Source organism: Nocardia sp. NPDC003726, assembly GCF_053586955.1.
This window is the reverse complement of the sequence record NZ_JBSFNF010000009.1, coordinates 1-57,094: the sequence shown is the minus strand read 5'-3', so window position 1 is coordinate 57,094 and position 57,094 is coordinate 1. Positions and strand designations below refer to the sequence as shown.

Annotated in this window: 54 protein-coding genes (1 of these 54 cut by a window edge); 21 read left to right on the top strand and 33 right to left on the bottom strand. The window is 69.8% G+C overall.

Annotation, left to right across the window (positions count from 1 at the left end; all coding sequences use genetic code 11):
- The 7 genes from ACWDMM_RS14400 to ACWDMM_RS14370 all read right to left on the bottom strand — a co-directional run.
- A protein-coding gene (locus tag ACWDMM_RS14400) for a cysteine desulfurase (RefSeq protein WP_195080191.1) crosses the window boundary here: on the bottom strand, positions 1-484 show its 5' end (the start). 770 nt of this gene lie to the left of the window's left edge; 484 of the gene's 1,254 nt are visible here — the first part of the coding sequence; it begins with the start codon at positions 482-484; its stop codon lies beyond the left edge, outside the window.
- A 1-nt stretch (position 485) separates the two neighbouring features.
- The gene (gene sufC / locus ACWDMM_RS14395; protein ID WP_195080192.1) at positions 486-1,262 is read right to left on the bottom strand and encodes a Fe-S cluster assembly ATPase SufC; all 777 of its coding nucleotides are present in this window, start codon (positions 1,260-1,262) and stop codon (positions 486-488) included.
- A 37-nt stretch (positions 1,263-1,299) separates the two neighbouring features.
- A complete protein-coding gene (sufD, locus tag ACWDMM_RS14390; RefSeq protein ID WP_449937738.1) occupies positions 1,300-2,478 on the bottom strand; it encodes a Fe-S cluster assembly protein SufD in 1,179 nt (392 codons plus the stop codon).
- Positions 2,478-3,914, bottom strand: a complete 1,437-nt coding sequence (gene sufB / locus ACWDMM_RS14385; RefSeq protein ID WP_195080194.1) for a Fe-S cluster assembly protein SufB — start codon at positions 3,912-3,914, stop codon at positions 2,478-2,480. The genes sufD and sufB overlap by 1 nt, the downstream gene beginning before the upstream one ends.
- Positions 3,911-4,720: a helix-turn-helix transcriptional regulator gene (locus ACWDMM_RS14380; protein WP_195080195.1), complete on the bottom strand. Its 810-nt coding sequence runs from the start codon at positions 4,718-4,720 to the stop codon at positions 3,911-3,913. Before ACWDMM_RS14380 ends, sufB begins: the two co-directional genes overlap by 4 nt.
- A gap of 306 nt (positions 4,721-5,026) precedes the next feature.
- Positions 5,027-6,046: a zinc-dependent alcohol dehydrogenase gene (locus tag ACWDMM_RS14375; RefSeq protein WP_449937732.1), complete on the bottom strand. Its 1,020-nt coding sequence runs from the start codon at positions 6,044-6,046 to the stop codon at positions 5,027-5,029.
- Positions 6,047-6,073: 27 nt separating this feature from the next.
- A complete protein-coding gene (locus tag ACWDMM_RS14370) occupies positions 6,074-6,763 on the bottom strand; it encodes a TetR/AcrR family transcriptional regulator (RefSeq protein ID WP_195080197.1) in 690 nt (229 codons plus the stop codon).
- 143 nt (positions 6,764-6,906) lie between these two features.
- Here ACWDMM_RS14370 and mptB point away from each other — a divergent pair, with 143 nt between their 5' ends.
- The 6 genes from mptB to ACWDMM_RS14340 all read left to right on the top strand — a co-directional run bounded on the left by mptB (position 6,907) and on the right by ACWDMM_RS14340 (position 12,702).
- Positions 6,907-8,589, top strand: a complete 1,683-nt coding sequence (mptB, locus tag ACWDMM_RS14365) for a polyprenol phosphomannose-dependent alpha 1,6 mannosyltransferase MptB (protein WP_195080198.1) — start codon at positions 6,907-6,909, stop codon at positions 8,587-8,589.
- Positions 8,586-9,518 (top strand): ABC transporter ATP-binding protein, encoded by a 933-nt coding sequence (locus ACWDMM_RS14360; RefSeq protein ID WP_195080199.1) that lies wholly within the window; start codon positions 8,586-8,588, stop codon positions 9,516-9,518. Before mptB ends, ACWDMM_RS14360 begins: the two co-directional genes overlap by 4 nt.
- Positions 9,515-10,306: an ABC transporter permease gene (locus ACWDMM_RS14355; protein WP_195080200.1), complete on the top strand. Its 792-nt coding sequence runs from the start codon at positions 9,515-9,517 to the stop codon at positions 10,304-10,306. The genes ACWDMM_RS14360 and ACWDMM_RS14355 overlap by 4 nt, the downstream gene beginning before the upstream one ends.
- A gap of 66 nt (positions 10,307-10,372) precedes the next feature.
- A complete protein-coding gene (locus tag ACWDMM_RS14350) occupies positions 10,373-11,347 on the top strand; it encodes a COX15/CtaA family protein (RefSeq protein ID WP_357207164.1) in 975 nt (324 codons plus the stop codon).
- A gap of 202 nt (positions 11,348-11,549) precedes the next feature.
- Entirely contained in the window at positions 11,550-12,437 is an 888-nt protein-coding gene (locus ACWDMM_RS14345; protein ID WP_357207163.1) for a universal stress protein, read from the top strand.
- Positions 12,427-12,702: a hypothetical protein gene (locus ACWDMM_RS14340; protein WP_357207161.1), complete on the top strand. Its 276-nt coding sequence runs from the start codon at positions 12,427-12,429 to the stop codon at positions 12,700-12,702. The genes ACWDMM_RS14345 and ACWDMM_RS14340 overlap by 11 nt, the downstream gene beginning before the upstream one ends.
- A gap of 86 nt (positions 12,703-12,788) precedes the next feature.
- Here ACWDMM_RS14340 and ACWDMM_RS14335 read toward each other — a convergent pair whose 3' ends face one another.
- The 3 genes from ACWDMM_RS14335 to ACWDMM_RS14325 form a co-directional block, all read right to left on the bottom strand.
- Entirely contained in the window at positions 12,789-15,023 is a 2,235-nt protein-coding gene (locus ACWDMM_RS14335) for a serine/threonine-protein kinase (RefSeq protein WP_195080204.1), read from the bottom strand.
- Between the two features lie 920 nt (positions 15,024-15,943).
- Positions 15,944-16,168, bottom strand: a complete 225-nt coding sequence (locus ACWDMM_RS14330) for a hypothetical protein (protein WP_449937725.1) — start codon at positions 16,166-16,168, stop codon at positions 15,944-15,946.
- A complete protein-coding gene (locus ACWDMM_RS14325) occupies positions 16,165-16,623 on the bottom strand; it encodes a DNA-directed RNA polymerase subunit beta (protein ID WP_358213623.1) in 459 nt (152 codons plus the stop codon). Before ACWDMM_RS14325 ends, ACWDMM_RS14330 begins: the two co-directional genes overlap by 4 nt.
- 519 nt (positions 16,624-17,142) lie before the next feature.
- Between ACWDMM_RS14325 and ACWDMM_RS14320 the strand changes: the two genes are divergently transcribed.
- From ACWDMM_RS14320 to ACWDMM_RS14310, 3 genes are all read left to right on the top strand, one after another.
- Entirely contained in the window at positions 17,143-18,411 is a 1,269-nt protein-coding gene (locus ACWDMM_RS14320; RefSeq protein ID WP_449937722.1) for a helix-turn-helix domain-containing protein, read from the top strand.
- A gap of 139 nt (positions 18,412-18,550) precedes the next feature.
- The gene (locus tag ACWDMM_RS14315; RefSeq protein WP_449937720.1) at positions 18,551-18,805 is read left to right on the top strand and encodes a hypothetical protein; all 255 of its coding nucleotides are present in this window, start codon (positions 18,551-18,553) and stop codon (positions 18,803-18,805) included.
- The gene (locus ACWDMM_RS14310) at positions 18,744-19,373 is read left to right on the top strand and encodes a flavoprotein (RefSeq protein WP_323123977.1); all 630 of its coding nucleotides are present in this window, start codon (positions 18,744-18,746) and stop codon (positions 19,371-19,373) included. Before ACWDMM_RS14315 ends, ACWDMM_RS14310 begins: the two co-directional genes overlap by 62 nt.
- Before the next feature lie 307 nt (positions 19,374-19,680).
- Here the strand turns inward: ACWDMM_RS14310 and ACWDMM_RS14305 are convergent, their stop codons facing one another.
- Together ACWDMM_RS14305 and ACWDMM_RS14300 are read right to left on the bottom strand one after the other, a co-directional pair.
- Positions 19,681-20,472, bottom strand: a complete 792-nt coding sequence (locus ACWDMM_RS14305; RefSeq protein ID WP_449937717.1) for a transporter substrate-binding domain-containing protein — start codon at positions 20,470-20,472, stop codon at positions 19,681-19,683.
- Positions 20,473-20,475: 3 nt separating this feature from the next.
- Positions 20,476-20,826, bottom strand: coding sequence for a hypothetical protein (locus ACWDMM_RS14300; protein WP_449937714.1), 351 nt, complete (start codon positions 20,824-20,826; stop codon positions 20,476-20,478).
- A gap of 61 nt (positions 20,827-20,887) precedes the next feature.
- Between ACWDMM_RS14300 and ACWDMM_RS14295 the strand changes: the two genes are divergently transcribed.
- Positions 20,888-21,853: a quinone oxidoreductase family protein gene (locus tag ACWDMM_RS14295; protein WP_449937712.1), complete on the top strand. Its 966-nt coding sequence runs from the start codon at positions 20,888-20,890 to the stop codon at positions 21,851-21,853.
- A 42-nt stretch (positions 21,854-21,895) separates the two neighbouring features.
- Here the strand turns inward: ACWDMM_RS14295 and ACWDMM_RS14290 are convergent, their stop codons facing one another.
- A complete protein-coding gene (locus tag ACWDMM_RS14290) occupies positions 21,896-22,492 on the bottom strand; it encodes a TetR/AcrR family transcriptional regulator (RefSeq protein ID WP_355153031.1) in 597 nt (198 codons plus the stop codon).
- Positions 22,493-22,582: 90 nt separating this feature from the next.
- Between ACWDMM_RS14290 and ACWDMM_RS14285 the strand changes: the two genes are divergently transcribed.
- Positions 22,583-23,998 (top strand): FAD-dependent monooxygenase, encoded by a 1,416-nt coding sequence (locus ACWDMM_RS14285; RefSeq protein ID WP_449937709.1) that lies wholly within the window; start codon positions 22,583-22,585, stop codon positions 23,996-23,998.
- Here ACWDMM_RS14285 and ACWDMM_RS14280 read toward each other — a convergent pair.
- Positions 23,991-24,980, bottom strand: a complete 990-nt coding sequence (locus tag ACWDMM_RS14280) for a heme o synthase (protein ID WP_397068632.1) — start codon at positions 24,978-24,980, stop codon at positions 23,991-23,993. The genes ACWDMM_RS14285 and ACWDMM_RS14280 overlap by 8 nt on opposite strands.
- A gap of 497 nt (positions 24,981-25,477) precedes the next feature.
- Here ACWDMM_RS14280 and tkt point away from each other — a divergent pair, with 497 nt between their 5' ends.
- The 7 genes from tkt to ACWDMM_RS14245 all read left to right on the top strand — a co-directional run bounded on the left by tkt (position 25,478) and on the right by ACWDMM_RS14245 (position 34,937).
- On the top strand, positions 25,478-27,619 hold the full coding sequence (tkt, locus tag ACWDMM_RS14275) for a transketolase (RefSeq protein ID WP_357105541.1): 2,142 nt from the start codon (positions 25,478-25,480) through the stop codon (positions 27,617-27,619).
- Between the two features lie 6 nt (positions 27,620-27,625).
- Positions 27,626-28,762 (top strand): transaldolase, encoded by a 1,137-nt coding sequence (gene tal / locus ACWDMM_RS14270; protein ID WP_449937704.1) that lies wholly within the window; start codon positions 27,626-27,628, stop codon positions 28,760-28,762.
- A gap of 3 nt (positions 28,763-28,765) precedes the next feature.
- Positions 28,766-30,340, top strand: coding sequence for a glucose-6-phosphate dehydrogenase (gene zwf / locus ACWDMM_RS14265; RefSeq protein WP_195080215.1), 1,575 nt, complete (start codon positions 28,766-28,768; stop codon positions 30,338-30,340).
- Positions 30,337-31,245 (top strand): glucose-6-phosphate dehydrogenase assembly protein OpcA, encoded by a 909-nt coding sequence (opcA, locus tag ACWDMM_RS14260; protein WP_195080316.1) that lies wholly within the window; start codon positions 30,337-30,339, stop codon positions 31,243-31,245. Before zwf ends, opcA begins: the two co-directional genes overlap by 4 nt.
- Positions 31,238-31,993: a 6-phosphogluconolactonase gene (gene pgl / locus ACWDMM_RS14255; protein ID WP_449937701.1), complete on the top strand. Its 756-nt coding sequence runs from the start codon at positions 31,238-31,240 to the stop codon at positions 31,991-31,993. The genes opcA and pgl overlap by 8 nt, the downstream gene beginning before the upstream one ends.
- Before the next feature lie 106 nt (positions 31,994-32,099).
- Positions 32,100-34,406: a thiamine pyrophosphate-dependent enzyme gene (locus ACWDMM_RS14250; protein WP_449937698.1), complete on the top strand. Its 2,307-nt coding sequence runs from the start codon at positions 32,100-32,102 to the stop codon at positions 34,404-34,406.
- A gap of 51 nt (positions 34,407-34,457) precedes the next feature.
- The gene (locus ACWDMM_RS14245; RefSeq protein ID WP_195080218.1) at positions 34,458-34,937 is read left to right on the top strand and encodes an SRPBCC family protein; all 480 of its coding nucleotides are present in this window, start codon (positions 34,458-34,460) and stop codon (positions 34,935-34,937) included.
- Between the two features lie 8 nt (positions 34,938-34,945).
- Here the strand turns inward: ACWDMM_RS14245 and ACWDMM_RS14240 are convergent, their stop codons facing one another.
- Together ACWDMM_RS14240 and ACWDMM_RS14235 are read right to left on the bottom strand one after the other, a co-directional pair.
- Positions 34,946-35,548 (bottom strand): DUF7691 family protein, encoded by a 603-nt coding sequence (locus ACWDMM_RS14240; RefSeq protein ID WP_195080219.1) that lies wholly within the window; start codon positions 35,546-35,548, stop codon positions 34,946-34,948.
- 60 nt (positions 35,549-35,608) lie between these two features.
- Positions 35,609-36,592, bottom strand: coding sequence for an alpha/beta fold hydrolase (locus ACWDMM_RS14235; protein WP_449937695.1), 984 nt, complete (start codon positions 36,590-36,592; stop codon positions 35,609-35,611).
- Positions 36,593-36,652: 60 nt separating this feature from the next.
- Here ACWDMM_RS14235 and ACWDMM_RS14230 point away from each other — a divergent pair, with 60 nt between their 5' ends.
- Positions 36,653-37,513 (top strand): SDR family NAD(P)-dependent oxidoreductase, encoded by an 861-nt coding sequence (locus ACWDMM_RS14230; protein WP_195080220.1) that lies wholly within the window; start codon positions 36,653-36,655, stop codon positions 37,511-37,513.
- Between the two features lie 9 nt (positions 37,514-37,522).
- Here the strand turns inward: ACWDMM_RS14230 and secG are convergent, their stop codons facing one another.
- From secG to ACWDMM_RS14215, 3 genes are read right to left on the bottom strand one after another with little or no spacing between them, the layout of a single operon-like run.
- A complete protein-coding gene (gene secG / locus ACWDMM_RS14225; RefSeq protein ID WP_039798855.1) occupies positions 37,523-37,756 on the bottom strand; it encodes a preprotein translocase subunit SecG in 234 nt (77 codons plus the stop codon).
- Positions 37,757-37,811: 55 nt separating this feature from the next.
- The gene (locus ACWDMM_RS14220) at positions 37,812-39,410 is read right to left on the bottom strand and encodes an MFS transporter (protein ID WP_195080221.1); all 1,599 of its coding nucleotides are present in this window, start codon (positions 39,408-39,410) and stop codon (positions 37,812-37,814) included.
- A 10-nt stretch (positions 39,411-39,420) separates the two neighbouring features.
- On the bottom strand, positions 39,421-40,365 hold the full coding sequence (locus tag ACWDMM_RS14215) for a DMT family transporter (protein ID WP_449937691.1): 945 nt from the start codon (positions 40,363-40,365) through the stop codon (positions 39,421-39,423).
- A 291-nt stretch (positions 40,366-40,656) separates the two neighbouring features.
- On the opposite strand from ACWDMM_RS14215, the gene ACWDMM_RS14210 reads away from it, so the two are divergent.
- Positions 40,657-41,439, top strand: coding sequence for an META domain-containing protein (locus ACWDMM_RS14210; RefSeq protein WP_449937689.1), 783 nt, complete (start codon positions 40,657-40,659; stop codon positions 41,437-41,439).
- Between the two features lie 9 nt (positions 41,440-41,448).
- On the opposite strand, the gene ACWDMM_RS14205 is transcribed toward ACWDMM_RS14210, so the two are convergent.
- The 10 genes from ACWDMM_RS14205 to ACWDMM_RS14160 form a co-directional block, all read right to left on the bottom strand.
- Positions 41,449-42,093, bottom strand: a complete 645-nt coding sequence (locus tag ACWDMM_RS14205; protein ID WP_357207145.1) for a DUF1579 family protein — start codon at positions 42,091-42,093, stop codon at positions 41,449-41,451.
- A 142-nt stretch (positions 42,094-42,235) separates the two neighbouring features.
- Positions 42,236-43,021, bottom strand: a complete 786-nt coding sequence (tpiA, locus tag ACWDMM_RS14200) for a triose-phosphate isomerase (protein WP_195080225.1) — start codon at positions 43,019-43,021, stop codon at positions 42,236-42,238.
- A 2-nt stretch (positions 43,022-43,023) separates the two neighbouring features.
- Positions 43,024-44,238, bottom strand: a complete 1,215-nt coding sequence (locus ACWDMM_RS14195; RefSeq protein ID WP_195080226.1) for a phosphoglycerate kinase — start codon at positions 44,236-44,238, stop codon at positions 43,024-43,026.
- Between the two features lie 5 nt (positions 44,239-44,243).
- A complete protein-coding gene (gene gap, locus ACWDMM_RS14190; protein WP_063017743.1) occupies positions 44,244-45,263 on the bottom strand; it encodes a type I glyceraldehyde-3-phosphate dehydrogenase in 1,020 nt (339 codons plus the stop codon).
- 200 nt (positions 45,264-45,463) lie between these two features.
- Complete coding sequence (whiA, locus tag ACWDMM_RS14185; RefSeq protein WP_043693711.1) at positions 45,464-46,447, bottom strand: DNA-binding protein WhiA; 984 nt, start codon at positions 46,445-46,447, stop codon at positions 45,464-45,466.
- The gene (locus ACWDMM_RS14180) at positions 46,438-47,484 is read right to left on the bottom strand and encodes a gluconeogenesis factor YvcK family protein (protein ID WP_067801940.1); all 1,047 of its coding nucleotides are present in this window, start codon (positions 47,482-47,484) and stop codon (positions 46,438-46,440) included. Before ACWDMM_RS14180 ends, whiA begins: the two co-directional genes overlap by 10 nt.
- Positions 47,481-48,461, bottom strand: coding sequence for an RNase adapter RapZ (gene rapZ, locus ACWDMM_RS14175; RefSeq protein WP_195080227.1), 981 nt, complete (start codon positions 48,459-48,461; stop codon positions 47,481-47,483). The genes ACWDMM_RS14180 and rapZ overlap by 4 nt, the downstream gene beginning before the upstream one ends.
- A gap of 111 nt (positions 48,462-48,572) precedes the next feature.
- Complete coding sequence (uvrC, locus tag ACWDMM_RS14170; protein ID WP_195080228.1) at positions 48,573-50,582, bottom strand: excinuclease ABC subunit UvrC; 2,010 nt, start codon at positions 50,580-50,582, stop codon at positions 48,573-48,575.
- Between the two features lie 57 nt (positions 50,583-50,639).
- Positions 50,640-51,014 carry a hypothetical protein gene (locus tag ACWDMM_RS14165; RefSeq protein WP_195080229.1) on the bottom strand — a complete coding sequence of 125 codons (375 nt, stop codon included), beginning with the start codon at positions 51,012-51,014 and terminating at the stop codon, positions 50,640-50,642.
- Between the two features lie 186 nt (positions 51,015-51,200).
- The gene (locus ACWDMM_RS14160) at positions 51,201-51,890 is read right to left on the bottom strand and encodes an HAD family hydrolase (RefSeq protein WP_195080230.1); all 690 of its coding nucleotides are present in this window, start codon (positions 51,888-51,890) and stop codon (positions 51,201-51,203) included.
- A 211-nt stretch (positions 51,891-52,101) separates the two neighbouring features.
- Between ACWDMM_RS14160 and ACWDMM_RS14155 the strand changes: the two genes are divergently transcribed.
- The gene (locus ACWDMM_RS14155) at positions 52,102-53,994 is read left to right on the top strand and encodes a gamma-glutamyltransferase family protein (protein ID WP_449937893.1); all 1,893 of its coding nucleotides are present in this window, start codon (positions 52,102-52,104) and stop codon (positions 53,992-53,994) included.
- An 80-nt stretch (positions 53,995-54,074) separates the two neighbouring features.
- On the opposite strand, the gene ACWDMM_RS14150 is transcribed toward ACWDMM_RS14155, so the two are convergent.
- From ACWDMM_RS14150 to ACWDMM_RS14135, 4 genes are read right to left on the bottom strand one after another with little or no spacing between them, the layout of a single operon-like run.
- Positions 54,075-54,614, bottom strand: a complete 540-nt coding sequence (locus ACWDMM_RS14150; protein ID WP_195080232.1) for a GNAT family N-acetyltransferase — start codon at positions 54,612-54,614, stop codon at positions 54,075-54,077.
- 52 nt (positions 54,615-54,666) lie between these two features.
- Complete coding sequence (locus tag ACWDMM_RS14145) at positions 54,667-55,158, bottom strand: PH domain-containing protein (protein WP_195080233.1); 492 nt, start codon at positions 55,156-55,158, stop codon at positions 54,667-54,669.
- Between the two features lie 2 nt (positions 55,159-55,160).
- Complete coding sequence (ribH, locus tag ACWDMM_RS14140; RefSeq protein WP_039798873.1) at positions 55,161-55,640, bottom strand: 6,7-dimethyl-8-ribityllumazine synthase; 480 nt, start codon at positions 55,638-55,640, stop codon at positions 55,161-55,163.
- A 31-nt stretch (positions 55,641-55,671) separates the two neighbouring features.
- Positions 55,672-56,916, bottom strand: coding sequence for a bifunctional 3,4-dihydroxy-2-butanone-4-phosphate synthase/GTP cyclohydrolase II (locus tag ACWDMM_RS14135; RefSeq protein WP_039798874.1), 1,245 nt, complete (start codon positions 56,914-56,916; stop codon positions 55,672-55,674).
- Positions 56,917-57,094 lie beyond the last annotated feature (178 nt).

Here is a 57,094-nt window from a genome sequence, read left to right as displayed (position 1 = left end):
CGATCCGGCCGTCGTCGGTCACGCCGTACCACTTCAGCGTGGCGCCGGTGCGGCGCGCCAGCTCCTGCCATGGCACCAGATTCGCGTGGTGTTCCAGCTCGGTGATGACGATCTCGTCGCCGGGGCCCACGTGGTGCGGGAACCGGTCGTCGGCGAACGCGTAGGTCACCAGGTTCAGCGACTCGGTGGCGTTCTTGGTGAACACGATCTCGCCCGCGTCCACCCCGACGAACCGCGCGATGTCGGCCCGCGCGCCCTCGTAGGCGTCGGTCGCCTCTTCGGCAAGCTGGTGCGCGCCGCGGTGCACCGCGGAGTTGCTGGTGATCAGGAAGTCGCGTTCGGCTTCGAGCACCTCGATCGGCCGCTGCGCGGTCGCGCCGGAGTCCAGGTACACCAACGGTTTCCCGTCCCGGACCGTGCGGTTCAGGATCGGGAAGTCGGCCCGGATGCGGGCGACGTCGAGGGTGCGGACCGTAGCGGTCATATCAGGCTCCAGCGGTAGCGGACTGGGTGAAACGAACGTAGCCGTTGGCGTCGAGTTCCTCGGCCAGCTCGGGGCCGCCCTCGGCGACGATCCGTCCACCGACGAAGACGTGCACGAACTCCGGCTGGATGTAGCGCAGGATGCGGGTGTAGTGCGTGATCAGCAGGACGCCGCCGTTCTCACGCTCCTTGTAGCGGTTGACGCCCTCGGAGACGATGCGCAGCGCGTCCACGTCCAGACCGGAGTCGGTCTCGTCGAGGATGGCGATCTTCGGCTTGAGCAGGCCCAGCTGGAGGATCTCGTGGCGCTTCTTCTCACCGCCGGAGAAGCCCTCGTTCACGCTGCGCTCGGCGAAGGCGGCGTCGATCTCCAGCTCGCTCATCGACTCCTTCACCTCCTTGACCCAGTGCCGCAGCTTGGGGGCCTCGCCGCGCACGGCGGTGGCGGCGGTGCGCAGGAAGTTCGACATCGAGACGCCGGGAACCTCGACCGGGTACTGCATGGCGAGGAACAGACCCGCACGGGCGCGCTCGTCCACCGACATCGCCAGCACGTCCTCGCCGTCGAGCGTGATCGAGCCGGAGGTCACCGTGTACTTGGGGTGACCGGCGATCGCGTAGGACAGCGTCGACTTGCCGGAGCCGTTCGGGCCCATGATGGCGTGCGTCTCACCGGATCGCACCGTGAGGTTCACGCCCTTGAGGATCTTGATGGGCTCGGCGGTCTCATCGGGGTTGGCGACCTCGACGTGCAGGTCCTTGATTTCCAGGGTGGTCATCGAATTCGGATTCCTTTGCCAGGTATGGGGTCGTTGATCAGGCGCCGATGGCGGCGAGTTCGGCCTCGATGGCCGCCTCCAGCCGCTCCCGGACCTCGGGCACCGCGATCTTCTGGATGATCTCGTGGAAGAAACCGCGCACCACCAGGCGGCGGGCGGCGTCCTCGGGGATGCCGCGGGCGCGCAGGTAGAACAGTTGCTCGTCGTCGAAGCGGCCGGTCGCGGAGGCGTGTCCGGCGCCGACGATCTCGCCGGTCTCGATCTCCAGGTTCGGCACCGAGTCCGCCCGCGCGCCGTCGGTGAGCACCAGGTTGCGGTTGACCTCGAAGGTGTCGGTGCCCTCGGCGGCGGCGCGGATGAGCACGTCGCCGACCCACACGGTGCGGGCGTCGCCCTTGGGCGAGTGCGGGTCGCCTTGCAGCGCGCCCTTGTACAGCACGTTCGACTTGCAGTTCGGCACCGCGTGGTCGACCAGCAGGCGCTGCTCGAAATGCTGTCCCGCGTCGGCGAAGTAGAGGCCGAGCAGTTCGGCGTCGCCGCCGGGGCCGTCGTAGCGGACGTTGCCGGTGAGGCGCACCAGGTCGCCGCCCAGGGTGACCGAAGTGTGCCGCAGGGTGGCGTCGCGGCCCAGCTTGGCGTGGTGCGCGGTGGCGTGCACCGCGTCGTCGGCCCAGTCCTGCACCGCGACGACGGTGAGCTTGGCCGAATCGCCGAGCACGAATTCCACGTTCTCGGCGTAGGTTCCGCTGCCGCGCTGGTCGATGACCACGGTGGCCTTGGCGAAGGCTTCCAGGCGGATCTGCAGGTGGCCGTAGGCGGTCCTGCCCTCGCCGGGGCCGGTGATCGTGACGGTCACCGGCTCGGCGACCTCGACCTCCTTGCCCACCGAAACGACGGTGGCCTGCTCGAAGCCGGAGTACGCCTGCGCGGCGACGCGATCGGACGGCACGCCGCCCTGGCCGAGCCGCGCGTCGAAGCGGTCGACGGTCTCGACCGTGACGCCCTCGGACGCGTCGACCGCGACGGTCGCGCTGCCGTCGCGCACAGCGGTGCCGTCCTGCAGCCCGCGCAGGCGGCGCAGCGGGGTGAACCGCCACGCCTCGTCCTTGGCTGAGGGCACCTCGAAGGCGTTCACGTCGAACGACGTGAAGACCTCACCCTTGTTGATCGCGGGGGTACGAGCCTCGGCGGCTTCGGCGATGTTCTCCACGGCCATCAGCCGACGGCTCCTTCCATCTGCAGTTCGATCAGGCGGTTGAGTTCGAGCGCGTATTCCATCGGCAGTTCCTTGGCGATCGGCTCGACGAAGCCGCGCACCACCATGGCCATCGCCTCGTCCTCGGTGAGGCCGCGGCTCATCAGGTAGAACAGCTGGTCTTCGGAGACCTTCGACACGGTCGCCTCGTGCCCCATGGTCACGTCGTCCTCGCGGATGTCGACGTAGGGGTAGGTGTCGGAGCGGCTGATCGTGTCGACCAGCAGCGCGTCGCACTTCACCGTCGACTTCGAGCCGTGCGCGCCCTTGTTCACCTGCACCAGGCCGCGGTAGGAGGCCCGGCCGCCGCCGCGCGCCACCGACTTCGACACGATGGTCGAGGAGGTGTGCGGCGCGAGGTGCAGCATCTTGGCGCCGGTGTCCTGGTGCTGGCCCTCGCCGGCGAACGCCACCGACAGCACTTCGCCCTTGGCGTACTCGCCGGTCATCCAGACCGCCGGGTACTTCATGGTGACCTTGGAACCGATGTTGCCGTCGATCCACTCCATGGTCGCGCCCGCCTCGGCCTTGGCCCGCTTGGTGACCAGGTTGTAGACGTTGTTCGACCAGTTCTGGATGGTGGTGTAGCGGCAGCGGCCGCCCTTCTTCACGATGATCTCCACCACCGCGGAGTGCAGCGAGTCCGACTTGTAGATCGGCGCGGTGCAGCCCTCGACGTAGTGCACGTAGGCGCCCTCGTCGACGATGATCAGGGTCCGCTCGAACTGGCCCATGTTCTCGGTGTTGATCCGGAAGTAGGCCTGCAGCGGGATGTCGACGTGCACGCCCGGCGGCACGTAGATGAACGACCCGCCCGACCACACGGCGGTGTTCAGCGCGGAGAACTTGTTGTCGCCCGCGGGGATCACCGAGCCGAAGTACTGCTGGAAGATCTCCGGGTGCTCCTTGAGGCCGGTGTCGGTGTCGAGGAAGATCACGCCCTGGGCCTCCAGGTCCTCGCGGATCTGGTGGTAGACGACCTCGGACTCGTACTGCGCGGCGACACCGGCGACCAGCCGCTGCTTCTCCGCCTCGGGGATGCCCAGCTTGTCGTAGGTGTTCTTGATGTCCTCGGGCAGCTCGTCCCAGGACGCGGCCTGCTTCTCGGTCGAGCGCACGAAGTACTTGATGTTGTCGAAGTCGATGCCGTCGAGGTTGGAGCCCCAGATCGGCATGGGCTTGCGATCGAAGATGCGCAGGGCCTTCAGCCGCTGTTCGAGCATCCATTCCGGCTCGTGCTTCTTCGCCGAGATGTCGCGGACAACCGCCTCGGACAGACCTCGTTGCGCGCTGGCGCCGGCCACATCCGAATCGGCCCAGCCGTAACCGTATTTGCCCAGTGAGGCGATGGCCTCTTCCTGGGTGAGCGGTTGCACCTGGTCGGTGGTCGTCGTCATTCGGCACTCCTTCCGGAGTCGTTCGTTCGTACCGCTGCGGGCTGTGCAGCGGTTGGTGCTGAAGTTCCGGTCCGTTCGGCGGGCAGGACCAGCAGCGGCACGTGCGTGGTGCACGCGCAGTCGCCGTTGGCGATCGTGGCCAGCCGCTGCACGTGGGTGCCGAGCAGCTCCCGGAACGCCTCGAGCTCCGCCGCGCACAGCTGCGGGAACTCCTCGGCGACGTGCGCCACGGGGCAGTGGTGCTGGCAGATCTGCACGCCCGCGCCCACCTTGCGGGTGGTGGCGGCGAACCCGGCGTCGGTGAACGCCTCGGCGATCTCCTCGGCCTTGGCCGCGGTCTGTTCCGTGGTGTGCTCACCGACCGGTTCGATCCCGGCCACGATAGTGCGTGCTCGTTTGCGGGCGAACTCGGTGATGGCTTGTTCGCCGCCGATCTCCCCGAGCTGCCGTATGGCGGCTCCGGCCAGATCGTCGTAGGCGTGGCCGAGTTTGCCGCGTCCGGCCGCGGTGAGCTGGTATTGCTTGGCCGGGCGGCCCCGGCCCTTCTGCTGCCATGGCGCCGATCGGCTGGCGCGCGCCTGACCGGAGTCGATCAGGGCGTCCAAGTGCCTGCGCACGCCCGCCGGGGCCAGGCCGAGCCGGTTCCCGATGGCGGTGGCGGTGATCGGTCCTTCCTCCAGCAGCAGCTGGACGATGGCCGCTCGGGTGTGCCCTTCGCCGCCGACCGTCGCGGGCGCAGCAACCGACCCGGCGTCGGCCTTGCGACCGGCTCCTTCGTCGTTCCTCCGCAAACCCACGGTTTTCACAACATCAGTGTGGCGGAATTCGTTCCCGAAATCTAATAAGGGTGCCCTGAGTCAACGGCTCGGCCGACCTGCGCCGATACCGGCACAGCGCAACCACGCCCACCGGCGTTCCGGACAGCTGTCCACCCGGCAGGACCCGGGTCGCGGCCCGGGTTTCCCGGCTGACCTGCGCAGAGGAACGCCGATCGGAGCTGGTCGAGCCGAGTCCTGGGCAGCCGGAAGGGGTGGGCAAGGTGCACACGGTCCGCTCACCGCGACCGGTCTCGGGCGCCGCGAATACCCGCAGTGCGATTCGTCACAGGCGTTTCAGCGCACGGCGACCAGTTTCATCGGCGTCTCCAGCAGCGCGTCCACCGCCTCGTCCCACGCTGCCGTCACCGTCGTGACCAGGGACGGATCGAAACGACCCGCCGCGACCAGATCGAGCACCTCGGGAATGACCGGGCGCACGTGCGCGCGGCCGGTGTGGAAGGTGCAGCAGCGGGTGTACATGTCCAGGATCGGCAGGGCGACGTCCTGCGATTGCACGCTGACGCTCGTGCACCAGCCGTCGTACGCCGCCGCATCGATCGCCGCGCGCAGCGCCTTCGCCCCGCCCGCCGCCTCCACCACTATCGGGAACCGTCCGACCCGCGCGTCACGCGGGCCTTCGGTCGCCTCCGCGCCGAGCGAGCGGGCGATCTCCAGCCGCTGGACCGAGTCGTCGAGATAGACCACGCGGGCCGAGCCGAGGGCGGCCGCGAGCCCGGCGGCGTACAGGCCGATCGACGGCGCGGCGGGGCCGCCGATCACCAGCACTTCGGCGGCCGGATCGGCGGCCAGCTGCGGGCCCACCGAGCGGTAGGCGTCGGGGATGTTGTCGCTGGCGCTGGCCACCGCGACCGGGTCGACACCGGACGGCAGGCGCACCAGCATGGCGTCGGCATGCGGCACCAGCGCGAGGTCGGCCCACAACCCGCCCCAGTCCAGCCCGCCCATGGCGCCGAGACCGAAACTCGACAACCGCGGATGGCTCGTGCAGTTCCCGGTCCGCCCGCGCAGGCAGGCCCGGCACGCGCCGCACGAGATCTGGAACGGCACCACGACCAAGTCGCCCACCGCGACCTCGCGTACCTCCGGCCCCGCCTCGACCACTTCCGCGACGCCCTCGTGCCCGAACGGATACGGCCCCGGCAGCGGGAACGCGCCGCGCAGGACGGCCGGATCGATGTCGCAGGTGGCCAGCGCGACCGGCCGCACGAGCGCCTGGCCGGGCCCGCTCAGGACGGGGTCGGGGTGTTCTTCCCAGCGCATCGCACCGGGGCCGGTCAGCATCAGACGCTTCATCGTCCGAGTGTCGCTAGAACGTTCTTTCTAGTCAACGGTTTCCGCCGCATCGTGTTGCTGCGCTGGGATTTCCGGAAATTTTCCGGATGAGGGCGCCGCCCCGGCCTGGGTGTCGACGGCACCGTCCCGCGCCGCGACAGCGCCGATCCCCGCCGCCGCGAAGGTCGTCCGGATCAGCCGCTCCATGGACTTCGCCACCGTGCGCAAGGGTGCGTCCGATTGGCGGATCCGGGCCAGGATGGTGGCGCCCTCGTAGGCGGCGACCACCGTGGCGGCCAGTTCGGCCGCGTCTTCCCCGCCGAGGCCGAGTTCGGCGAGCAGACCGGCGAACGCCTGCTCCATCGTGTCGAAGGCGCGCACGCACGCCGAGCGCACCGCCGCCACATCGCTGCCGCCGTCCAGCGCAGGCGTGCCGACCGGACATCCGTCGGTCCACTGCGAGTCCGCGAGCTTGCCTGCCATGAATTCGAACAGCGTGGCCAAGGTGGCGAACACGTCGGTCGGCGCCTGCCGGATCATCCGGCCGGTCAGCACGCCGGTCCCGGTGATCGCCGCGACCGCGATCTCCTCCTTGCCGCCGGGAAAATGGTGGTAGATCGAGCCGTACGGCAGTTCGGCCGCCTCGCTCAAAGCCTTCAGACCGAACCCGTGATACCCGTGCCGCGCCAGCAGCCCGGAGGCGGCCACCTCGATCCGCCGCCTGGACTCCGAAACCATGCGTCGATTGTGCCGCCTGAGCCGGGCGGGTCCGGGCGAAACGACCGGGTCCGTTCGCAGTGCGGGATGCGCCGCGCGAGAGTCCCTGGCACCCAGACCCGCCGTCACCGTCGTCGGCGCGCAGTGCAACTAGGCTTCGTTGCGTGGCGGTACTGGACGGCGCGCGGCGCAGGACACTGGCGTTCGGGCGCCGGGCACTCGGACTCGACGTGCCCGCGGCCGATCACACGATCGCGGTGCTGCACCGCGACGAGTCGGAAGTCCCCGGTCTCGATCGCAAGGAGCTGGCGCAGCTCGACCGGATCCGCCTGATGGGCGCGACCGGCACGGTGCTGATGGCGATCAGCGCGCTGGGCATCGGCGCGCAGCCGGTGCACCAGAACCCCACGTCCGGCGTGCGCGTGCTCGGCATCTTCGCTCGTGCCCACACCGGCTCGCTGGCCATGTGCATGACCGGCACCGTCGTGGTCGTCCTGGCCTGGCTGCTGCTGGGCCGGTTCGCGGTGGGCGGCATCGGCGGCTCCCCCGTCCACCGGCTGACCCGCTCGCAGCTCGATCGCACGCTGCTGCTGTGGCTGATCCCGCTCAGCGTCGCTCCCCCGCTGTTCAGCAACGACGTCTATTCCTATCTGGCGCAGAGCGAGATCGCCGCGCGCGGCATCGACCCCTACGAGGAAGGCCCGGTCGCCGGGCTCGGGATCGACAACGTTCTCACCAACAACGTCCCGACCATCTGGCGCGACACTCCCGCGCCTTACGGTCCGCTGTTCCTCTGGATCGGCCGTGGCATCGCCGAGCTCACCGGCGACAACATCATCGCGGGCGTGTGGGTGCACCGCATCCTCGCGCTCGGCGGCGTGGCATTGATCGTCTGGGCGCTGCCCCGGCTGTCGGTGCGCTGCGGCGTCGCGCCGGTGAGCGCGCTGTGGCTCGGCGCGGCCAACCCGCTGGTGCTGTTCCACCTGGTCGGCGGCGTGCACAACGACGCGCTCATGCTCGGCCTGATGCTCGCGGGCCTGGAGTTCTGCCTGCGGGCCATCGAGGACACCCACCCGTTCGACGGCCGCGCCTACGCGTGGCTGATCGGCGGCGCGATCATCATCACGCTGTCGTCGTCGATCAAGTTCACCTCGATCATCGCGCTCGGTTTCGTCGGCATGGCGCTGGCCCGCAGGTGGGGGGCGTCGCTGCGCACGGTCGCCGTCGCCGCCGCCATGCTCGGCGCGATAGCCATCGGCACAACGCTTTTCATCAGCTCGGTGAGCGGCCTCGGCTTCGGCTGGATCTACACGCTCAACACCGCGAGCGTGGTGCGCAGCTGGATGTCGCTGCCGACGGTGCTGGGCATCATCACCGGATTCGGCGGCGTGCTGCTCGGGCTCGGCGATCACACCACCGCGCTGCTGAGCATCACCCGCCCGATCGCCGCGCTGGTCGCGGCCTTCTTCACGGTGCGCATGCTGGTCGCCACCGGCACCGGGCGGCTGCATCCGGTGGGCGCGCTCGGCGTGGCGCTGGGCGCGATCGTGCTGCTGTTCCCGGTGGTGCAGCCGTGGTATCTGCTGTGGGCGATCGTGCCGATGGCGGCGTGGGCGACGCGGCCGGTGTTCCGCGTTCCGGCGGTGGCGTTCTCGGCGATCGTGAGCGTGATCCTGATGCCGCGCGGCGCCGATCTGGAAGTGTTCCAGATCGTGGGCGCCGCGATCGCCACCGTGATCGTCGGAGTGCTGTTCATCGTGATCACGCGCAATTCTCTGCCGTGGCGCGGACAGACGGGGGTGTCGGCTCCGTCACAGGTGCCCACCTCCTACGGTGTGAGATCGTGAACGCACCCTCCGGACCCGCCGTCAGCGTGGACGGCGTCGTCAAGCGTTACGGCGACACCACGGCCGTGGACGGCCTGACCTTCGAGGTGGAACCGGCGCGGGTGCTCGCGCTGCTCGGCCCCAACGGCGCGGGCAAGACCACGACGGTGGAGATGTGCGAGGGATTCGCCGCGCCGGACGCGGGCACGGTGCGCGTGCTCGGCCTCGATCCCATCGCCGATTCCGAACGGCTGCGGCCCCGCATCGGCGTCATGCTGCAAGGCGGGGGCGCGTATCCCGGTGCGCGTGCGGGCGAGATGCTCGACCTGGTGGCCGCGTACTCGGCGGAACCGCTCGACCCCGACTGGCTGCTGCGCACCCTCGGCCTCCAGGACAACCGCCGCACCCCCTACCGCCGCCTCTCCGGCGGCCAGCAGCAGCGACTCGCCCTGGCCTGCGCGCTGGTGGGCAAGCCGGAGATCGTGTTCCTCGACGAGCCCACCGCGGGGCTGGACGCCCAGGCCCGGTTGATCGTGTGGGAGCTGATCGACGCGCTGCGCCGCGACGGGGTGACCGTGGTGCTGACCACGCACATGATGGACGAGGCCGAACAACTCGCCGACCAGCTGGTGATCATCGACCACGGCCGTATCGTCGCCTCCGGCACCCCGGCGGAGGTCACCGCGCACGGCGCGGCCGGGCAGCTGCGCTTCTGCGCGCCGCCGAAACTGAACCTGGAACTGCTGGCCAACGCCCTGCCCGAAGGGTTCGCGCCCCGGGAGACCACCCCGGGCACCTATCTGGTGGAAGGCGAGATCAATCCGCAAGTGCTCGCGACCGTCACCGCGTGGTGCGCGCGCATGAACGTGCTGGCCACCGACATCCGGATCGACCAGCGCCGCCTCGAGGACGTCTTCCTCGACCTGACCGGACGGGACCTGCGCGGATGAGCGAGCACGACCGGACCGCCAACCGCTTCGCGCCGGGCACCTTCGCCCCCGCCCCGCGCCCGAGCGGCCGCGCCGCGATGCTGCTCGCGCAGACCAGGCTCGAGCTGATCCTGTTGCTGCGCAACGGCGAACAACTCCTGCTGACCATGTTCATCCCGATCACCCTGCTGGTCGGCCTGAGCCTGCTGCCGTTCGGCGACCTCGGCACGCACCGGGTGGACAAGATCGTGCCCGCGGTGATGATGGTGGCGGTCATGTCCACCGCGTTCACCGGTCAGGCCATCGCGGTCGGCTTCGACCGGCGCTACGGCGCGCTCAAGCGCCTCGGCGCGACGGCGCTGCCGCGCTGGGGCGTCATCGCGGGCAAGAGCGCGGCCGTGCTCATCGTGGTCGTGCTGCAAGCGGTGCTGCTCGGTCTCATCGGCTTCGCGCTGGGCTGGCGGCCCGAACCCCTCGGCCTGCTGCTGGGCGCGGCGGTGATCGCGCTCGGCACCGCGACGTTCGCGGCCATGGGCCTGCTGCTGGGCGGCACACTCAAAGCCGAAGTGGTGCTCGCGCTGGCGAACATCCTGTGGTTCGTCATGCTCGGCGTCGCCAGCATCGTGTTCGCCTCCGAGGACCTGCCCACGGCGGTGAGCGTGCCGGCCCGCCTGGTGCCGTCGGGGGCGCTGGCGGAAGCGCTGGAAAGCGCGATGCACACCAGCGTCGACTGGTTCGGGATCATCGTGCTCGCGGTCTGGGGCGCGGTGGCGGGCGTCGCGGCCACTCGCCTCTTCCGCTTCCACTGAGCCGCAACGACGAAATGTAGTAGACCGGGTGCGGCGGCCGGATCGGGCCCGGCTACCATTTTCGACGTGCTGTATCGCGCGTTCTTGCGACTCGTCGACAAGCTGCCGCTGCCCTCGTCGCGAGTGCAGCGCCTGATCGCGCTCGCGGTCATCCTCTCCCAGGCGGGCATCTCGGTGACCGGCGCCGTCGTGCGGGTCACCGCGTCCGGTCTCGGCTGCCCCACCTGGCCGCAGTGCTTCCCCGGCAGCTTCACGCCGGTCGCGGTGTCGGAGGTCCCGGCGATCCATCAGGCGGTGGAGTTCTCCAACCGGCTGCTCACGTTCGTGGTCACGCTGTGTGCGGCCGCGATCGTGCTGGCCGTGACTCGCGCGCGCCGCCGCCGCGAGGTGCTGGTGTACGCGTGGCTGATGCCGGGCGGCACCGTCGTGCAGGCGATCATCGGCGGCATCACGGTGCGCACCGGGCTGCTGTGGTGGACCGTCTCGACGCACCTGCTGGCGTCCATGGTGATGGTGTGGCTCGCGGTGGTGCTGTACGCGAAGATCGGCGAACCCGACGACGGTATCGACACCGTGCAGGCTCCCGCGCCGCTGCGCTGGCTCACCGCGCTGGCCGGTGTCGCGCTCGCCGCCGTCCTGATCGCGGGCACGTTGGTGACCGCCGCAGGACCGCACGCGGGCGACAAGAGCATCGAACGCCCCGTGGAGCGGTTGCAGGTCGAGATCGTCACCTTGGTGCATCTGCACTCCCAGCTGCTGGTCGGCTACCTCGCACTGCTGATCGGCCTGGCCTTCGGCCTGTTCGCGGTCGGCATCGCACCCGCCGTGCGCACCCGCTTGTTCGTGCTGCTCGGCCTGGTGTGCGCGCAAGGGCTGGTCGGCGTCGTGCAGTACTTCACCGACGTGCCCGCGACGCTGGTCGTCGTGCATGTCGGCGGTGCCGCGGCGTGCACCGCCGCCACCGCCGCGCTGTGGGCATCGCTGCGCACCCGGGAACGAGTGGCCGCGCCGAAGCCCGACCCGGCGACCCGAGCCGCCTGACCCGCACCGGCCCGGCACAGGCGGCCGGGCCATCGGCGCGACGGTCCTGCGGGCGATCGCCCGGTTCGCTCGGTGGCTCCGGCTTCCACCGCCCGGTGAAGGTCTTAGGTCCCCATCATCGGGGGCCACCGACCCCGGTGCCGCCGCTGGTGTCGCTGCGAAGGTGAGAGCCGACCCTGTCGCAGCGGCCATCGGAGATGAAATGAGCACACCAGCCGACCGTCGGTCGATCATCGTCGGAATCGACGGCAGCCCGACCGCTGTGGGCGCAGCGCGCTGGGCCGGAGCCATCGCGAGCCGGCAGCACGCCGCAGTGGTGTTGCTGAGTGTCGTTCCGGCGCCGGATTACCAGCTGACGTCCTACTCCCGGGCCGAGGCCGATCTGCTGCTACCCGAACTCCGAGCGGTGGCGAAGCAGAAGGTCGAGCAGGCGAGCGCGGCCGTGCGCGCCGAGCAGCCGGAGCTGGAGATCCGCCAGGTCGTGGAGGACGGCAAGCCCGCACGCGAGCTGATCGCGCACAGCGGGGACGCGCGCATGGTCGTCGTCGCGGCCAAATCCCGAGACCGGCTCTCCACGCTGCTGCTCGGCTCCACCGCGCTCACGGTCGCGAAGAAGGCGGCCTGCCCGGTGACCGTGTGGCGCGGGAGGCTCGACCAGCCGCGGCCGGACACGCGACCGGTGCTCGTCGGCGTGGACGGCAGCCCGGGTGGGTCCGCCGCCGTCGGCGAGGCGTTCGAACTGGCGTCCGCGCTGGGCGTCGAAGTGACCGCCTTGCACGCGTGGAACGACCCGGACCTGCTGCAATGGACCCCGGTGCCCGACACGTGGAGCGCGCTGGCCCAGCAAGAGGAGCAGCTGCTGTCCGAGCGGCTGGCCGGATGGTGCGAGAAGTACCCGGACGTCACCGTCACCAAAGTGGTCGAAAAAGCCACGCCCGCCCAGGCACTGCTCGAGCATGCCGAAAAGGCGCAGCTGGTGGTCACCGGCAGTCGTGGGCAGAACCGCCTGACCGGACTCCTGCTCGGCTCGACGAGCCAGAACCTGCTGCATCATGCGGCGAGCCCGGTGGTGATCTGCCGTGGACAGTAGGACAGCGGACGCCGGCGACGGGCCATTGCTCCGCACGCCGCTGGTCGAAGGCCACGACGTGCGCCTCGCGCCCCTCGGACCGGTCGCGGAGGTCCTGGGCTTGACGATGGTGGTAGCCGTGCTCGCCGCCTTGTCGAGGATTCCCGCGTGGACGTCGGATTACGGCGTCATGGTGATCGCCGCCGTCATCCTCTATCTCGCGGTCGCGACCGGGCTGGTGCGCTGGGGCGGCGAGCACCGGCGCGATCGGCGCCGCGACACCTGAATCTCGCCACTGAGCCCGCTCGCGGGATCGGTCGCTCGTCGGGCGCGCCGGCGCATGCCTCTCTTGGTCGCGGGCCGGGGCGCAGATCAGCGCACGCTCTCCGGAGCCCTCCCGACCACCCGCTGAAGCGCCCGCAAGTCCGCGTCGAGCGTCCGGAACAGCCAGTACACGGCGACGAACGCGAGTCCGCCGACCGCGCACAAGCCCAGCACCGAATCGCGCACCAGCGGAAGTTCCTCGGGTTCCAGCAGGCTGAAACCGGCCAGCACGCCGACCAGCGGCACCGACGCCGTGACCGCGAGATAAACCGTGGTTCTGCGGCGCAACGTGCGGATGACGCCGGAGTCGTGCGCCGTCGTGCGGCTGTAGCGCAGATAGACCGGATAGACACACCGGACGATGTAGAACGTCGACAGGAAGAACGTGTAGGCGACGGAGATCACCGCCGCCATCAGAACGGTCGTCGCCGCGTGGACCACCAGCCGCGCCGGGAGGTCGGTGAGCCACAGGCACAGGAACACTCCGGTCACCGTGGCCGTGATCCCGGTCTGGAAGGTGTTCAACGCACACATGTCTCCCCAGAACAGGGTTCGCGACCGCACCCGCGCGAGCAGTGCGTCGTCGTAGCGTCTGCCCGCGCGTAAGCCGCGCGGAACCGCCAGTAGATCACGCGACATCAACGCGTAGATGACGATGGACAGCGGCCCCGCGACCAGCACGAAGACGAACACGCCCATGTTGAGCTGCCAGTTCGTGTGATCGGGCAGGCGCTCTCTGATCAGTTCCTGCACGTGCACCGCCATATAGATCGTCGCCAGGCCGACGCCGACCAGCGAGGACAACCACAGGACGGGAGTGGGCCTGCGCGCGAGCCGGGCGCGCCAGCTGCCGGGGGCCGGATAGACGAGATCGCGGGCGCGCTGCTCCAGGCACAGGTCCAGTTGCTGCGCCAGTTCGGAGCCGGACGAGTAGCGGTCCGCGCGGTCGGGCGACAGGCACTTCAGCAGCACGCGGCGCAACGCCATCGGGCAATCCGGCGGCAGCTGCGACAGGAACGCCGGATCGACGGGTTTGCGCCGCAGTTCGATCATGCGCGCCAGCGACGTCTGCGAATCGCCCGCCGAGGTCTCGTCCGCGAAGGGACGTCGTCCGGTGAGCAACTCCCACAGCATGACGGCCAGCGCGAAGATGTCGCTTCGCGTGTCCAGGTCCGCGGCGGTCACGGGCAGGTCGGGATGGCAGGCTTCGAGCTGCTCGGGCGACATGTACGCCAGCGATCCGCCGAAGTACGCCAGGGGGCTGGTGCCCCGGACGCGTTTGCTGAAGCTGACGTTGAAGTCGGCCAGCTTCGGAATCCCCTCCGCGCTCAGCAGCACGTTCGCGGGTTTGATGTCGCGATGCAGCACCCCTCGCTCGGACGCGTGCTGCAGCGCGTCCGCGAGCCTGCGCCCCAGCCACACCACCGTCTCCGGCCAGGTCAGGCCCGCGATCCGGAGCCGGACCGCCGATTCCGTCGGCCGCACCTCGCCTTTGTCGGCGAGCACCTGGTCGATGGCGTCGAGCAGCAGTTGCCCGCCGCGCCGCTCCTGCGGCGCTGTGCGCGACAAACGCAGCACGTCGAGCAGTGTTCCGCCGGGCAGGTACTGCATGTAGAGCAGCTTCAGCTCGCCGTCGGCGATGAGTCGCTGGTCGAAGATGCGCACGATGTATTCGTGGTCGAGCTGGGCGAGCGTCTGCGGCTCGTTGCCGTGGTTGTGCGAGATCTTGACCGCCACCAGCCGCTGCATCGACTGCTGCCGCGCGAGGTACACCTGAGCGAAGGCGCCGACCCCGATGCGCATCAGAAGGTCGAAATCGTCGACTCGATCGCCGACGTCGATGGCCTCCAGCGCGACCTGGGCGCTGGGACGAGCGATCATCGTGCTGCGGTAGTCGCTGGTGATCCGGTCGAGATCCGGATCGGCCGCCGTCGCGGTGGCGGTACCGTCCGAATCGGCGGCGTCGCCGTGGCCGCCACGGCGCATGGCGTGGAATTCCTCGTAGACCAGATCGGCCGGGAACGGAGCGCTGCGCAGCTCGGGGAATTCCGCGCGGTAGTCGATCAGCCGTTTGGGGAAGTGGTAGCGAAGCCAGCGGAACTCGAGGTCCACCTTGATCAATTCGATCAGCATCGTGTGCCGATCGGCCGGTTCGCGGGGCAGATAGGAGGACAGATCGGGCGGGAATCCCGACGCCCAAGCCTCGGAGAATCGCGCCACGGCGGCGGCGAGCGCCGCACGGGTCCGTTCCGCCGAATCGGCGAGATCGATCGGTTCGCGCATCGGTAGCTCGGAGTCAGCCGTTGCGGGTCAGCCGGCGGCTACACACGATGCGTCCTTGCCTCGCAGGTGTTCCACATCAGCTCCTTGACGTCGAATTACCCTGCTCAAGGGTATCGCTCCGCGCGCGGGTGTCGCGGCATCAGCGCAAACGCCTCCCGATGGATTGCTCAGCGGACGCTCGCGCCCGGCGTCCCGCGCTCGACTCGGGTTCGGTCGCCGTCCGCTCGTCCGAACTGCCGGGAATGGCAGCGCCGAGGCCGTGCTCGACCACTGGTATCCCGCTCATCCGGCTGGAACGGGCAGCGAAAACTCCCATGAGTAGAACGCGCGCCGCACCACCTAGTACACCGCTCGCACGTCGCACGGCACCGGGTATGCCCGGCAAACCTCGACTTCGGAGGGGCGGCGGGGCCAGCGCTCGACCTGGAGACCACGATCCGTCTGCGAGTACACCCGGGCGGTCGACGGAAGACCGGCCGACAGTGCGGACGCGGGGCAGCGCCGAGAACACCGGAAGCACCGCGCCCGTCGGCCCAGTGAGCGTATCGCTGAGAAACAGCGCGACAGGGATGGCGAGACCACCCAGAAGCTCGGACAGGGCGACAGATCGGACGCCAGGCAGCGCCCCGAGAACGCCGGAAGCACCGCGAGCACGCCCGCCGCCCCCGTTGGCCCAGTGAACGTAGCGCTGAGAAACAGCCCAACCGGGACCGCCCATAAGCAGGGTGACGCGACGAGTTGGGCCAGGACGGGAACCGGACGCGGACCGCCGGACCTGCGTCAGCGCCTTCCCATCCTGGCCCAGCCGAGCGGCACGACGATGCGGCCGGGTTCCGGTTGCACGGGCAGCGCGACTTCCCGTCAAGCCCGTCTCGGCGCTCGGAGACGCGGCCGCGTCCACTCCCCGGCTGACCCACTGCTCACGGGTCGAGGAACAACCGCTCGTTCGGCAGGCGGGGCAGGCCCGTCGGATCGTCCGGGAGCACCGTGGCCGCGTCCGCATAGTGGCGGGAGCGCCACTCCTGGACGAAAAGTGCGGCAGCGCTCGCACAGGCCGCGAAGCTCAGGCGCACGTCGTGGAATTGGACCGAGACATGGACATCGGGCTCTTCCGGGCGCGGCGACCGCTGCTGCGGCCCGGTCACCACCGGCGTCCCGCGCGTACCCGGATCGCCGCGACGACGACCGAACCCGACGGCCGGAACGTATCGCGCGGCGGTTCCACCCACACGCGGAAGCACGGCGACCGGTCGGCGGGCGACGGCAGGGCGATCTGCGCACCGCGGCGCGCGACCGACACGTCCAGCCGGAACAGCTCGGCGAACAAGGCGACTTCGTCGGGCAGGTCCGGCCGTACCAGATAGGTCCAGCGCTTCGAGCGAGGATGCGAGATGATCGGCCCGAGCGCGGACCGCCGGAGCTGCAACAGCGCCTTCACCTCCTGGCCGAGCCGAGCGGGCATGGTGATCGCGCCGACTCGGCCCGCGGGCACGATGATGCGGCCGAGTTCCGGTTGCACGGCCGCCGGAAGCCCGCACTGTCGGTAGAAACGGCACCGGCTGGCCGGGGTGTCGGCCGACGGGTGGCACGGGTCGCTCACCGCGTGCCCTCCCGTACCGTGCCGGGACGATCGAGCCGGTGCGCGGCCACCGTGCGCCGCTCACGTCCGCGCAGCGGTCGCGACGCCACCATGTCGAGGCGCGGTTGGCTGCGATCGGCGACTCGCGGACGGCGACGGCGAAGTCGATGTGCGTGGCACTGGACGACTCGCGCCCGGAAACCGTTGCGAGACAGGTGATCCGGTAGGGATAGCGTGGAGCCGGGCGCGGACGCCGACACCGCGCGAATGGCACCGAGCTCATTTCGATCACCGATCGCCACCGTCGCGATCGCGTCACCGTGCCGCTTCACGAACGTGTCGTTCCACGCGAAATCGACTGCCACTCCCCGCATCACGTTTTGCCTTCCCCTGCTCATCGCGTTGTGAGCACCCGCGCCTGTCGCGCGACCGTTGTCGCGCGCACCGACGTGCCCGTCCCGAGGGCGAGTGCTCGCGACAGCTTGGCGGGCTGCCGAACCCGCGTTGTCCCGGTGCGGGACACCTGGCGGCGCGTCTAGCATGGGGTTTCGATCAGCATCCGGCGAGGGAGAGCCGATGAGCGAGGATCAGGGGAACGACGAGGGCCGGTACATCGGCCGACAGGTGCGTGCCATTCGCGCGCGCCGCGGGATCTCGCAGCAAGTGCTGGCCGATCGGGTCGGCGTAAGCCGGGGCGCGATCGCCAAATACGAGAACGGTGAGCGCCCCATCGATTCGCGGCGGACCCTGCACGCCCTCGCCCAAGCGCTCGGCGTCGCGGTCGGTGATCTGACCGGCGATCAGGACGACCGGTTCGACCCGTCGTCGGCCGGGTTCCACGCCGCGGTGCCCGCCATCGAAACCGCGCTCTGGACCCGGGGGGATACCACTCCGACTGCACCACCCCGCAGCCTCACCGAACTCGCGGCGACAGCACGTCATGCTGCGCATCTGCGACGCGCGTGCGACTACGCGGCACTCGGTCCGCTGTTGCCTGCTCTACTCACCGACTGCTATCGACACGCTCGTGATGCGACGGGAGCCGATCGCGATACTGCGTGGGACGTGCTCGCCGCGGCGTCGTACACGACAGCCGCGTCCTTGAAGGCCAGAGGGTACTCGGCGTTGGCTTGGACAGCAGCACAAGAGATCGAGCACGCAACCGCGAACATCGGTGGCACTTCGGGTTCGGCTACGGCAGCCTTCACTCGAAGCCAGATCCTGCTGTCCCGCCCCGGCTCATTGACTGCCGCGCTCGACGGCGCGACGAACGCTGCCGAGCGCCTCGGCCCGGAGGTGCGAAGCCGTGGCGAGATCGAAACCTATGGCATGCTGCACTTGCAGGCCGCGCTCGTTACCGCAGCGCTCGGCGGCGACCCTGACGACCACCTGAACGAAGCGAGCCAGCAAGTCACCCGGCTCGACGAGGTTCCCCCGGAAACCGCGACTCTCCGAAATCCGACGTTCGATGCCGCGAACGTGATCCTCTGGCGCATGTCAGCGGCAATGGAGAAACGCGAACCAGGCCAAGTCCTCGAACTCGCCCCCACCCTCGACCCGCAGACCATCCCCGCCGAAGGCCGCCGAGCCCAGTACTTCGTCGAGATCGGCCGCGCCCACGCCCTGCGCCGCGACTACCGCAACTCCCTGCACGCCCTCCTGCGCGCCGAACACATCGCCCCACAGCAAGTGCGCGGCATGACCCACGTCCGCGAACTCGTCGGCCACATGATGCGCACGGCCCACCGCAACCTCACCACCGGCGACCTCGGCCGCCTCGCCAAACGCATCGGCGCGGTCCCCTCCTGACACACCTGCGACTCCGGGCAACATATCCGTTGCGCCACAGTAGATTGCAAGACTTGCGCATCCGGCTTCGGCGGACCGGCGGCGGGCGACGAGGGACAGCGGTACTGCGTGACGCTGGAAACCGAAGAACGGCACCGGCGTGATCGAACCGGACGACGACGCCAACACCCTCGTCCGGTTCCACTTGTCGAATGCTCGCGGCGATCTGAACATCACCAAGATTGCCGAGGGCCTGCCGGTCGATGTCGAGATCGAATCGGCTCCTCCAGGGAAATTCGCCTGCCGCGCCGTATCGGTCCATCGAAGAGATCGGCCGAGTACCGAGAACGCCGGTGGCGGTGCTCGACGGGACTCGACCGGGCTCGAGCCGCCCTCCGGCGGCGTGGCACCATGAAAACGTGGACGCCAACGGAAATCCCGTGCTGTACGCCCTCGTCACCGGTTCGCCCCCCGCACGCGATGTCGGCAAGTTGATCGCCCTGGCACAGGCCGACGGCTGGGAGGTGTGTGTGATCGCCTCGCCGTCGGGAACCGGGTTCATCGACGTCGACGCGCTCCGAGCGCAGACCGGTTATCCCGTGCGCAGCCAGTACAAGGAACCCGGCACGCCGGATGTGCTGCCGCCCGCCGACGGCATCATCGCCGCACCGCTCACCGGCAATTCGATCGCGAAATGGGCTGCGGGGATCTCGGATACGCTTCTGCTCGGTCTGCTGGTCGAAGGGCTCGGCAAGGGCCTGCCGATCGTCGGTGTGCCGTACTCGAACCGCGCGCAGATCAGCTTTCCGGCGATCCAGGAGGGGATACGCAAACTGTCCGAGTGGGGCGTCACCATCGTGATCGGCGAGGGCGAGCCGCACGAGCGGGGCACCGGGGAGGCGCGCCTGCCCCTCTTCCCGTGGCAGGCGGCCTGGAAAGCGCTTCTCGAGCATCCACGCCGGGACGGGACCGCTCCGAGCTGACCACCGGTTTCGGCGACTCTCGCCACCGTCCGCCCGTTTCGCCGCCCAGCATCGCACATGGCCTGGATGGCCGGCCCGAGCTACTTGCCATCGCAGCCACCCTCCCCGCATGCCGCCCCTCGCCCATTGCCGAAATCGACAACCACGCCTGACCGTCGGCATTGTCCACCCCGCCCGGACGCGCACCAGCCCGCTCCGTTGCCTGCACTCGGGCGCGCTTCCCCGACGGCGTGGCGGCTCGCTCGGAACACCTCGGCCGGCTCCAGCTCGGAGGGCAGCGTCGCCTCGGGATAGTCAGCGCACGAACTCAGCCCACGGGGGCGTTCGGCCCGATCCACTGGTCGAACAGCCGATCCACGGCCCCCGTCGCGAGCTGAGTGGTCAAGTACGCGTCCAGCAAGGCCGCCAGGACAGGATCGTCCTTGCGCACCAACAGCACTTTCCCGAACGAGTCGAACGGCGCTTCGGGATGCAGCACTTGCAGATCCGGATGCTGACGGACGCGGTAGCGGCCCTCGACCGAATCGGTGACGAACACGTCGGCGCGGCCCTGCTCGATCTCGCCGAAAATCGTCAGATTGTCCGGCCACAAGGTGAGTTGCGCGTCGGGGAAGTGCTTGCGCGCGAAATCCTCGTTCGTCCCACCGCGATTGGCGATCACGCGAACGCCGGGACGGTTGATCTCCGCGACGGTCGAGTACGCCGCGCCGTTCGCGCGATGGGTGATCGGGGCCTTGCCGTCGGTGCCGTAGGTGATCGAGAAGTCCGCGAACGCGCGCCGCGACGGCAGGTCGGAGATGCCCCCGACCGCGAGGTCGCAGTCCCGTTCGGCGAAGTCGGTTTTCAGCGTCGCCCAGGTGACGGGCACGAACTCGATCGGACGGTCGAGCAGCGCGGCGAAACCGCGCGCGAGATCGACGTCCACCCCGCGGTGCTCCCCCGCGTCGTCCCTGAGCGAGTACGGCGGGTAATCGCCGGGCGTGCAGGCGCGCAACGCGTTCGGGGCCTGCGCGGCCGCCGGAATCGCCACGGCGGCGAGCACCGTCCACCCGGCGATCAGCACCGCGCCGATCCGGCCGGGCAGCGTCAGGCTACGCAACGATCACTTCTCGTTGCGCGCCTTGGGGAAACGGGCCTGCTTGGCGACCCAGCCCGCCATCTTGGCCCAGTGGCCCTTGCGCGGGGTGACGATCGAGGTGAGCTCACGATCCCAGTCGTCGGCCTCGGTGAGACCGTCGATCGTGGCGACCAGGTCCTTGGCCGTCTCCAGGTCCGGGACCACTCGGTCACCGAGCACACCGTCGGCGCCGACCAGGGTGACTCGCACACCCGCGCGACCGATCGGCTGGAGCACGGCCGTGGCGGAACGTCCGTGATCGGCGACGAACCCCTTGACCGACTCGACGAGGGCACCCGACAGCTTCTGCGGCGCCGTGGCGGTTTCAGCACTCATGGCACGCAGTTTACCGACCGGTAGGCACCGCGCCCGCCGCTCGGGTGTAGAACTGGATCTCATGCACGCCATTCAGGTTTCCGAACACGGTGGTCCCGAGGTCCTGAAGTACGTGGAGGTGCCCGATCCGCGGATCGCGCCGGATCAGCTCCTGGTGGACACCCAGGCGATCGGCATCAACTTCATCGACACCTACATCCGCACCGGGCGCTATCCGCAGGCGGTCCCCTACATCCCCGGCTCGGAGGGCACCGGCGTCGTCACCGACGTCGGCTCGGAGGTCACCGAGTTCGCGGTCGGCGACCGGGTGGCCTGGGCCGCCGCGCCGGGCAGCTACGCCCCGAAGGTGGCGGTCCCCGCCGCCGTCGCCATCCGGGTGCCGGACGGCGTCGAGCCTCCCGTCGCCGCGTCGGCCCTCTTGCAGGGCATGACCGCGCACTATCTGATCGAGTCCATCTACCGCCCGGAGCCAGGGGAGGCGGTGCTCGTGCACGCGGGCGCGGGCGGCGTGGGGCTGATCCTGACCCAGCTGCTCACCGCCCGCGGCGTCCGGGTGATCACGACGGTGTCCTCCGACGAGAAGGAGACGCTGTCGCGCGCGGCGGGAGCCGACGAGGTGCTGCGCTACGGCGACGGACTCGCCGACCGGGTGCGCGAACTCACCGACGGCGTCGGCGTGGCTGCGGTCTACGACGGCGTCGGCGCGGCGACCTTCGAGGCCAGCCTCGCCGCGCTGCGCGTGCGCGGCATGCTCGCCCTCTTCGGGGGCGCGAGCGGTCCGGTGCCGCCGTTCGACCTGCAACGCCTCAGCGCGGGCGGGTCGTTGTTCGTCACCCGCCCGACGCTGGCGCACTACACCAGGGACCGCGCCGAACTCACCTGGCGTGCGGGCGACGTGCTCGACGCCATCGCCAAGGGCACGCTGAACATCAGGATCGGCGCCACCTATCCACTCGCCGACGCCGAGCGAGCCCACCGCGACCTGGAAGGCCGCAAGACCACGGGTTCCATCGTCCTGCTGCCGTGAGCCGACGGCGGTGGGCGATCCGGCGGATCGTCCACCGCCGGATCAGTAGTCGCGGCCGGTGAGACCGCGATAGACGAAACGGGTCAGGCCATCCACGGCCTGCTCGTCGGTCAGTTCGACGTTCCCTTCCTCCACCGCAGCGAGCAGGCTCTGCGTGAGCAGGAACATCATCGCGAGGCTGGCGTCCGGCGTGCTCGGCAGCCGCAGTCCCCGGTCGGCGAATCCCTCCACGTGATCGGCGATGTCCGCGCGCTGCTGGACGCCGAACCGCGCGACCATCCGCGCGAATTCCTCGTTGACCAGCGCCGCCTGATTCACCGCTCGCAGCACGGGCGCGTGCTCTCGCGCGAAGGTCCAGTACCCGGCGATGTGATAGCGCACCGCGTCGGGGTCGCTGAAATCCGGGTTGTGGTCGGGACCTTCCGCGCGCTCGTCTCCCGCGGCCGCCAGATCGTTCAGCAGCGCCTGCAGCAGTTCTTCCTTGCTCGCGAAGTGGTTGTAGAACGACCCGGCCGCCCGTCCGGCGGCGCTCGTGATGTCGGTGATCTTGGTGTTCAGGTAGCCGCGCTCGGCGAACAACCGCAACGCCGCGGCCTTCAACGCCTGCTCGGTTTCGGCCGACTTCTCCTTGCGACTCATCGACACCCGCCTCACCTCCTTGACAACGCAACGTACCAAGCATAAAACTGAACTTGCATTCACTGAATTTCAATTCATCAGGAGTACGTCATGACACAGCTCGTCCTCGTCGCGGGCGCGGGACCCACCGGCCTCACCCTCGCCCTCGATCTCGCGCGCCGGGACATCCCGGTCCGGATCGTGGACAAGGCGGCCACGTTCTTCGCGGGCTCGCGCGGCGACGGCATCCAGCCGCGCACCCTCGAAGTGTTCGACGACCTGGGAGTACTGGACGCGGTCCTGGCGGAAGGAATGCCGACGCCGGTGATGCGCGTGCATCTGGGCGGCGAGTTCGTCACCGAACGGCGGATGAGCGAGCCCGTCGAGCCGACGCCCGCGGTCCCCTACCCGAACCTGTGGGTGCTCGGCCAGTCCCGCACCGAGGCCGTCCTGCGCGAGCGGCTGGCCGAGTTCGGCGTGCGGGTGGAACTCGGCACCGCGCTCACCGGCTTCACCCAGGACCACGACGGCGTCACCGCGACACTGGAACGCGACGGCACGCGGGAGACCGTGCGCGCCGCCTACCTGGTCGGCGCGGACGGCGGCAAGAGCACCGTCCGCAGGACACTCGGCATCCCGTTCGAGGGCAGCACCGACGAATCGCTGCGCATGCTGCTCGGCGACGTGCGCGCCGACGCGCTCGACCACGAGTTCGGCTACTGGTTCGCCGACGCCGACGAGCCGGTGCGGGGCATCGCGTTGTCCCCGCTGCCCGGTGGACGTCAGTTCCAGTTCGCCGCGCCGCTGACCGGCGACGCCGAGCCGAGCCTCGAGCTGCTACAGGAGTACGTGGACCGCTACTGCGGGCGCGACGACGTCACCCTCACCGACCTGACCTGGGTCACCGTGTGGCGCCCGAACATCCGCCTCGCGCGGCGTTTCCGCGACGGCCGGGTGTTCCTGGCCGGCGACGCCGCGCACGCGCATCCGCCCACCGGCGGCCAGGGCATGAACACCGGCATCCAGGACGCCTACAACCTCGGCTGGAAGCTGGCCGCAGCGCTCGCCGGTGACGACACGCTGCTGGACAGCTACGAAGCCGAGCGCAGGACCGTGGCCGCCCATGTGCTCGGGCTCAGCTCCGAACTGCTGGACAAACTGGTCGAGGGCGAGGAGGACGCGATGGAGCGCGGACCGGAGACCCAGCAGTTGAACATCAGCTACCGCGACCCGGCCGAGCGCGCCCCGCTGGCAGTAGGCGATCGCGCCCCGGACGCACCGGTGAAGGACGAGACCGGGCGGCCCGTCCGGTTGTTCGACCTGTTCCGGGGGCCGCACGCGACGGTGCTGTCATTCGGCGCGCAAGCGGAGGCGGGGCCGCACGCGTACGCGGTGGTGCGCCCTGGTCAGCAGGTGGCGGGACCGCACGTGGTGGACGTCGACGGGCACGCCCACGCGGCCTACGCCGCGACAGAGGGCACCCGGGTGCTCGTGCGGCCGGACGGCTACCTCGGCGCGCTCAGCTGAAGAAGCTGCCGACGGTGTCCCAGCCGAGCACCGAGTCCACGGCGAGGCCGCAGAACACCACGGCCAGGTAGTTGTTCGACTGGAGGAACAGCCGTAGCGGCTTCACCGACTCGCCGCGCCGCACGCCCGCGTACAGCTGGTGGGCCATGAGCAGGAACCACGCTCCGGCCACCAGCGCAACAGCCGCGTAGATCACGCCGGTGGCGGGGACCAAGGCGAGCGTGGTGAGCACGGTCAGCCAGGTGTAGACGACGATCTGCTTGGTGACGGTCCGCTCGGTGGCGACCACCGGCAGCATCGGCACGCCCGCCGCGCGGTAGTCCTCCTTGTAGCGCATCGCCAGCGCCCAGGTGTGCGGCGGGGTCCAGAAGAAGATGACGCCGAACAGCGCGATCGCGGGCCAGCCGATGCCGCCGGTCACCGCCGACCAGCCCACCAGCGCCGGCATGCAGCCCGCCGCGCCGCCCCACACCACGTTCTGCGAGGTGCGGCGCTTGAGGCCGAGCGTGTAGACGAAGACGTAGAACAGGATCGTTGCGACGACGAGCACGCCGCTGAGCAGGTTCGCCTGCCACCACAGCCAGGCGAACGAGCCGACGCCGAGCGCGACGCCGAACACGAAGGCGTTGCGGGTGGGCACCGCCTCCCTGGCCAGCGGCCGCTTGGCGGTGCGCTTCATGACCTTGTCGATATCGGCGTCGGCGACGCAGTTGAGCGTGTTCGCGCTCGCCGCGCCCATCCAGCCGCCGAACAGGGTCGCCAGGATCAGCCGGATGTCGATGGTGCCGCGGTCGGCCAGCAGCATGGTCGGGATCGTGGCGACGAGCAGCAGCTCGATGACCCTGGGCTTGGTGAGCGCGATATAGGCCAGCACCCGCCGCATCAGCCGGGACGGTAGGCCGGGACCAGTGAACCGGTCGGCCAGCGCCGTCGCGGAGGAGCCGTGCGCACCATCGCCACCCGGCTGTTGCCCAATCCGCACTGTCTCTCCTCGCACGCTGTGCATCGCATCCGGCATCGACCAGCAGTGCACTCCTCCCGATGGTTACGGGTGTGCCCGCGCCGGACTTCCGTCCGCCCCGGCGCCCCTCCGACCGGTGCGGCGCGACTACTACTACAAAGGATGGTAGACCCCCGCCGCGCTCCCCCCTCCCGTCGCCCCCGCACTACACCGCCGCAACACGACGCCCCCACGCACCACTCCGACCTTCCCCACCTCCCCGGTCCAGGGCGCTCCGGAACTCACGAGTGGCACATGCTGGAGGCAATCACGAGTACGCCTCTCCGTCATGTGCCGCGCACGCGCGAACATGCAGCGAAACCCGGCCCGGGAAACCAACACAGGGTTAATGGTGTGCCGGTCAGTGGGCACATCTAGGGTAGGTGGGTATACCCGGTCAGCACGCCGTAGCTGCCGCGCGAACTTCGCCGCTAGAAACCCACCGCCGTCGACGAACCAATGTCAGGAGAACCTCGGTCGTGTCGATCACAGACGACATCCGCGCCCTCACTCAGCCGAACCACCCGGACGACTGGACGGATCTGGACACCAAGGCTGTCGACACCATCCGGGTTCTGGCCGCCGAGGCGGTGCAGAACGCCGGAAACGGCCATCCCGGCACCGCGATGAGCCTGGCGCCGCTGGCGTACACGCTCTACCAGCGCACCATGCGCATCGATCCGAGCGATCCGAGCTGGGTCGGCCGCGACCGGTTCGTGCTGTCGGCCGGTCACTCCAGCCTGACGCAGTACATCCAGCTGTACCTGGCGGGTTACGGCCTGGAACTGGACGACCTGAAGAACCTGCGCAAGTGGGGCTCGCTCACCCCTGGCCACCCCGAGTTCCGGCACACCGACGGCGTCGAGATCACCACCGGCCCGCTCGGCCAGGGCCTGGCCTCGTCGGTCGGCATGGCGATGGCGGCGCGTCGCGAGCGCGGCTTGTTCGATCCCGCCGCCGCGCCGGGCACCAGCCCGTTCGACCACTTCATCTACGTCATCGCCTCCGACGGCGACCTCGAGGAGGGCGTCACCTCCGAGGCGTCGTCCCTCGCCGGCACTCAGCAGCTGGGCAATCTCGTCGTGATCTACGACGACAACAAGATCTCCATCGAGGACGACACCACCATCGCGTTCACCGAGGACGTCGCCAAGCGCTACGAGGCATACGGCTGGCACGTGCAGGTGGTCGAGGGCGGTGAAGACGTCGTCGCCATCGAGGCCGCGCTGGAAGCGGCCAAGGCCGAGACCGGCAAGCCCTCGATCATCGTGCTGCGCACCATCATCGGCTACCCCGCCCCCAGCAAGATGAACACCGGCACCGCCCACGGCGCCGCCCTGGGCGCGGACGAGGTCGCCGCCACCAAGAAGATCCTCGGCTTCGACCCGGACAAGAGCTTCGACGTGGACCCGGCCGTCATCGAGCACACCCGCAAAGCCATCGAGCGCGGCCGCGCGGCGCACGAGCAGTGGCAGCAGTCCTTCGACGCGTGGGCCGCGGCCAACCCGGAGAACAAGGCGCTGTTCGACCGCCTGTTCGCGCGGCGGCTGCCGGAGAACTGGACCGCGAATCTGCCCAGCTACGAACCGGACCCGAAGGGCATGGCCACGCGCAAGGCGTCCGGCAAGGTGCTCGCCGCGCTGGCGCCGGTGCTGCCGGAGCTGTGGGGCGGTTCGGCCGACCTGGCCGAGTCCAACAACACCACCATGCCCGACCAGCGCAGCTTCGGGCCGGAGTCGATCTCCACCGGCATGTGGAAGGCCGATCCGTACGGCCGCACCCTGCACTTCGGCGTCCGCGAGCACGCCATGGGCGCGATCCTCAACGGCATCGCGCTGCACGGCCCGACCCGTCCGTACGGCGGCACCTTCCTGGTGTTCAGCGACTACATGCGCCCCTCGGTGCGCTTGGCCGCGCTGATGCGGGTGCCCGCGATCTACGTCTGGACCCACGACTCCATCGGTCTGGGCGAGGACGGCCCCACCCACCAGCCGATCGAGCAGCTGGCCGCGCTGCGCGCCATCCCGGGCCTGAACGTGGTCCGCCCCGGCGACGCCAACGAGACCACCTACGCCTGGCGCACCATCCTCGAGCGCGACAGCAGCGAGCACAGCTCGCACTTCTCGGTGTCCGAGCCGCCGCACCAGGACGGCCCGTCCGCCTTGGCGCTGACCCGCCAGGATCTGCCGATTCTCGAGGGCACCAGCTACGAGGGCGTGTCCAAGGGCGGTTACATCCTGGCCGAGGCGTCCACGGGCACACCGCAAGTGATCCTGATCGCCACCGGATCGGAGCTGCAGCTCGCGGTCGCCGCCCGCACTACGCTGGAGGAGCAGGGCATCGCCACCCGCGTGGTGTCGATGCCGTGCGTGGAGTGGTTCGACGCGCAGGACAAGGCTTACCGGGACGAAGTGCTTCCGCCCGCGATCGCCGCGCGCGTCGTCGTCGAAGCCGGTATCGCGATGCCGTGGCACCGGTTCGCCGGTGACGCGGGCGAGATCGTGTCGATCGAGCACTTCGGCGCCTCCGCCGACTACAAGACCCTGTTCCGCGAATTCGGCTTCACTCCGGAAGCCGTCGTTGCCGCCGCGCAGCGCACGCTCGAGAACGTGAAGGGATAAGCGCTCATGGCTCAGAACGAGAATCTCGCCGCCCTCTCGGCGGCGGGAGTGTCCGTATGGCTCGACGATCTGTCCAGGGACCGGATCAGATCCGGCAACCTGCTCGAACTGATCGAGACCAGGTCCGTCGTGGGGGTGACCACCAACCCCACGATCTTCCAGGGTGCGCTCAGCCAGGGGCACGCCTACGACGGCCAGCTGAAAGACCTTGCCGCGCAGGGCGCCGACGCCGACGCCGCGATCCGCACCATCACCACCGATGACGTCCGCGCGGCCTGCGACGTGTTCGCTCCGGTCTTCGAGGCGACCGGCGGCGTGGACGGCCGGGTGTCCATCGAGGTCGACCCGCGCCTGGCGTTCGACGCCGACAAGACCGTCGCGCAGGCGGTCGAACTGTGGAAAATCGTCGACCGGCCCAACCTGTTCATCAAGATCCCGGCCACCGAGGAGGGCCTGCCCGCGATCACGGCCGTGATCGCCGAGGGCATCAGCGTGAACGTCACGCTGATCTTCTCGGTGCAGCGCTACCGCGCGGTGATGGGCGCCTACCTGGAAGGCGTGAAGAAGGCCAAGGTCGCCGGGCACGACCCGGCCAAGATCCATTCCGTCGCCTCGTTCTTCGTCTCCCGCGTCGACACCGAGATCGACAAGCGGCTCGAGGCGATCGGCACCGAGGAGGCGCTCGCGCTGCGCGGCAAGGCGGGCATCGCCAACGCCCGTCTGGCCTACGCCGAGTACCAGGACGTGTTCGACGGCGGCAAGCACACCTCCACGTACCAGACCCTGGCCGCGTCGGGCGCGAATCGGCAGCGGCCGTTGTGGGCGTCGACCGGCGTGAAGAACCCGGAGTACCCGGACACGATGTACGTCACCGAGCTGGTCGCCGGGAACACGGTGAACACGCTGCCGGAGAAGACGCTGCAGGCCGTCGCCGATCACGGCGTGATCAGTGGCGACACGGTCAGCGGCAAGGCCGAGGAGGCCAAGGAGGTCTTCGATCGGCTCGCCGCGGTGGGTGTCGACCTCGACGACGTGTTCGCGGTGCTCGAGCGCGAGGGCGTGGACAAGTTCGAGAAGTCCTGGGAGGAGCTGCTTTCGGCCACCGCCGACGAGCTGAAGTCGGCGTCGACCGGGAACGGCTGATCGATGGCCGGGACAGCGGCCGAGGATCGGCCCGACGCGGCCGAATGGCACAACCCGCTGCGGGACAAACGGGACAAACGGCTTCCGCGCATCGCAGGACCGTGCAGCATGGTCATCTTCGGCGTCACGGGTGACCTGTCTCGGAAGAAGCTGATGCCGGCCATCTACGACCTGGCGAACCGGGGGCTGCTGCCCCCGGCCTTCGGCTTGGTCGGCTTCGCGCGCCGCGACTACGCGGACGAGGACTTCGCCCAAGTGGTGCTGGAGGCGGTCAAGGCGCACGCGCGGACCCCCTTTCGCCAGGAGGTCTGGGATCAGCTTCTGGAGGGCATCCGGTTCGTCCAGGGCACCTTCGACGACGACGCGGCCTTCGACCGGCTCACCGACACCCTGACCACGCTGGACAAGGAACGCGGCACCGGCGGCAATCACGCGTTCTATCTGTCGATTCCGCCGAACATGTTCCCGCTCGTGCTCGACAAGCTCTGCGCTCACGGTCTGGCCCAGACCACCGGGCCCGACGCCGCGCGCAAGCCCTGGCGGCGGGTGGTGATCGAGAAGCCGTTCGGGCACGACCTGAAGAGCGCGCAGGAACTCAACGCGCTGGTCAACGGGGTGTTTCCGGAAGAGCGGGTGTTCCGCATCGACCACTACCTCGGCAAGGAGACGGTGCAGAACATCCTCGCGCTGCGCTTCGCCAACCAGCAGTACGAGCCGATCTGGAACGCCAACTTCGTCGACCACGTGCAGATCACCATGGCCGAGGACATCGGCCTCGGCGGACGCGCTGGCTACTACGACGGCATCGGGGCCGCGCGGGACGTGATCCAGAACCACCTGCTGCAACTGCTTGCCCTCACCGCCATGGAGGAGCCGATCAGCTTCGAGCCCAAGCAATTGCAGACCGAGAAGATCAAGGTGCTCTCCGCGACCAGGCTCATCGAACCGCTGGACGAGACCACCGCGCGCGGCCAGTACACCGAGGGCTGGCAGGGCAGCGAGCACGTGGTCGGCCTGTTGGAGGAAGAAGGCTTCGACCCGAACTCCAAGACCGAGACCTATGCCGCGATCCGGCTGGAGATCGACACCCGCCGCTGGGCCGGTGTGCCGTTCTTCCTGCGCACCGGCAAACGGCTCGGCCGCAGGGTCACCGAGATCGCGGTGATCTTCAAGCGGGCCCCGCACCTGCCGTTCGACCAGACCATGACCGAGGAACTCGGCCAGAACGCGCTGGTCATCCGGGTGCAGCCGGACGAGGGCATCACGACGCGGTTCGGCTCCAAGGTGCCGGGCTCCAGCATGGAGGTACGCGACGTCAATATGGACTTCAGCTACGGCGAGGCGTTCACCGAGTCCTCGCCGGAGGCCTACGAACGCCTGATCCTCGACGTGCTGCTCGGGGTGCCGTCGCTGTTCCCGGTGAACGCGGAGGTCGAATTGTCCTGGCGCATCCTGGATCCGGTGCTCGACCACTGGGCCGCGGCGGGAAGGCCGGAGCCGTACGAGGCGGGCACCTGGGGCCCGTCGTCCGCGGACGAGATGATCGCCCGTACCGGGCGGGAATGGCGGCGCCCGTGATCGTCGACATGCCCGACACCAAGACCGGCGAGGTCACCAAGCGCATCGTGAAGTTGCGCGAGAGCAACGGCGTGATCACCATGGGCCGCGTGCTCACGCTGGTGGTGTGCACGCTCGACAGCTCCGAGGCCGAGCACGCGATCGAGGCGGCGAACGAGGCCAGCCGCGAGCACCCCTGCCGCGTGGTGGTGCTCGCGCGCGGCGACCGGGAGGCGCCCACCAGGCTGGACGCGCAGATCCGCGTGGGCGGCGACGCGGGCGCGGCCGAGGTCATCGTGCTGCGGCTGCAAGGCGAACTGGTCAGCCACGAAAGCAGCGTCGTCACGCCGTTCCTGCTGCCGGACACTCCGGTGGTCGCCTGGTGGCCGCGCGGAGCGCCGGAGTTCCCGTCCAAGGATTCGGTGGGGCGCCTGGCGGGCCGCCGCATCACCGACGCCACCTTCGCGGCCGATCCTCAGGCGACGATCAAGAGACGACTGCAGTCCTATGCCAGCGGCGACACCGATCTGGCGTGGAGCCGGATCACCTACTGGCGTGCCCTGCTGGCGGCGGCCATGGACGAGCCGCCGTTCGAACCGGTGGACTCGGTGACGGTGTCCGGGCTGCGCGACGAGCCTGCCCTGGACATGCTGGCCGGCTGGCTGGCCGCGCGGCTGGACTGCCCCGTGCGCAGGCGAACCGGCCCGCTGCGGGTGGAGCTGCATCGGCCCACCGTCTCCATCGCGATCGAACGACCGCAGACCGGCCGCACCGCCACGCTGACCCGCACCGGCGAACCGGTGCAGCGCATCGCGCTGGCGCGCAGGGAGACTCGCGACTGCCTCGCCGAGGATCTGCGCAGGCTGGACGCGGACGAGATCTACGCCGAGGCGCTGGCCGGAATCGAAAGGGTGATCTATGAGTGAGCACACCGATTCGCCGTTCCCCAGCGACACCGTCGAGGTGCATCTCGACACCGAGTCGCTGGTGGCCGCCGCAGCGGCCCGGTTCGTCTCGGTGGTCGTCGCCGCACAGGCCGAGCGCGGTTCGGCGTCGGTGGTGCTGACCGGCGGCGGCACCGGCATCGCCCTGCTCGAGCAGGTGCGCAAGGCGCCGGGCGACATCGACTGGTCCCGGGTCGAGGTGTTCTGGGGCGACGAGCGTTTCGTGCCCGCGAACGATCCCGAGCGCAACGACCTGCAAGCCAGGCAGGCGCTGCTCGACCACGTGCCGGTGGATCCGGCGCGCGTGCACCCGGTGGCCGTGTCCGACGGCGAGTACCCCGATCCGGTGGAAGCCGCCGCCGAGTACTCCGCGACGGTGCACGCCCACCTCGCCGAACACGGCGCGTTCGACCTGCACCTGCTCGGCATGGGCGGCGAGGGGCACGTGAATTCGCTGTTCCCGGATACCGACGCGGTGCGGGAAGCGCACGAACTCGTCGTCGCCGTCACGAATTCGCCGAAGCCGCCGCCGGTGCGGGTGACGTTGACCCTGCCCGCGGTGCGCCGCAGCAGGCACGTCGTGCTGGTGGTCGGCGGCGCGGCGAAGGCCGAGGCAGTGGCCGCGGCCATCGGCGGCGCGGACCCGGTGGAGGTGCCTGCGGCGGGTGCGACGGGCATCGACTCCACCACGTGGCTGCTCGATCAGGAGGCAGCGTCCGCCCTGCGCTGAGTTACTGTCTGTCATCTCGTAAATCCGCCTGTCGTCACCCTCGGTTTTCGTAAGAACACCGTCAGATATCCCGGACGAACGGCGGAGTTTACGAGATGATCGGTCGGTGACCGATCAGGCAGTCGAGCTGGACGAGCGGTTCCGTGCCTCCGTCGCCGCACTCGCGCCGCGCCCCGGCCGCGCGGCGCATCAGCCGATCGCACCCGGCGCGATCACCGGCGCGGCATGCCTCGAGTTGTTCGAAGCGCAGGCGACGAGCAGGCATCTCGATTTCGCGGCACGCCGCCTCGGCGGCGCCCGGCAGGGCTACTACAGCATCGGATCGTCCGGCCACGAGGGCAACGCCGCTATCGCGGCCGCACTGCGGGTCACCGATCCCGCCCTGCTGCACTACCGATCGGGGGCGTTCTTCGTGCACCGGGCCCGGCGCGTGCCAGGGCTCGATCCCATCCGGGACGTCCTGCTCGGGGTGGTGGCCGCGGCGGCGGACCCGATTTCCGGTGGGCGGCACAAGGTGTTCGGCAGCGCCGACGCCAACGTCATCCCGCAGACCTCGACCATCGCCTCCCACCTCCCGCGCGCCGTCGGGCTGGCGTTCGCGATCGATCGCGCGGCCCGGCTCGATGTCCCGTGTCCCTGGCCCGCCGACGCGGTGGTGGTGTGCAGTTTCGGCGACGCGTCGGCCAATCACTCCACCGCGGCCGGCGCGATCAACGCCGCGATCCACACGGCCCGCCAAGGGATCGCCATGCCGATCCTGTTCGTCTGCGAGGACAACGGCATCGGGATCAGCGTTCCCACCCCACCGGAGTGGATTCGGCAGGCCTACGGCAGCCGCCCCGGCCTGGCCTGGTTCGCCGCGGACGGTTGCGCCGCCGTCGACGCGCTGACCACCGCCGACACCGCGGCGCGGTGGGTGCGGGACCGGCGCGCGCCCGCGTTCCTGCACCTGCGGACCGTGCGCCTGCTCGGCCACGCGGGATCCGACGTCGAAACCGCCTACCGCCGTCCCGCCGAGATCGCCGCCGACCTCGCCCGCGATCCGGTCCTGGCCACCGCGCGACTGCTGATCGAGTCCGGCGTGGCCACACCGGCCGACGTGCTGGACCGGTATGCCGCCATCGGCCGCCGCGTCGCCACGGCCGCCGAACGCGTCTCGGCCGAACCGAAACTCGCCTCGGCGGCGGCCGTGATCGCCCCGATCGCGCGCGCCCGCCCTGCGCTGGTGCGCGCCGACGCGCTCCGAACCGGCCCGCTGCCGCACAACGATCGCGAACACCCCCCGGACGCGAACGCCGGCCCCGGTGCGCCACGCCGGAACGGCGCTGAGCGCACCGAGCAGATGACCATCGCGCAGGCGGTCAACGACACCCTCGCGAGCATGCTGGCACGCGATCGCGACGTGCTCGTCTTCGGGGAGGATGTCGGCCGCAAGGGCGGTGTGTACGGCGTGACCAAAGGTCTGCAGAAGACGTTCGGCGCGCGCCGGGTGTTCGACACCCTGCTGGACGAGCAGAGCGTCCTCGGCACCGCGTTGGGCTCGGCGCTGGCCGGGTTCGTGCCGATTCCGGAGATCCAGTACCTCGCCTACCTGCACAACGCCGCCGACCAGATCCGCGGCGAGGCGGCCACGCTGTCGTTCTTCTCCGACGGCCGCTACCGCAATCCCATGGTGGTGCGGATCGCCGGATACGCCTACCAGAAAGGCTTCGGCGGCCATTTCCACAACGACAACTCGGTGGCCGCGCTGCGTGACATCCCCGGCGTCGTGCTGGCCTCCCCCGCCCGCGCCGACGACGCCGCGGCGATGCTGCGCACGTGCGTGTCGGCGGCCCGCGTGGACGGCAGAGTGTGCCTGTATCTCGAGCCGATCGCGCTGTATCACACGCGTGACCTGCACCGTCCCGGCGACGACGAGTGGCTGGCGCGCCCGTCCGCCGCCGGGTACGCCGAGATCGGCCGGGCCCGCGTCTACGGTGACGGCGCCGATCTGACCCTGGTCGGCTTCGCCAACGGTGTGCCGATGAGCCTGCGCGCAGCGCGGCGTCTGGCTCGGCACGGTATTCACGCACGGGTACTCGACCTGCGCTGGCTCGCTCCGCTGCCGGTGCACGATCTGCTGCGCCACGCGCGCGCGACCGGGCGGGTCCTCGTCGCGGACGAGACCCGCCGCAGCGGAGGCGTGGCCGAGGCCGTGTGCGCCGCGCTGATCGATGCCGGTTTCACCGGCCGTTCGGCGCGCGTGACCAGCGAGGACAGTTTCGTGCCTCTGGGTCCGGCCGCCGCGACGGTGCTCCTCGACGAGGACCGGATCGAAGCCGCGGCCCTGCGTCTGCTGGGCGAGGCGACCACCGCGCGAACGCGGCGCGCCGAAGCCCGGCATTCCGCGAAACTCGATTCGGCCGGGGAATAGTGGAAATAAATACAGTGAGAACACGGTGACCAGCAGCGGAAAGGACTCGCGATGACCACGATGTCCATGCTCGGCGAGGTACGACCGGAGCACGAGCACACGGCCGACGGCGACCTGGTGCTTCTGCACTATCTGCGGTCGTTCCACAAGCCCGTGCTGGAGGTGTGGTCGGCGGCCACCGAGCGCGGCCAGCTCGCCCGCTGGCTCGGCGCGGTCTCCGGCGGCAACGGCAACCTGACCATCGACCTGTTCGACGGTCCCGTGTCGGGCCCGGTCGCGGTGCGCGTCGACCACTGCCAGGCGCCGCACGAATTGGTCGTGCACATCGACGGCTGCCTACTCGAAGTCCGGATGACCCAGGTCGGCGTGGTCACCACCGTGGAACTGACCCGCCGCCACGTCTGCCCCGCCGACGCGGGCGCCATCGGCCCGCGCTGGCAGTACCTGCTCGACCGTCTCACCGCCTACCTCGACTACCAACCGCTGCCGCGCTGGTCGGACTATCCGAAGCTGGCCGAGGAATACCGCTAGGCCCGCGGTCAGTAGAAGAACCCGGCGACACCCCAGCCGGGACGCGCCTGCGCCTCCCGGATCCACGCGACGCAGGACTCGATGGCGGCGAGCACCTCGTGGTCGACCTCCTCGCGTTGCGGTGGCGTGGTCGACTCCCATTGCACCAGCGCTTCCGCGCACTGCTCGGGCGTCCACTCGCCGTAGCCGGGCAATTCGTCGGGCTGCGGCAGCGAAGGCGGCAGCGAGTGGTACATGAACGATCGGACGCCGACCGCTTTGATGCCGAGCGTGGCCAGACCGTCGTCGACGTGGTCGAGCCAGCGGCCGCGGAACGCCGAGAAGTAGCGATTGTCCACGAAGCGGCCGTAGAACTGGCAGATCGTCTGGAAGGCGTAGCCGTACTGGAAACCGTAGGCGGGGTCGAACGGGCCGCCGTCGATGACGGCGCGCACCGCCTCGTAGCGGGTGGGCGCGCCGGCCGCGATCTCCTCGGCGAACCAGTCGTCGTCATGGGTGAGCTGGGCTTTGAACCGGCCGCCGATCATCCGCCGGAGCTTGTCGTCCCGGGACCCGATGGCGCCCTTGATCCGGTCCAGCTCGACGACGTAGATGCTCAGGCCATAACTCATTCACCGAACAATAGCGGTGCCCACCGACACCGAACGCGGCTGAGCCCGTGGAGGATTCGCTCAGGCCGAAAGCACGGCCGGATGCTCGGCCAGATGGGCCAGATGAGCGGTGAGCAACGCGTTCACCTGCTCGGTCCGCTCCAACTGGACGAGATGGCCGGCGTCGGCGATCTGGGTCACCGCGCGCAGGTCTGCGACGTGCGCGCGCATGGTGGCCAGCGGATCGCGGCCGCTGAAACCTTCCATGTCGGGATCCCGGTCGCCGTACAGGAAGTAGGCGGGCACAGTGACTCTCGCGTCCGCGTAGTCGGCGGTGAGTTCCCAGTTGCGGTCGAGGTTGCGGTACCAGTTCAATCCGCCGGTGAACCCGGTGCGCTCGAAATCCGCTGTCAGCGTGTCCAGTTCGTCCGCGCCGAGCCATCGCCACGGCAGCGCGGGGGCCTGCGGCAGCACGTCGAGGTAGCCGGTGCCCTCGGCGGGGAAACGCCAGGTGTCGAGGTAGTGGTAGTCGGCGCTGAGCGCGTGGTACACGCGGGCGAGGAACTCTCCCGGCCGCGCGCCCAGTTCCGCGTCCGCCACGCCGGGGGTCTGGAAGTAATGCAGGTGCAGGAAATGCCGAGCCGCCGCCTTGGCCCACAGCTGCGACGGCATGCGCGGCGGACGCGGCGCGAACGGATTGTTCAGGACGACGACCCCGCGCACCCGCTCCGGCGCGCGCAAAGCCAGTTCCCACACCAGGGCCGCGCCGAAGTCCAAGCCGACGAACACCGCTCGCTCCGCGCCGATGTCGTCGAGCAGGGCGAGCAGATCACCGCAGACCGCGCGATTGGTGTACGCCTCCGGGTCGGCCGGGACATCGGTGCGTCCGTAACCGCGCAGGTCCGGCGCGATGGCGCGGTACCCGGCCGCCGCCACCGCGGGCAGCTGACGGTGCCAGATGTACCAGGTGTGCGGGAAGCCGTGGCAGAAGACCACCGGTTGCCCGGTTCCCTGCTCGGCGACGTGCATCCGGACCCCGCCGGTCGTCACGAACCGATGCGTCATCTCCACACGGACCTCCAAAAGCTAGAACACGTTATCGTTTCACGGTAGTGTTCCGGTTTCGTGAGCGGAATACCCGAAAGGCTCGAAGGCAAGGTCGCGGTGGTCACCGGCGCCAGCCGCGGCATCGGCAAGGGCATCGCGCTGGAGCTGGGCGCGGCGGGTGCCACGGTGCTCGTCACCGGCCGCTCGGCGGCACAGGGACGACTCCCAGGCACCGTACACGCCACGGCCGCGGAAATCGATGCCGCGGGCGGAACCGGCATCCCGTTCGTGTGCGATCACCGCGACGACGACGCGGTGGAGCGGCTGTTCGAGCTGATCCGCACCGAACACGGCAGACTCGACGTGCTGGTCAACAACGTCTACAACTCCCCCGCCGCGGCCCGCTGGCTGGGCAAGCCGTTCTGGGAGGTCCCGCCGGCAGCCTGGGACGAGTCGTTCGACGTGGGCGTGCGATCCCATTACGTGGCAAGCTACTTCGCCGCGCCGCTGCTGATCGAGTCCGGCGGGCTGATCGTCAACATCTCGTCGCCGGGCGCGCGCCGGTACATGCACAACGCGGTGTACGGCGTCGCGAAATCCGCCGTGGACCGGCTCACCGCCGACATGGCGCAGAATCTCGCCGGCACCGAGGTCACCGTGGTCTCGCTCTGGCCTGGCATCGTGAATACCGAACTGCTGCAACTGGTTCCGGCCGACGCCGAGGGCAGGCGGCTGGTCACGCTGCCCGGCGAGGGCACCTTCGACCTCGGCGACGCGCAGACGCCGCGATTCACCGGCCGCGCCGTCGTCGCGCTCGCCACCGACGCGGGCCGACGCTCCCGCACCGGACTTCCCTGGCCGGTGGCCGACCTCGCCGAGTACTACGGGTTCACCGACATCGACGGGCGCGTCCATCGCCTCGACCAGCGAGCGCGGTGACCGCGGGAATCAGGCGAACTTGATCTCCAGGCCGATGCCGAGGATGGCGATCAGCCAGATGACGCCGGTGAAGATGGTGACGCGGTCGAGGTTCTTCTCCACGACGGTGGACCCGGACAGGCTGGACTGCACGCCGCCGCCGAACAGGCTGGACAGACCTCCACCCTTGGCGCGGTGCAGCAGCACCAGCAGCACCAGCAGCACACTGGTGATGATCAGGAGGATATCCAGGAACATCCGCATGCCGGACAGTGTATGCGGTCGGTGCGACGGCACCGAATCAGGCACTCGGCCGACCCTAGCGCCGGTCGACGGCGACCAGATGGGTCACCTGCTCCCCTTCGGCGGCGCTGAACTTCGCGACGGCCTCTTCGCGCAGCTGGTCCTGGGCGGTGAGCCGAACCTGGTGCTGGTGCATGTGCTCGGCCCAGGAGCGCACGACGAACGCCTCGACATAGCGATCGATCACCCCGACGTCGCGATACAGGCGCCATTCCATCGCCCCGGTGCGCTGCCTGGATCGCCCGACGAAGGCCATGGCGGCGAGGAATTCCTCGACGCACCCCTCCGGGACGTCGTAGTTGCGCAGGATCAGCACCGGACCGTCGTCGGGATCGGGTTCGACCACCAGCTGGGGTTCCGGCCAGAACGCCGACGGGGTGAGATCGAGCAGTTCGGGATCGTTGCGGATGGGCAGCCACACCGTGCTCACCGCGCAGAACGCCAGCAGCGCCGCGGCCCACAGCAGCGCGGGCACCGTACCGATCGCGTCGGCGACCAGACCCCAGACCAGTGAGCCGATCGCCTGCCCGCCCATGAAGACCAGCAGGTACACCGACAGTCCCCGGGCACGCACCCAGGACGGCAGCAGCAACTGCATGGTCGAGTTCATGGTGGACATCGCCAGCAGCCAGGCCAGCCCCGCGAACACCAGCAGCACGAGCACCACCGGCACGACGCGCAGCAGCGCGCTGCCCGCCGTCGCCAGTCCGAACAGGATCGCGGCGACGGTCAACCGCTGCGTGGGGGTCAGCCACGCGCGCAACCGCGACAACCCCGCCGCGCCGAGCACCGCGCCGATGCCGAGCGCGCCCAGCATCAGACCGTACCCGGACGAGGACAACGCGAGCTGATCCCGCGCGACCACCGGCAGCAGCGCCCACACCGCGCTGGCGGGCGCGATGAACAGGATCGAGCGCAACAGCACCCGGCGAATGGCGGGCGCAGCCCGGATGAACCGCGTGCCCGCCTGCAAAGCCGCCAGCGGGCGCTCGGTGGGCAGCCGCCGATCGGTCGCGGGGCGGCGCCACACCGTCAGCACCGCGACGATGCCGACGAACGACACCGCGTTCAGCGCGAACACCAGCGTCGGCCCCGACAGCGACACCAGCACCCCGGCCAGCGCGGGACCCACCGCCCTTCCGATGTTGATGTTCATGCTGCCCAGCGCCGACGCCGCCGGGATCTGCTCGCGCGGGACCAGTTCCGGCTGGATGGCCTGCCAGGCGGGCGCGGTCAGCGCTTGGCCGCAGCCGAGCAGGAACAACAAGGTGAGCAGCACCGCGGGCGTGGTGTGCCCGGTGGCGGTCGAGACCGCAAGGATCATGGCCAGCACCGCCATCGTGGACTGCGCGCCGAGCAGCAGCCTGCGCCGATCCAGCAGGTCGGCGAGCACGCCGGACGGGATGGACAGCAGCATCACCGGCAGCGTGATCGCGGTCTGCACGAACGACACCAGCGCCGCCGCGTTGGGCTGATCGACCATGATCCACTGCGCGCCGACGGTTTGCATCCACGTGCCGAGGTTCGACACCAATTGCGCCACCCACAGCGCCCGGTAGACCGGAGAACGCAGCGGCGCCCAGGTGGAAATCGGCGTCGTCGCGGCAGTGGTCACCCGCCGGAGTTTAGTCGCGGGACGAACACCGGCTCGACGCCGTGTCCTGCGCGGGCGCCGCCGGTCGCGACTGCCTCGCCGCGAGCAGCACCGCCAGGATGAGCAAGGCGGCGCCGGCCAGCCCAGGCGCGGTGAGGCGCTCGCCCAGGACCACCGCCGCCAGCACCGCTCCCGTGAGCGGCTCGAGCAGGGCGAGCACCGCGGCGAGCCCGGGACCGGCCGCGGCGAGCCCACGGAAGTACAGGGTGTAGGCCACGGCGGTCGGCGCCAGCCCCAGCAGCAGCGCCAACGCGACGCCGTGCGGCGTCGGGTCGAACGCGACACCGCTCGCCGCCGCGAGCGGAGCCAGCAGCACAGCGCCTCCGGTGAACCCCAGGCCCGTGATGGTCATCGCGTCGAGGCCGGGGACGGGCGTGGCGTTGATCACGGTGACCGTCGCGAACGCCGCCGCGGCCGTCGAGGCGAGCACCGCGCCCGCCAGCAACCCGCCTGCCCCCGGGTGGCCGGCCGGGACGCCGACCAGCAGAGCCAGGCCGCAGAGGGCGATGCCGATGGTTACCGCCCGTAGCCTGTCCACCGCACGTCTTCCGGTGCAATGCTCCAGCGCGGCGACGATCACCGGCGACATGCCGATCGTGATCAACGTGGCGAGGCTCACCGACGAGGTCGTCACGGCGGCGAAATAGGCCGCCTGGAACACCGCCGCGAGCACGGCCACCGCGCCGATCCGCCGCCACGCCAGCGGGTCGCGCGGCCACGACCGCCGCGTACTCATCAGCAGCGCCACCAGCAGCAGCCCGCCGACGGCGAGCCGGCAGGTCGCCACCGCGACCGGTGACAACCCGGTGGCCCGGTGCAACAGCGTGCCGAGCAGACCTCCGGTACCCCAGAGGATTCCGGCGCCGACGAGGTGGACCAGCCCCGAACGGCCGGTCGAGGACACAGATGAGGACATCGAGATTCGCGCTCCTGCGACGAGAGGGGTAGGGGGTCGCGGAAGCGAGGTGCACAGTGATGCCGAAAAGGGCGCGCTCACCGCTGGGTGGCGCGCTGGATACCTACACCTCGCTCAGGAGGCGGGCGGCGGGGTGATGGGGAAGCACCGGTGCACGGCACAGATATTAGTACGAGGCGCGGCGAGTCATCCCATGCATTCCGGTTTCCGCCCAGGTGCGGTTGCCTCCCGCGAAGCCGCCGCGATCGCCGAAATCCTGGTGGGACGGCACGACATCGGTAGCATCGCCGCATGGTGGCACACTCGGCGCGACTGGGACCCGTCGTCCTGCTCGCCCTCTGCGCGATCACCGGGTGCTCGGGCGGCGAACCGAAGCGGGGCGCCGACGAATCGACTCCGGCGGACCGCACCTTCATCTCGACCGATGTCCAGGGCACGCCGATTCCCGGCGGCGGACCGCTGACGCTGGGCTTCACCGACAGCCGCGTCGCCGCGGACGCGGGCTGCAACAAATTCACCGGCGCGGTTTCCTTCGATGAGCACGTCCTGCACGTCTCCGGTCTGGCCACCACCCTCATGGCCTGCGAGGACGAGCGGCGCGGCGCCGACGAATGGCTCAGCGGGCTGTTGAATTCCGAGCCGAGCTGGCGGCTCGACGACGCGCGGCTGATGCTGCACAGCCCCGACCGCACCGTGACCTTGCTCGACAAGAAGGTCGCCCGGCCGGACAAACCGGTCAAGGGCACGCCGTGGCTGATCGGCGCGCTCATCACCGACAACAGCCAGATCCGCTCACGGGCCCTCGACGAGGCGCAGCCCACGCTCGCCATCGCCGAGGACGGCGGTGTCTCCGGCAACGCCGGATGCAACCGCATGACCGGCAGCGCCGAGGTGTCCGGTACCGGGATCACTTTCCGGATCGCCACCACGAAGATGATGTGCTCGCCGGAGGTGATGGAAGTCGAACAGGCCGTGCTGAAAGCCCTCGACGGCAAGACCACCGCCGCCGTGGACGCCGACACGCTGACCTTGCGCAACGACAACGGCGCAGGCCTGGTCCTGCACGCGCAGTGAGCGCGCCCGCTACTTCCTCCGTGTGAGCACCACGCGATCGGCGACCCGCTCCGCCTCACCGGGCGGCGCGAAGTAGATCTCCATGACCACCCGATCGGCCGCTTCCGGGCGGATCACCGTGCGCATCGGAATGGTCTTGCCCACGAACTGCGGGCCGAGCACACCGGGATCGGTGAATTCACCGGCCATGACGATATCGGGATCGCCGCCGCTGTTCTTGGCACCCTTGTAACTCATCGTCATCGGCGTGACGCTGTCCACGGTCGTCCACTCGTAGCGGTTGTCCGTCGGTGCGAATCCGAGCAGACCGAGCCGGTAGTACGGTCTGTCCGCGAAGGTGCCCTCCGCTTGCTCCCGCAGGAAGTTGCCGCCGGTCTCGGCGATCCATTCCCACCGCGAGACGATCTCGCTCCTGATCGGATTCTCCGCCGTGCCACCCGCGATGTAGGTCGATTTCTCGCCCTTCCACTCCCCCACGAGCTGGTTCAGCCTGCGGTGCCCGGCGTCCTGCTGCTGCGGCGGCTGCGCCGCCGCGGTGGCGGACGCCGTGTCGTGGTGAGCGTGCTCGTCATGCGTGGTGTCTCCGGAACAACCGGCGAGGGTGGCCAGCGCGACGAACGCGACCGGAAGTGCGGCGTACAGCTTGCGTGGCATCACGGAAATCCTTGTCCGACCGGCGATTCGAGCCGCGTCATCATCGCACGACCGGACCGCTCCGGCGGTTCACCGCTGGGAAACGCGCGACAGCCCGGCATCGCGGGAGCAGCGATACCGGGCTGTCGAGTAGTGCCCGGGGTCAGGGCAGCGGGCCGCCCGCGGCGATGGCGGACAGAGTGGCGAACTCGTCACCCTTGAGCGAAGCGCCGCCGACCAGTGCGCCATCGATATCGGTCTGCGCGACCAGTTCTCCGACGTTCTTGGCGTTCACCGACCCGCCGTAGAGCACGCGGACACCCGCCGCGACCTCCGGCGAGGCGAGCTTCTCCAGTTCCCCGCGAATCGCGCCGCAGACCTCCTGCGCGTCGGCGGGGGTGGCGACCTTGCCGGTGCCGATCGCCCACACCGGCTCGTAGGCGATGACGATCTTCGAGATCTCCTCCGCCGTCAGGCCCTTCAGCGAACCGCGCAGTTGCTCGAGGTTGTACTCGACGTGCGTGCCCGCCTCGCGGATGTTCAAGCCTTCGCCGATGCACACGATCGGGGTGATCCCGTGCTTGAGCGCCTGCTTGGCCTTGGCCAGCACGGTCGCGTCGTCCTCGTTGTGGTACTGCCGCCGCTCGGAGTGCCCGACCACGGCGAAGGTGCAGCCCAGCTTGGCGAGCATGCTCGCGCTGATCTCGCCGGTGTACGCGCCCGACTCGTGCACCGAGACGTCCTGGCCGCCGTAGGTGAGCAGCAGCTTGTCGCCTTCGACCAGCGTTTGCACGCTGCGGATGTCGACGAACGGCGGGATCACCGCCACGTCCACCTTGTCGAAGTACTTCTCCGGCAGCGCGAATGCGATCTTCTGCACCAGAGCGATGGCCTCGAGATGATTGAGATTCATCTTCCAGTTGCCCGCGATGAGCGGTTTGCGTGCCATGCTCAGTCCTCCAACACCGCGATGCCGGGCAGTTCCTTGCCCTCCAGGTACTCCAGCGACGCGCCGCCGCCGGTGGAGATGTGCGAGAAGCCGTCCTCCGGCAGGCCGAGCGCACGCACGGCCGCAGCCGAGTCGCCGCCGCCGACCACGGTGAACGCGCCCTTGCCGGTGGCCGTCACGATCGCCTCGGCCACCCCGCGGGTGCCGGCGGCGAACTTCTCGAACTCGAACACGCCCATCGGCCCGTTCCAGAACACGGTCCGCGCCTCGGTCAGCAGCACCGAGAAGCGGTCCACCGAATCCGGGCCGATGTCCAGGCCCAGCCAGCCGTCCGGGATCTCGTGCGCCGGAACCACTTTCGACTCCGCGTCGGCGGCGAACTTGTCGGCCACCACGATGTCGCGCGGCAGATGGATGACGTCGGCGTACTGCTCGAGCAGCCGCTTGCAGGTGTCGACCATCTCCTCCTGCAACAGCGAGGCGCCCACCGAAAGGCCCTGTGCGGCAAGGAAGGTGAAGCACATGCCGCCGCCGATCACCAGCGTGTCGACCTTCGGCGCGAGCGCCTCGATGACCGCGAGCTTGTCGGAGACCTTGGAACCGCCGAGCACGACCGCGTACGGCCGGTCCGGATTCTCGGTGAGCTTGGCCAGCACGTCCACCTCGGCCGCGACCAGCGTGCCCGCGTAGTGCGGCAGCGCCTGCGCGACGTCGTACACCGACGCCTGCTTGCGGTGCACCACGCCGAACCCGTCGGAGACGAACGCGCCGTCGTCGCCGACCAGCTCGACCAGCGCCGCGGCCAGCTTGGCCCGGTCGGCGTCGTCCTTGCTGGTCTCGCGCGGGTCGAAGCGGATGTTCTCCAGCAGCAGCACGTCGCCGTCGGTGAGGCCCTCCGACCGCGCCAGCGCGTCCTGGCCCACCACGTCACCGGCGAGCTGCACGTTGCGGCCCAGCTCCTCGGCGAGCCTGGCGGCCACCGGCGCCAGCGACAGCTTCGGGTCGGGTCCGCCCTTCGGCCTGCCGAGGTGCGCGGTGACGACGACCTTGGCGCCCGCCTCGGCGAGCGCCTTGATGGTCGGCGCGGAGGCGATGATGCGGCCGGGATCGGTGATCTGTCCCTGGTCGTCGAGGGGCACGTTCAGATCGGAGCGCACCAGCACGCCCCGGCCCTCGACCCCCTCGCCGAGCAGGTCCGCGAGTGTCTTGACAGCCATGCGCGTCAGAGCGACTTGCCGACGAGGCCGATGAGATCGGCGAGACGGTTGGAGTAGCCCCACTCGTTATCGTACCAGGAGACGACCTTGACCTGGTCGTCGATCACCTTGGTCAGCGGCGCGTCGTAGATCGACGAGGCCGGGTCGGTGACGATGTCGCTGGAGACGATCGGATCGGTGTTGTACTTCAGGATGCCCTTCAGCGGCCCCTCGGCGGCGGCCTTGTAGGCGGCGTTGATCTCCTCGATCGAGGCCGACTTGCGCAGGGTGGCGGTCAGGTCGGTGACCGAGCCCGTCGGGACCGGAACGCGCAGCGCGTAGCCGTCGAGCTTGCCCTGCAGCTCGGGCAGCACCAGGCCGATGGCCTTGGCGGCGCCGGTGCCGGTGGGCACGATGTTCAGCGCGGCGGCGCGGGCGCGGCGCAGGTCGCTGTGCGGGCCGTCCTGCAGGTTCTGGTCCTGGGTGTAGGCGTGGATGGTGGTCATCAGGCCGCGCTCGATGCCGAACTCGTCGTTGAGCACCTTGGCCAGCGGGCCGAGGCAGTTGGTTGTGCACGAGGCGTTGGAGATGATGTTCTGGCTGCCGTCGTACTTGTCGTCGTTGACACCCATGACGATGGTGATGTCCTCGCCCTTGGCCGGCGCGGAGATGATCACCTTCTTGGCGCCCGCCGCCAGGTGGCCCTTGGCCTTGGTGGCGTCGGTGAAGATGCCGGTGGACTCGACGACCACGTCGACGCCCAGGTCGCCCCAGGGCAGCGCGGCGGGGCCCTCCTTGATGGCCAGCGCCTTGATCCGCTGGTCGCCCACCACGATGGTGTCGTCGCCGTCGAGGGAGACGTCCTGGGGCAGCCTGCCCAGGATCGAGTCGTACTTGAGCAGGGTCGCGAGGGTCGCGTTGTCGGTGAGGTCGTTGACCGCGACGATCTCGATGTCGGTGGTGCCGAGCGCCTTCTGCGCCTCCACCGCCCGGAAGAAGTTACGTCCGATACGACCGAAGCCGTTGATGCCTACCCGGACAGTCACGTTATCGCTCCTCAACTTTCCAGCGGATCATTCCGATGTCCACTCACACTAACGTCCTGCCGTGACCTCGCCGACACGCACCTGGCTTTCACACGGCCCGCGATGCCTGGTCAGACGCCCGACCAGCACGAGCGGCAGAGGGGCGGAAACACGGGATCCCCGCGCCCGGGGGCGGCGCGGGGATCGCGGAAAACGCGTGCTCAGGCTTCGTCGAGCAGTTCGGCCGTGACGGCTGATTCGGTGTCGGGCACGCCCAGCTCCTTGGCGCGCCGGTCGGCCATCGACAGCAGCCGCCGGATACGGCCGGCGACAGCGTCTTTCGTCATCGGCGGGTCGGCGAGCTGGCCCAGTTCTTCCAGCGACGCCTGCCGGTGCTGCACCCGCAGCCGGCCCGCCGCGGCGAGATGATCGGGCACGTCGTCGCTGAGGATCTCCAGCGCGCGTTCCACCCGCGCCGCCGCCGCGACCGCCGCCCGCGCCGAGCGGCGCAGATTGGCGTCGTCGAAGTTGGCCAGCCGATTCGCGGTCGCGCGAACCTCGCGGCGCAGCCTGCGTTCCTCCCACACCATCCTGGTGCCGTGCGCGCCCATCCTGGTCAGCAGCGCGCCGATCGCCTCACCGTCGCGCACCACCACGCGATCGGTGCCGCGTACCTCCCGTGCCTTGGCCGTGATGCCGAGCCGCCGGGCCGCGCCGACCAGCGCCAGCGCCGCCTCTGGACCGGGGCAGCTGACCTCGAGCGCCGAGGAACGTCCGGGTTCGGTGAGCGAGCCGTGGGCGAGAAACGCACCGCGCCAAGCGGCTTCGGCGTCGGCGATGCTGCCGCCGACCACCTGCGCGGGCAGACCGCGCACCGGGCGGCCGCGGACGTCGAGCAGACCGGTCTGCCGGGCCAGCGCCTCGCCCTCCTTGGAGACGCGCACCACGTACCGGGAGGTCTTGCGCAGTCCGCCCGCGCCGAGCACGTGCACGTCGGAGCCGTAGCCGTAGAGCTCGAAGATCTCCCGGCGCAGCCTGCGCGCGATGGACCCCATGTCCACCTCGGCCTCGACGATCACCCGGCCGCCGACGATGTGCAGGCCGCCCGCGAAACGCAGCAGAGCGGACAGTTCCGCCTTGCGGGAACTCACCTGCGACACCGTGAGCCTGCTCAGCTCGTCTTTCACATCGGCTGTCATCGCCACGGGACGCGCTCCTTTCCACCCAACCCGGAACGCACATCCTGACCCATGTGCCGTCCCTCGACTCGAAGCCCTGCCATTTGCGGCCGAGGTTGCCGGATCAGTTGATCCAGTGCGGCGGCAAGTTTTCCGGGGTGATGCCGGTCCGTTCCCGCTTCGGCGACATCGGAGAAGGTTACTCGCGCCCGCAACTGCTCGGCAGCCCTGGCCACATGTTCCCGCTCGCGGCCCTCCGGCACGCAGCCGGAGTCGACCAGCACCTCATCGACGACGAATTCCGGTGCGTGCTGGGACAATACATGCAAATGCCGTTCGGCGGAGAACCCCGCGGTCTCCCCCGGCTCCGCGGCGAGATTGAGCACGAGGACTTTCCGCGCCCTGGTGTACACCAGGGCCTCCCGTAGCTCCGGGACGAGGACGTGCGGAATCACGCTGGTGAACCACGATCCCGGGCCGAGCACCACGACATCGGCGTGTTCGATCGCCGAGGTCGCCTCCGGGCTGGCCGGTGGATCGGACGGAATCAGCCGCACCCGCCGCACCTTACCCGGCGTCGTGGCGATGGCAACTTGGCCGCGAATGCAGCGACTGACCCGAGGATCGGCCTCGAGCCCGGACACATCCGCCTCGATGTCCAGCGCGATCGGCGACATGGGCAGCACCCGGCCGGTGATGCGCAACATGCGGGCGACTTCGTCGAGCGCGGCCACCGGGTCGCCGAGCACCTCGGTGAGCCCGGCCAGGATCAGATTGCCCACGGAGTGCCCGGCCAGCGCGCCGGTGCCGCCGAAGCGATGCTGCACGGTCCGCGTCCAGACGCCGTCGGCGTCCTCGGCCAGCGCGGCCAGGGCCATCCGCAGATCACCCGGCGGCAGCACCCCCAGCTCGGCGCGCAGCCGCCCCGATGAGCCCCCGTCGTCGGCGACGGTGACCACCGCGCAGATCTTCCTGGTCAGCCGCCGCACCGCGGTCAGCGTCGCGTACAGCCCGTGTCCGCCACCCAGCGCGACGATGCTGGGATTGGATTCCCAACCGGTCATTCTCGCCCCAGATCTCGATGCACGACCCGGACCACGTCGGCGGACTCCTCCGCCGCGCCGGTGACCTCGCTCATCAACTCGCCCAGTGCCTCGGCAATCGCGACGCTCCGGTGCTTGCCTCCGGTGCAGCCCACTGCGACCGTCATGTATCGCTTCCCCTCTTGGCGGTAACCGTTCGTGGTCAGCTCGACCAGGTGGTGGCAGGTGCGCAGGTAATCCTCCGCACCGGGACGCGACAGCACGTACTCGCTGACCACCGTCTCCTGACCGGTATGTTCCCGCAACTCCGGTATCCAATGCGGATTGGGTAGAAAACGGACATCTAACACCATGTCCGCGTCCAGCGGAACCCCGTACTTGAAGCCGAACGACTGCACGGTGAGCTGCAACGCGGTGGGCGCGCCGCCGCCGTAGGCCTCTTCCATCTTGCGGTGCAGCTGATGGATGGACAGCTCGGTGGTGTCGATCACCAGATCGGCGGCGGCCTTCACGGCCGAAAGGCGCACTCGCTCGGCGGCGATGCCCGCCGACAGCGTGCCGTCCTTGCTCTCGCTCTGCAGCGGATGCCTGCGCCGCGCGAAACCGAAACGGCGGATCAGCACGTCGTCGGAGGCCTCGAGGAAAAGGACTCTGGTGCGCACGCCGAGAGCCCGCAGTTGCTCGGTGACCACCGACAGGTCGCCGGTGAAGAACCGGCTGCGCACGTCCATGACCAATGCGAGACGGCGGATCGGCGGCTTCGCCGAAGCGCCCAGTTCCACCATCCGCCCGAACAGCTCGGGAGGCAGGTTGTCGGCCACGTACCAGCCGAGATCTTCGAGCACGCGGGCGGCGGTGCCTCGGCCCGCGCCCGAGAGCCCGGTCACGATCACGACCTCGACCTGTGGGTTCGCCCCGCCGACGGCGCTGGACGAGGCCGCTCGTCCCGCGCTCGTCGGCGGGCTGCCCGCACTGCTGTTCGATTCGACGCGTGTCATGTCCTACCGGATCCGTCTCTGGGGTGCCTTCCGATCATCGCGCACCGGCTTCGGTATCGGCCGCAGACACAACGTACGCGAAACCGAAACTTCCGGTGCACTGTCGACTGACTATTCGGACTCGAGCGCCGCAAGGACCGCTTTCGCGGTCGCCAACCCGATGCCGGGCACCTCGGTGATCTCCTCGACCGTGGCCTGCTTGAGCTTGGCCACCGACCCGAAATGGGTGACCAGCGCGGTCCGGCGCGCCGTGCCGAGCCCGGGGACCGAGTCCAGCGCCGAGGCGGTCATCCGGCGGGAGCGTTTGCTGCGATGGAACGTGATGGCGAAGCGGTGCGCCTCGTCCCGGACCCGTTGCAGCAGATACAGCGCCTCGCTGGTGCGCGGCAGGATCACCGGATCGCTCTCGCCGGGCACCCAGACCTCCTCCAGGCGTTTGGCCAGTCCGATCACCGCGACATCGGTGATGCCCAGCTCGTCGAGCACCTCGGCGGCCGCCGCGACCTGGGGCGCGCCGCCGTCGACGACGAACAGGTTGGGCGGGTAGGAGAACTTGCGCGGACGCCCGGTGCGGGGATCGATGCCGGGGCGGGAGGTGAGGTCGAGCGCGTCCTCGTCGCCTCCGGTCGCGGCGAGATCCTCGTGCTCCATCAGGTCGCGCTCGCGGCGCAGCTTGAGGAAGCGGCGGCGGGTCACCTCGGCGATGCTGCCGACGTCGTCGGAGCGGCCTTCGCCCGCCGCTTCCCGGATCGTGTAGTGGCGGTACTCGGACTTGCGGGCCAGACCGTCCTCGAAGACCACCAGCGAGGCGACCACATCGGTCCCCTGCACGTGGCTCACGTCGACGCACTCGATGCGCAGCGGCGCGGTGTCCAGCTCCAAGGCGTCCTGGATCTCCTGCAGCGCTTGCGATCTCGAGGTCAGATCGCCCGCGCGCTTGAGCTTGTGCTGGGCCAGCGCCTCCATCGCGTTGCGCTGCACGGTCTCGGCCAGCGCCTTCTTGTCCCCGCGCTGGGGCACGCGCAGCTTCACCGCCGAACCACGCAGGTCCGACAGCCACTGCTGGACCTGCTCGACATCGGCGGGCAGCTCGGGCACGAGCACCTCGCGGGGCACCACGGCGGCGGGCTGCTCGTCGGCGGCCTGCTCGGCCACCGCGACCTGCTCGCCGTAGAACTGGGTGAGGAACTGCTCGACCAGCGCGGCGAGCTCCCCGCCCGCCTCCGGGACGTCGACCGCGTCACCCGACTTGTCGACCACCCAGCCGCGCTGGCCGCGCACCCGGCCGTCGCGCACATGGAAGACCTGCACCGCCACTTCCAGTTCGTCGGCGGCGAAGGCGATGACGTCGGCGTCGGTGCCCGTGCCGAGCACCACCGCCTGCTTCTCCAGCGCGCGGCGCAGCGCTTGGACGTCGTCACGCAGCCGGGCGGCGAGTTCGAAGTCCAGGTCTTCGGCGGCATCGTGCATCCGGCGCTCCAGCTCACGGACCAAGCGATCGGTGCGGCCCGCGAGGAAATCGCAGAAGTCCTCGACGATCGCGCGATGCTCCTCGGCGCTCACCCGCCCGACGCACGGGGCCGAGCACTTGTCGATGTAGCCGAGCAGGCACGGACGCCCGATCTGGCTATGCCGCCGGAAGACTCCGTTGGAGCAGGTGCGCGCGGGAAACACCCGCAGCAGCAGATCCAGCGTCTCGCGGATGGCCCACGCGTGCGCGAAGGGGCCGAAATAGCGGACGCCTTTGCGCCGTGCGCCGCGGTAGACGAACAGCCGCGGGTATTCCTCGTTCAGGGTGACCGCGAGCACCGGATAGGACTTGTCGTCGCGGTAGCGGACGTTGAAGCGGGGGTCGAACTCCTTGATCCAGTTGTATTCCAGCTGCAACGCCTCCACCTCGGTGGAGACGACCGTCCACTCCACGCTGGCGGCCGTGGTGACCATCTGCCTCGTGCGTGGATGCAGCCCGGCGACGTCGGCGAAATACGAATTGAGCCTGCTGCGCAGGCTCTTGGCCTTGCCGACGTAGATGACCTGCCGATGGGCGTCGCGGAATTTGTAGACGCCTGGTTCGACGGGGATCGTGCCCGGCGCGGGCCGGTACGTCGCTGGATCTGCCACCCATCCAGGGTATAGACCGGGACCGACAGCCCGGCCGACGGCGGCTCCCGGCGGAGGTCAGCGCACGGGGACGCCGAACCACGCCTTGGCTTCCTGGCGGCACAGCAGGTGCACGACGGCCGCCGATGTGGCCAGCGAGTACCCCGCGGCGACGAGGCCGACGACGGGCGGGACGGTCGCGAGGTCCCTGACCGCCCAGCACCCGACCACCGCCTGCAGCAGTGCCAGCGCGAGCGTCAGCCTGCGCACGGCGGGCGCGCCCTCGGCGAATCCGAGCACGAGCAGGCCCAGCGCCCACGCGACGCAGAACTGGGTGGATGCCGTCGCGGCCGCGTCGCCGCCGCGAGTCAGATTCATCAGCACGGGATACGCGAGTCCGAATCCCGCCATCCCGGCGACGGCTTCCCGCACGTCCCTAACCGCGTCTGGCATGGCCGTTTCCACGCCGACGGAGGGCTCCTCACCGGAGAACGCCAAGCTCACAGCCGTACCCCCGTTGGTAGGCGAACCGTCCGGCGCACCTGCGAACACGCCGGAATCGCACCGTAACACGGTGACGTCCGGCACAACTCGGACTTCGGCGAATGAACCCGATCGATCCCGCCCGGGCCGAGCGGGTTACGCCACCAGACCGTGCCGGCGCAGCGCGGTCAGCAGCGCGTCCGGGCGCTCGGCGGTGGCCAGGGCCTCGACCAGAGCGAATCGGCTGCCCAGCGCCTCGGCCCCGCCGTCGGCCTCGGCGCTGTCGCCGATCATCAAAGCGGCTTCCGCGGGCACACCCAGTTCCCCCAGCGCGGAACGGAAGATCTCCGGAGCGGGTTTCATCGCGCCGACCTCGTAGGAGAGAGTGAACGCGCCGACCAGCCGATCCCAGCCGCGCGCCGCGAACGAGGGCCGGATGTCGAACGGGATGTTGCTCACCACCGCTACCGGAATCCCCTGTGCGGCAAGCAGATCGAGAACGGCAGCGCTGTCGGGGTAGGGCGTCCACTCCAGCGGGTCCAGCAGCCGGGCGTACAGTCGTTCGGCGTCCTCGTCGGTGGGCACTCCCGACGCGCGCAGCACCTTCATCATCACCTTGCGATGCAGCGCCGGGTCCAGGTCGCGGTGGTCCCAGGCGTACTGCGTCTCCTCGTCGAACTCGACGACCTGGTGGACCGGCGCGGTCATCCGCCGCATGATCTCGGCCTTCTCGTCCACGTCGAACGCCTGCCCGTCCGGGCGGGTCAGCTCCGCGTACCAGGACTCGTCGGCCTCCAAGCGGAACAGGGTCCCGGAGAAGTCGAACAGCACCGCCTCGATCGCCACTCGGCCAGCCTACCGGCAGCGCGCGCGGCACCGGCGGGTCCGCACACCCCTTCCCGGTCCTCCCCGATTCGACACACGCTGCGGCCAGGGCGATTTCGCCGGTGGGAAGGAAACCGGCGCGGCCGTCGGTAGCGGGCGTTAGAGTCCCGGCATGGGGCGCAAGCGAGGAACTCGGGTCGCCGCGGCGGCGGCGTTCGCACTAACCGTCGGCATGGCCACCGCCTGTTCGTCCGGCGGAGACCAGGCGGGCGGCGTCTGCGAGACGGTGCCGAACGGCACGCCGGTGACGGCTTCCGCGGCCGGGCCCGCGGGCAGCGGCACCAAAGATCTCAGCACCAACCCGGAAATAGCGTCCGGCTATCGTTCGAACATGACGCCGGTGCGCACGCACACTTTCGCGGTGTCCACGGCGAACCCGGTGTCGACCAAGGCCGCATGCGAGGTCCTGCGCGACGGCGGCACCGCGGCCGACGCGCTGGTAGCGGCCCAGACGGTGCTGGGTCTGGTCGAGCCGCAGGCGTCCGGGATCGGCGGCGGCGCGTTCCTGGTCTACTACGACGCGAACACCAAGACCGTGGACGCCTACGACGGCCGGGAGACGGCCCCTGCCGCCGCCACCGAGAACTATCTGCGCTGGATCAGCGACACCGATCGCACCGAACCCAAGCCGAGCACCCGGGCCAGCGGCCGCTCCATCGGCGTGCCCGGCGTGCTGCGGATGCTCGAACTGGCGCATCGCGATCACGGCAAGACCGCGTGGCGCGAGCTGTTCGACCCGGCCATCGGACTGGCCGATCAGGGTTTCCGGATCAGCCCCCGCCTCGCGGGGCAGATCGCGGAGTCGGCCAAGGACCTCGCCGCGGACGAAGACGCAAAGGCCTATTTCCTCAACCCCGACGGCAGCCCGAAGACCGCCGACACCGTACTGACCAACCCGGCGATGGCGAAGACGCTCGGCGCCGTCGCCACCGAGGGCGCGCAGGCCTTCTACACCGGCGCCATCGCCCAGGACATCGTCGCGGCCGCGGGGCGGTCCTCCGGCGGGCGCACTCCCGGCCTGATCACCACCCAGGATCTGGCCGGTTACCAGGCGAAGAAGCGCACCGCCCTGTGCACCGGCTACCGCGAGCACGAACTCTGCGGCATGCCGAACCCCTCCTCGGGCGGCATCACCGTCGCCGCGACCTTGGGCATCCTGGAGAACTTCGACCTGGCCGCCCTGCGGCCCGACGGCATCGACCGCAACGGCGGCAAACCCGATGCCCAGGCGGTGCATCTGATCTCGGAGGCCGAGCGCCTCGCCTACGCCGATCGCAACAAGTACGTGGCCGATCCGGATTTCGTGCCGCTGCCGGGCAATTCGGCGCAAACCCTGCTCAATCGCGACTATCTGCGGCAGCGCGCCGGGCTGATCGATCCGAACCGCAGCATGGGCACCGCGCAGCCGGGTGACTTCGGCCCCGTGCCGCTCGGCGTCGGACCGCAACCGCCCGAGCACGGCACCAGCCACATCTCGGTGGTCGACAAGTACGGCAACGCCGCGGCGATGACCACCACCGTGGAGTCGGCGTTCGGTTCGTTCCACCTGGTCGACGGCTTCGTGCTGAACAATCAGCTCACCGACTTCAACGCCGATCCGCTGGGGGCCGACGGCGTGCCGGTGGCCAACCGGGTGCAGCCGGGCAAGCGCCCGCGCAGCTCCATGAGCCCGACGCTGATCTTCGGGAAGGCGCCCGACGGCTCGCGCGGCGCGCTCACGCATGTCGCGGGCTCGCCCGGCGGTTCGGTGATCATCCAGTTCGTGGTGAAGACGCTGGTCAACATGTTCGACTGGGGTCTGGATCCACAACAGGCGGTCTCCGCGGTCGCCTTCGGCGCCGGCAACACTCCGTCCACCGGCATCGGCGGCGAACACCCCGCGATCGACGCCAGCGACAACGGCGACCACGACCCCCTGGTGCTGCGGCTGCGTCAGCTCGGCCATCAGGTCTCGGTGGCGCCACAGACCAGCGGCCTCAGCGCCCTGAAACGCGACGGCGCCGACGGTTGGATCGGCGGCGCGGATCCACGGCGAGAGGGCGCGGTCCTCGGCGATACCCGGTGATCGAACGGGCGGGCGCGGTCCGGTGAGCGCCCGCCCTGTCCCGGCGGTGGCACGTCGGGCAATCGCCGAGCCCACCGGGACTATCTCCTCCGGACCATCGGATACACGACCGGACCCCGGCCGATCGGCAGCTCGCCTTGCGGCTCGAACCCGAATCGCGCGTAGAACGGCACCGTGCCGCGGGTGTTCGAGATCAGGAAGCAGTCCTGCTCGGCCGCCGCCAATCGCCGTTCGAGCAGCGCTGTCGCCAGTCCCCGGCCCTGCGCACCGGGCATCGTCCCGATGGCGGCCAGGTAGAGATGCGGCGTCCGCGGCCGTGCGTGCTCCATTCGCCGCCCCGCGGCCAGCGCCCGAGCCGTGCCCGGCCCCAGTGCCCGCAGCAAGGTCAACGGCTTCGCCGTCGGTGACACCACGTGCGCCGGTTCCCACAACGCCACACACGCGAGGGTGCCCTCCGCATCGTGCGCGAGATCGACCAGGCCGTTCCTTCGGCGCGACGCGATACGCGATTCCCAGAACAGCGGCAACGCTTTTCGCCGCCGCGGCTTCCTCGGCCAGAAGTAGGTCATCAGTGGATCGTCGGCGAAAGCCGCCGCGAGAACGGACGCACCTGGCTCCATGACCGCGAGGCTAGACGACCACGCGGACCCGCGCGAACCGGGCAGCGCCCGCTCACTTCCTCCCGGAATACTTCGCGCCGAGTTCGCGCAGCCGAGCCATCGCCCGCGCCGCGTGCTCCTTGTCGTTCGAGCGGATCGCCAGCAGCGGGACGTAGTCGTCGTCGACCAACTCCAAGCGCGCCCAGGACTTCCGATCAGGGAAGGAAACGCCTCGGATGTAGTCCCAAGGGAACTCGTTGTCGCCCAGGATGTTTCGCACCGACACGCCCCGCGGACCGACGCGCAAGCGCGGCCTGGTCAGCAACAGCACCGCCGCGGCGCCGAGCACGCCGATCCCGATCATCGCGATCTGATCGGCCACCCGGAAGTTCACGCCGGTGGACCCGCTGCGCAGCCAGATACCGCCCACCGTGAACGCGGCCGCCACCAGCACCGCCGCGATCCACGCCGTCCGCACCGCGCGCCGGGGCCGCACCTCGAAGTCCCACTCGGACGCGTCGTCGGCCGCGACCGCGTTCCTCCGGAAGATACGGACGACCGGCATCGCTACGCGGACTGTCGCAGGGCGCGCAGCGTCAGCGCGGCGTCCAGCGCCGCGGCGGCCGCCTGCTCGCCCTTGTTCTCATGGGAGTCCGGCAGCCCGGCCCGGTCCAGCGCCTGCCGCTCGTTGTTGGTGGTGAGCACCCCGTTCGCGACCGGCGTGCCCTCATCCAGCGAAACTCGGGTGAGCCCCGCGGTCACCGCGTCGCAGACGTACTCGAAATGCGGCGTGTCACCCCGGATCACCACACCGAGGGCCACCACCGCGTCGTGCGACTTGGCCAGCTCCTGGGCCACCACCGGCAGCTCCATCGCGCCCGCGCAGCGCACCACCGTGATCTGCTGGACGCCCGCGTCCTTGGCGACCCGCTCGGCGTTCGCCAGCAAGGTGTCGCAGATCTGGGTGTGCCAGCGCGAGGCGACGATGCCCAAGGAGAGGTCCTTGGCATCCGCCAGCGCGAAAGTCGGTACCCCGGTACCGCTCATCGATGTCCGCCTTTCGGAGTCGGTTCGCAGTTCAGTGCGCGGTCTCGCCGAGGTCGAGCTCGTCGAGTCCGATCAGGTCATGGCCCATGCGGTCGCGCTTGGTGCGCAGGTAGCGCAGGTTCTCCGCGTTCGCGCGCAGCGGCATCGGCACACGCTCGGTGATCCGCAGGCCGTAGCCGTCCAGGCCGACCCGCTTGGCCGGGTTGTTGGTGAGCAACCGCATCGACCGGATGCCCAGGTCCACCAGGATCTGCGCGCCGGTGCCGTAATCGCGGGCATCGGCGGGCAGGCCGAGCTCCAGATTCGCGTCCACCGTGTCGTGGCCGGAGTCCTGCAGCTGGTAGGCCTGCAACTTGTGCATCAGGCCGATCCCGCGGCCTTCGTGACCGCGCATGTACAGCACCACGCCGCGCCCCTCGGCCGCGACCATCTCCAGCGCGGCATCCAGCTGCGGACCGCAGTCGCAGCGCAACGACCCGAACACGTCACCGGTCAGGCACTCCGAGTGCACGCGGACCAGGATGTCGTCACCGTCGCTGATGTCGCCGCGCACCAGCGCGACGTGCTCGACCTCGTCGTAGATGCTCTGATAGCCGACGGCCATGAACTCGCCGTGCGCGGTGGGGATGCGCGCCTCGGCCACCCGCACCACATGCTTCTCGTGCCTGCGCCGCCACGCGATCATGTCCGCGATCGAGATCAGCGCGAGCTCGTGCTCGTCGGCGAAGACGCGCAACTCCTCGGTGCGGGCCATGTGGCCCTCGTCCTTCTGGCTGACGATCTCGCAGATCACGCCCGCCGGGCGCAAACCAGCCATACGCGCCAGATCCACGGCGGCCTCGGTGTGACCGGGCCTGCGCAGCACGCCACCGTCCTTGGCGCGCAACGGCACCACGTGACCGGGCCGGGTGAAGTCGTCGGCCTTCGCGTCGGCGTCGGCCAGCAGCCGCATCGTCGTGGCGCGGTCGGCGCCGGAGATGCCGGTCGTCACGCCCTCGCGCGCGTCCACCGAGACGGTGTAGGCGGTGCCGTGCTTGTCCTGGTTCATCGCGTACATCGGCGGCAGGCCGAGCCGATCGCAGTCGTCGCCGGTGAGCGGCACACAGATGTAACCGGAGGTGTAGCGGATCATGAAGGCGACCAGTTCCGGGGTGGCCTTCTCCGCCGCGAAGATGAGGTCGCCCTCGTTCTCGCGGTCCTCGTCGTCGACGACGACGACCGCCTTACCGGCGGCGATGTCGGCGACTGCGCGCTCGATGCTGTCGAACCTGGTCACGTCTGCTGTGCTCCATCTCGAAATAGGTGCCTCACCACAGTACTGTGCTGGATTTGCCGCGACTGCGTCGCGGCGTGTTCGCGGCCCCCTCTTGGCTCGCGTCCGAGTGGCCGCCGCGCGCGGCGCAGGGGCGGGGGCCGGGCCCCCCCCCCACCCCACCCCCCCGCCCCCCCCCGCT

Coding starts and splice junctions, on each gene's coding strand:
- ribH (WP_039798873.1), bottom strand. CDS start 55,640: ATGAGCGGTACCGGGGTACCGACTTTCGCGCTGGCGGATGCCAAGGAC.
- ACWDMM_RS14240 (WP_195080219.1), bottom strand. CDS start 35,548: ATGAGTTATGGCCTGAGCATCTACGTCGTCGAGCTGGACCGGATCAAG.
- ACWDMM_RS14235 (WP_449937695.1), bottom strand. CDS start 36,592: ATGACGCATCGGTTCGTGACGACCGGCGGGGTCCGGATGCACGTCGCC.
- sufD (WP_449937738.1), bottom strand. CDS start 2,478: ATGGCCGTGGAGAACATCGCCGAAGCCGCCGAGGCTCGTACCCCCGCG.
- ACWDMM_RS14285 (WP_449937709.1), top strand. CDS start 22,583: ATGACACAGCTCGTCCTCGTCGCGGGCGCGGGACCCACCGGCCTCACC.
- ACWDMM_RS14155 (WP_449937893.1), top strand. CDS start 52,102: ATGGCCACCGCCTGTTCGTCCGGCGGAGACCAGGCGGGCGGCGTCTGC.
- ACWDMM_RS14345 (WP_357207163.1), top strand. CDS start 11,550: ATGAGCACACCAGCCGACCGTCGGTCGATCATCGTCGGAATCGACGGC.
- secG (WP_039798855.1), bottom strand. CDS start 37,756: ATGCGGATGTTCCTGGATATCCTCCTGATCATCACCAGTGTGCTGCTG.
- ACWDMM_RS14295 (WP_449937712.1), top strand. CDS start 20,888: ATGCACGCCATTCAGGTTTCCGAACACGGTGGTCCCGAGGTCCTGAAG.
- sufC (WP_195080192.1), bottom strand. CDS start 1,262: ATGACCACCCTGGAAATCAAGGACCTGCACGTCGAGGTCGCCAACCCC.
- ACWDMM_RS14145 (WP_195080233.1), bottom strand. CDS start 55,158: ATGCCGGTCGTCCGTATCTTCCGGAGGAACGCGGTCGCGGCCGACGAC.
- ACWDMM_RS14370 (WP_195080197.1), bottom strand. CDS start 6,763: ATGGTTTCGGAGTCCAGGCGGCGGATCGAGGTGGCCGCCTCCGGGCTG.
- ACWDMM_RS14150 (WP_195080232.1), bottom strand. CDS start 54,614: ATGGAGCCAGGTGCGTCCGTTCTCGCGGCGGCTTTCGCCGACGATCCA.
- tpiA (WP_195080225.1), bottom strand. CDS start 43,021: ATGGCACGCAAACCGCTCATCGCGGGCAACTGGAAGATGAATCTCAAT.
- ACWDMM_RS14320 (WP_449937722.1), top strand. CDS start 17,143: ATGGGGTTTCGATCAGCATCCGGCGAGGGAGAGCCGATGAGCGAGGAT.
- ACWDMM_RS14180 (WP_067801940.1), bottom strand. CDS start 47,484: ATGACCGGTTGGGAATCCAATCCCAGCATCGTCGCGCTGGGTGGCGGA.
- tal (WP_449937704.1), top strand. CDS start 27,626: ATGGCTCAGAACGAGAATCTCGCCGCCCTCTCGGCGGCGGGAGTGTCC.
- ACWDMM_RS14245 (WP_195080218.1), top strand. CDS start 34,458: ATGACCACGATGTCCATGCTCGGCGAGGTACGACCGGAGCACGAGCAC.
- ACWDMM_RS14195 (WP_195080226.1), bottom strand. CDS start 44,238: ATGGCTGTCAAGACACTCGCGGACCTGCTCGGCGAGGGGGTCGAGGGC.
- sufB (WP_195080194.1), bottom strand. CDS start 3,914: ATGACGACGACCACCGACCAGGTGCAACCGCTCACCCAGGAAGAGGCC.
- ACWDMM_RS14335 (WP_195080204.1), bottom strand. CDS start 15,023: ATGCGCGAACCGATCGATCTCGCCGATTCGGCGGAACGGACCCGTGCG.
- ACWDMM_RS14215 (WP_449937691.1), bottom strand. CDS start 40,365: ATGTCCTCATCTGTGTCCTCGACCGGCCGTTCGGGGCTGGTCCACCTC.
- ACWDMM_RS14205 (WP_357207145.1), bottom strand. CDS start 42,093: ATGCCACGCAAGCTGTACGCCGCACTTCCGGTCGCGTTCGTCGCGCTG.
- ACWDMM_RS14165 (WP_195080229.1), bottom strand. CDS start 51,014: ATGCCAGACGCGGTTAGGGACGTGCGGGAAGCCGTCGCCGGGATGGCG.
- ACWDMM_RS14210 (WP_449937689.1), top strand. CDS start 40,657: ATGGTGGCACACTCGGCGCGACTGGGACCCGTCGTCCTGCTCGCCCTC.
- ACWDMM_RS14290 (WP_355153031.1), bottom strand. CDS start 22,492: ATGAGTCGCAAGGAGAAGTCGGCCGAAACCGAGCAGGCGTTGAAGGCC.
- ACWDMM_RS14300 (WP_449937714.1), bottom strand. CDS start 20,826: ATGAGTGCTGAAACCGCCACGGCGCCGCAGAAGCTGTCGGGTGCCCTC.
- zwf (WP_195080215.1), top strand. CDS start 28,766: ATGGCCGGGACAGCGGCCGAGGATCGGCCCGACGCGGCCGAATGGCAC.
- ACWDMM_RS14375 (WP_449937732.1), bottom strand. CDS start 6,046: ATGAAGCGTCTGATGCTGACCGGCCCCGGTGCGATGCGCTGGGAAGAA.
- rapZ (WP_195080227.1), bottom strand. CDS start 48,461: ATGACACGCGTCGAATCGAACAGCAGTGCGGGCAGCCCGCCGACGAGC.
- pgl (WP_449937701.1), top strand. CDS start 31,238: ATGAGTGAGCACACCGATTCGCCGTTCCCCAGCGACACCGTCGAGGTG.
- ACWDMM_RS14355 (WP_195080200.1), top strand. CDS start 9,515: ATGAGCGAGCACGACCGGACCGCCAACCGCTTCGCGCCGGGCACCTTC.